We start from the raw sequence: 56,637 nt of genomic DNA, 5'->3' as shown, positions 1-56,637 counted from the left end.
CCCGGACGAGACGGTGTGGTCGGCCTTCGGGCAGGGCTACGGCTATGTCCCGGTGATCCTGCCGTTCCTCGGTCTGCTGTGGCTGTGGCGGACGGGCCGTCCGGCCACCCGGACGGGCCGTCCGGCCACCACCGCCTAGGGTTGAGTACGTGTACCGCCTGCTCTTCGACATCGTCTTCCGCCGCATGGACCCCGAACGTGCGCACGAGCTCTCGTTCGGGCTGATCCGTGGCGTCGCGCGCGTCCCTGCGCTGCGTGGCGTCGTGGCCCGGGTCTTCGCGGCGCCCGTCGAAGGCCAGGTCCAGGTCTTCGGCCGTCGGTTCCCGTCCCGGTTCGGCCTCGCCGCCGGTTTCGACAAGAACGCCCGGGGCGTCGCGGGTTTGACGATGCTCGGGTTCGGGTTCGTCGAGGTGGGCACCGTGACCGCGCACGCCCAGCCCGGCAACGAGGCGCCACGGCTGTGGCGAGTCCTCGACCAGCGGGCTCTGCGCAACCGCATGGGCTTCAACAACGAGGGCTCGGCGGAGGTCGCCGCTCGCCTGCGTCGTCTGCGCGCGACCCCGGCGGGCCGTCGGCTGGTGGTCGGGGTGAACATCGGCAAGACCAAGGCGACCCCGGCTGAGCACGCCCCGACCGACTACGCCACGAGCGCCGGGCGGCTCGCGCCGTACGCGGACTACCTGGTGGTCAACGTCTCGTCCCCGAACACCCCCGGCCTGCGTGACCTGCAGTCGGTCGAGGCGTTGCGGCCCATCCTCGAGGCCACTCGGGTGGCCGCGGACGAGGCGACGGCCAAGGCCGGCAAGGCCGCGGTCCCGCTCCTGGTGAAGATCGCCCCGGACCTGTCGGACGAGGACGTCGATGCGGTCGCGGAGCTTGCCGCGGAGCTCGGGCTGGAGGGCATCGTCGCCGTCAACACCACGATCGCTCACGATCTCGGACCCGGAGGGCTCTCCGGTCCGCCGGTCCTCGCCCGCGGGCTCGACGTCGTCGCGCGGCTTCGCAGCCGGCTCGGCACGGACGCGGTGATCATCGGCGTGGGAGGCATCACGAGCCCGGCCGACGCCCGCGAGTACGTCGCCGTCGGCGCGACCCTGGTCCAGGGGTACACGGGCCTCATCTACGAGGGGCCGTTCTGGCCCTCGCGGATCACCCGGGCGCTCGGTGCCGACCAGGCTCTGCACGCACCCGTCCAGCGCAAGGCGGTGGCGTGATGGTGCTGCGACCGCAGTGGGAGTGGCGGTTCGACGGCCCGGACACCGAGCCGCTGAGCAGCCCGGTCAGCCCGGTGTTCACCACGCAGTACGACGCCGAGCAGTGGCTGGGCGAGCACTGGCGGACCCTCGCGGCTCAGGGTGTGCACGCGGTGCGCCTGCTGCACGAGGGCATCCAGTCGACGCCGACGCTGAACCTGCCCTACACCTGATCACACCATCGCGTGCACGCGCGCCGGTCCGGCCGACGGCTCGGTGATCCCGAGGCCCGCCCATGCGTCCGCGAGTGCCGCGACTCCGCGGTGCAGCTCGTCGGGTGTGGTCGTGTACGGGATGCGCAGGTTCTGCTCGAAGCTGCCGTCCACCCCGAACGCCGTCCCGGGGACGATCCGCACGCCGTGCCGGACCGAGATCGCTGCCAGTGCGCTCGACACGGGGGCACCGAGGTCGGCCCACAGCGACAGACCACCGCGGGGGAGCTCGAAGCGCCACGACGGCAGTCGGTCGAGCAGGAGGCCGGCGAGGAGGTCGCGCTGCTCACGCAGGACGGCGCGCCGGCGGTCGAGCAGCTCGACCGGTCTGGCGAGCAGCTCGGTGACGACCAGCTGCTCGAGGAGCGGCGTCCCGATGTCGACGCTCGAGCGTGCGGACGCGAGCCTGGTCACCAGGTCGGGGTGCCCGCGCACCCAGCCGACGCGGAGACCGCCCCAGAACGACTTCGACGCCGACCCGATCGAGACCACGAACGCCGATCCGGTCCCGTCGCCGGTGAACGAGGACGGTGCGGGTCCGTCGACCGTCAGCTCGGTCATGACCTCGTCGCCGACCACGGTCGTGCGGTACCGACGCGCCATGGCCCGCACCGCTGCACGCTCGTCGTCGTCGAGCGACGTGCCCGTCGGGTTCCGGTGGTCGGGGATGAGGTAGACGAGCCGCGGGGCGACCTGGCGGATCGTCGACTCGAGAAGGTCGATGTCGAGCCCCCGCTCGCCGGACGGCACGGGCACCGGCCGTGCGCCCGAGCCGCGGACGGCCTCGATGGCGTGCGGGTACGTGGGGTGCTCGACGACAACGCGGTCGCCTGGGCCCGCGTGGGCGTGCGCGAGCAGGTGGATGGCCTGCTGAGCACCAGCCGTCACCAGGATCTGGTCCGGTGTCGTAGGAGTGCCCCGGCGGGAGTACCACCCGGCGATCGCCTCGCGCAGGACGGGCAGGCCGAGGGGCGCGTAGCCGGTTCCGGTCAGGTGCCGGGGGAGGGCGTCCAGTGCGGCCAGGTACGCGCCGTGCAGGACCGACGGGGCCGACGGCGCTGCCATGGACAGGTCCACGACTCCCGGCTCCCCGTCGTGGGACCGTTCGAAGGCGGAGCGGGCTCCCCGTCCTGCCGGCAGGGTGGTCACGGTGCCGGAGCCGCGTCGGCTGGCCAGGTACCCCTCGTCGCGGAGCAGTCCGTAGGTCGCCGTGGTGGTCGTCCGCGACACGCCCGCGGCGTCGGCGAGCTCGCGCTCGCTCGGCAGCCGGGTGCTCAAGGGCACGGTTCCCGACAGGATGGCCGCGCGCAGTGCATCGGCGAGTGCGACGTAGGCAGGCCCGGGGCGCTGCCAGGTGCCGAGCACGGACTGGAGCCGCCGACCACTGATCCGGCGGTCCGCGGGGAGGTCACCAGGTGTCATGGGGCCACTGTTCCACAGGTGGCTATGTGAAGAAAGGCCAATGGCCCACAACACTTGGGAACCATGACCATGTGGCTATGGATCCTTCTGATTCTCCTTCTGGCAGCGGCGTTAGTCTGGACGGTGGCGCGGCTCGCGCGGCGCCGCAGCCGACCCCCGCGCGAGCCGCGATACGGGTGGACCGAGTGGAACTTCCGATGACCCGCAGGTGTGCGCAGCTCCTCGTCGGGCTGGTCCTGTACGCGGCATCGATCGCGATCGTGGTGGACGCGGACCTGGGATCGATGCCGTGGGACGTGCTGACTCAGGGGATCGTCAAGCACACAGGCCTGTCGTTCGGGATGGTGACGCTGCTGACGGGCGTCGTGGTGCTCCTGTGCTGGATCCCCCTGCGGCAGCGCCCGGGTGTCGGCACCGTCGCCAACGTCGCCGTGATCAGTGTGCTCGTCGACCCGTTCCTCCGCCTGCTCGGCCAGCTGCCGGAACCCCTGCCGCTCGGTGTGCGCGGAGCGACAGCGCTCGGCGGGATCGTGCTCAACGGCCTGGCGACCGGCCTGTACGTCGGCGCGCGGCTCGGGCCGGGTCCGCGCGACGGTCTCATGACAGGGCTCGTCGCGCGGACCGGCTGGTCGATCCGGCTGGTCCGCACGGGGATCGAGGCCACGGTCGTGACCGCCGGCTGGATCCTCGGCGGTACGTTCGGGCCGGCCACCGTCGTCTATGCGCTGGCGATCGGCCCGCTCGTGCACGTCTTCCTACCGCGGCTCACCGTGCCGACGGCCGACCCCGCGGTCGCGGAGCCGGCCGTCATGCCGGTCTGAGTCAGCGCAGCGAACCGCCCGGTGTCAGCGAGGCCCCGGGGCGCCCAGGGCTGTCTCTGCGGGGTCGTCGACCACCGAGTCGCCGAGGACGGTGTCGATCCGCTTCAGGAGCTCAGGCGGGATGACCACGCCGGACGCCTTCACGTTCTCCGTCACCTGCTCGGGACGGGAGGCACCGATGATCGCGGAGGCGACGTTCTCGTTCTGCAGCACCCAGGCGACCGCCAGCTGGGCCATCGAGATGCCGAGCTCGTCGGCGACCGGCCGCAGCTTCTGGACACGAGGAAGGACCTCGCGACGGGCGAGGATCCGCCCGATGAATCCTGCGCCGCCCTTCTCGTCGGTGGCACGGGACCCGGCTGGAACGGGCTTGTCGGGCAGGTACTTGCCGGTGAGAACGCCCTGCGCGACGGGAGACCAGACGATCTGCGAGATGCCGAGCTCGGCCGACGTCGGGACGACCTCACCCTCGATGACGCGCCACAGCGCCGAGTACTGCGGCTGGTTTGAGATGAGGTGGACACCCAGGTCCTGCGCGAGTGCGTGACCGGCACGGATCTGGTCCGCGGTCCACTCGCTGACTCCGATGTAGAGCGCCTTGCCGGACCGAACCACGTCCGCGAACGCCTGCATCGTCTCCTCGAGCGGGGTCGACTCGTCGTACCGGTGCGCCTGGTACAGGTCGACGTAGTCGGTCTTCAGGCGCTTCAGCGACCCGTCGATCGACTCGAGGATGTGCTTGCGGGAAAGACCCGAGTCGTTGGCGCCGCCGGGGCCTGTCGGCCAGTAGACCTTGGTGAAGATCTCGAGCGATGCGCGCCGTTCGCCCTTGAGTGCCTCACCCAGGACGGACTCGGCCTTGGTGTTCGCGTAGACGTCCGCGGTGTCGAAGCTGGTGATGCCCGCATCCAGTGCAGCTCGGACACAGGCCTTCGCGGTGTCGTTCTCCACCTGCGACCCGTGCGTGAGCCAGTTGCCGTAGGTGATCTCGGTGATCTTGAGGCCGGAGCGGCCGAGGTAGCGGTAGGAAACCATTCCTCGACCCTAGCTGGGGTACTGGCCCCGCTTCACCTGGGGCTTCGGCAGCCGTGAACGGCGGATCTGGAGCGCTCGGACGACCGTGTAGAACGGCGCCCCCTTGAGGGGCACGTCGTCACCGAACTTGGCCTTGAGGCGCTTCTTCGTGGTGCGCCAGAGGAAGAACGCGTCGACCGAGAAGAGGACCATGTACGCATAGAGCGCAAGGATCGCGCCGCCGGCGATGGCCGTGTTCTTGGCGAACATCAGCTGCACCACGATCAGCAGGACCGCGACAGGAAGGACGAACTCGCCCAGGTTCCACCGGGCGTCGACGACGTCCCGCATGAACCGGCGCTGCGGCCCGCGGTCCTTGAGCGGCATGTGCTTCTCGTCGCCGGTCTGCATCGCCTGGTACTCGAGGTTGCGCTGCTTCTTGCGGCTGTCCGCCTGCGCGCTCTTCGCGCCCTTGCGGTCGGAGCTGACCAGAGGGCGCTTGTTCGCCGCCTCTGCCTCCTTGCGCTTCGGCGTCGGCCTGCCCTTGCCTACGGGCTCGCTGGGGCCCTCCGACAGGGCGGGCTGCTGGTCGTTGCTGCGTCCGGGCACGGAGCCAAGGGTAGTCGAGTAGCGTGCAGAGGCGTGACCGAACAGACAACCACGACCGATGACCGGACCGAGGTGCTGCGTCTGCGGACGGCGGGCCTCTTCAGCGTCCTGCGGGCAGATCTCGAGGCGCTGGTGCGGATCCCCAGCGTCTCCAACGCGGAGTTCGACCAGTCGCACGTCGCCGCGAGCGCGGACGCCGTCGTCGGTCTGCTCCGGGGGGTCGGCTTCGACGACGTCCAGGTGTTGCGCGTGGGCGGTGGGGCACCCGCGGTCGTCGCGCGGCGTCCCGGCCCGCCGGGGGCGCCGACCGTCCTGCTCTATGCGCACCACGACGTCCAACCGCCCGGAGACGACGCCGACTGGGACACGCCGCCGTTCGTCCCGACCGAGCGAGACGGACGCCTGTACGGGCGCGGCGCGGCAGACGACAAGGCGGGGATCATGGCCCACGTCGGGGCACTGCGCGTGCTTGCCGACGATCTCGCGGTGGGTGTGACCGTGTTCGTGGAAGGGGAGGAGGAGATCGGCTCGCCCACCTTCCTGCCGTTCCTCACCGCGCACCGGGACCTGCTCGCGGCTGACGTCATCGTCGTGGCGGACTCGTCCAACTGGGCTGTCGGTGTGCCGGGCCTGACGACCTCGCTGCGTGGGCTCGTCGACTGCGTGGTGGAGGTGGCTGTGCTCGACCACGCGGTCCACTCGGGCATGTTCGGCGGCGCCGTCCTGGACGCCCCGACCTTGCTCGCCCGACTGCTTGCCACGCTCCACGACGACGCCGGGGACGTGGCGGTCGCCGGGCTCGTGCGCGCGCCGGACCCCACGGTGGACTACGACGAGGCCGCCTTCCGCGCGGACGCAGGAGTTCTCGACGGGGTCCGTCTCGCCGGGACGGGTCCGATCACGGCCCGGCTCTGGACGAGGCCGGCCATCGGCGTCATCGGCCTGGACGCGCCGCGGGTGGCCAGCGCGTCGAACACGATCACGCCCCGGGCGTCGGCCAAGCTGTCCATGCGGATCCCCGCGGGGCAGGATCCGGTCGCGGCGATGGACGCGCTGCGGACGCACCTGCTCGGCCACGCACCCTTCGGCGCTCGCGTCACCGTCACCGAGGGTGAGGCCGGCAAGCCGTTCCAGGCGCCCACGGACTCGCCTGCCATGCGATCCGCTCGCTGGGCGTTCGCGCAGGCCTGGGGCACCGCGCCCGTCGACATCGGCGTCGGGGGCTCCATCCCGTTCATCGCCGACCTGCTCGACGTGTTCCCGGACGCGTCGATCCTCGTCACCGGCGTGGAGGACCCCGACAGCCGCGCGCACGGTGCCAATGAGTCCGTGCACCTCGCAGAGCTGGAGAAGGTCGTGCTGGCAGAGGCGCTTCTGCTCGAGAGGCTCGCTCAGAGCTGAGCGAGGCGGCCCCGCGTGACGGCCGCCGCGGCGTCGTCTCCGAGCCGTTGCTGCAGCTCGGCGACGAGGGCCAGCGCTGCGACGCGGTCCTTTCGGGGTGTCGACTCGTCCGCTCTGCGCTCGGCACCGGCAAGCACCTTGAGTGCCTGGGCCTCGTCGCCGCGGGAGTCGGCGAGCACCACCGCGTTCTCGACGGCGCGCGCAAGCGGTGTCGTGGCAGCAGGAGTGTCCGAGACCTCGCCGTACACGCGGATCCAGTTTCCGCTCGGGTCGACGAGGGAGAACCCGCTGCGGCCAGCTGCGTTGGCGCGGTGCCGCGGCCGGGTGATCCGGGGGAGCCCGGCGACCGGGATGCGGCCGTAGAGGCCTCGCAGGCCGTCGGCCCACTCGCGCCAGAGTGCCTCGGTGTCATCGACGAGAACGAGGCACGACGAGTGCGACTGTTCGGGGTCCCAGTCGGGCATCCCATACACGTGCAGGCCGAGGTCGCCCCTGCGAAACGCGGCGTGCGGGCTCGGTCGGTACTGCTGCGAGGTCACCTCGAATCCGAGGCTGCCGTAGAACCTGACTGCTTCGTCAAGGTCACCGCAGGGCAGGAGCGGAACGGTCCGAGCCATTCATCCATCCAAGCATCGGGTTACACCGGTGGCTGCGGGTCGTACTGGATGCCCCGGCGCACGTCGCGGGCCACGTCGACCGACTCGAGCCGGGCGACGAGATGGAGTGCCATGTCGATCCCCGCCGAGACGCCTGCCGACGTGACCAGGTCGCCGTCGTCGACGAAGCGCGACTCCGTGTCGGCGAGCACGTCCGGCTCGAGCTCGAGCAGCTCGTCGAATGCGGCCCAGTGCGTCGTCGCCGGCCGACCGCTGAGCAGCCCCGCGGCCGCGTACACCAGGGCACCCGTGCAGACGCTGGCGAGGAGGGGCGTCGACGCGCGCATCTCATGGACCCACGCCAGGTGCTCGGGCTGTCGCATCAGGAGCCGCGTGCCGTGACCGCCGGGGTAGACCAGGACGTGCAGTGGGCCCAGGCCGCCCGCGGAGGTGTCGGGTACCAGCCGTAGTCCCTTGGCGCACACGACCCCACCGCCGTCCGACGAGAACGTCAGCACCTCGGGGTGCAGCTCGGAGTGGTCGGCCCAGAACTTCAGCACCTCGTACGGACCGACGACGTCGAGCTCCTCGGCGCCGTCGAACACGAAGATCCCGATGCGCAGGCCGTTCCCCGTGGACATGTCAGTACCCGGGCAACGCGAGCATCTGGTCGAGAGCAACCCGCGCCCAGTGTGCGACGTCCGCGTCCACGACGATCTGGTTGACGGTTCGGCCGGCGAGCAAGGACTCCATCGCCCAGACCAGGTGTGGCAGGTCGATGCGGTTCATGGTCGAGCAGAAGCAGACCGTGGAGTCGAGGTAGTGGACGTTCTTGTCCGGGTGCGCCGCTGCGATCCGCCGCACCAGGTTGAGCTCGGTGCCGATGGCCCAGGAGCTGCCCGGCTCGGCGGCATCGAGGGCCTTGATGATGTACTCGGTCGACCCCACCATGTCTGCCGCCGTGACCACCTCGTGCTTGCACTCGGGGTGCACGAGCACGGTCACGTCCGGGACGGCGGCGCGGATGTCGGTGACGTTGCGCTCCGAGAAGCGGCCGTGCACCGAGCAGTGGCCGCGCCACAGGATCATGCGCGCGTCCCGCAGCTGCTCGGTGGTCAGACCGCCACCCGGCTTGCGTGGGTCGAACACCACGCAGTCGTCCAGGGACAGACCCAGCTGGAGCACCGCGGTGTTGCGGCCGAGGTGCTGGTCCGGCATGAACAGCACCTTGCCGGTGCCCTCGATGCCGCCGACCTGGTCGAACGCCCACCGGAGCGCGACGTGCGCGTTCGACGAGGTACAGATCGTGCCGCCGTGGCGTCCGGTGAACGCCTTGATCGCGGCCGTGGAGTTCATGTACGTCACCGGAATGGTGTCGTCGGCGATCCCGGCGTCGGCGAGCACGTCCCACGCGTCCTCGACCTGGTCGATGGCCGCCATGTCCGCCATGGAGCAACCGGCTGCCAGATCGGGGAGGATCACCTTCTGGTGTTCCGACGTCAGGATGTCCGCGGACTCGGCCATGAAGTGCACGCCGCAGAAGATGATGAACTCGGCGTCGGGTCGCGCCGCGGCCTCGCGGGCGAGCTTGAACGAGTCGCCCGTGACGTCGGCGAAGTCGATCACCTCGTCGCGCTGGTAGTGGTGGCCGAGCACGAACGCGCGGGTGCCGAGCGCCGCACGGGCCGCGCGTGCCCGTTCGACGAGGTCCGGGTCGCTGGCTGCCGGGAGGTCCCCGACGCACTCGACCCCACGCTCGGAGGCGAGGTCGATGCCGCGCCCCAGCAGCAGGAGGGCCGACGGAGCCGGCTCGGGGAAGGTGCGTCGATCCGTGGTCACGCTCACGCGCCGATCCTCCCACACGGTCCGCGACGCCCGTCAGGCGTGCCACGATGCACGGCGTGCGCGTCCTCATCGCCCCCGACAGCTTCGGCTCGAGCCTGACGGCCGACGAGGCGGCGGACGTCATCGCCGGCGCCTGGCGCACGGTCGCGCCGGATGACGACGTGCTCACGTGCCCGCTCTCCGACGGAGGACCCGGGTTCGTCGCGACGCTTCACCGCGCCTTGGGCGGTGACCTCGTCCCTGTCACGGTGCTCTCTCCCGTCGGAGAGCCCGTTCCGGTCGTGTTCCTGCGCGTCGGGGCAACGGCCTACGTCGAGTCGGCGCAGGCGATCGGCCTGCCTCTCGTCCCGCCCGAGCGGCGTGATCCCGGCCGGACGACGTCGCGCGGGGTGGGTGACGTGCTCGCGGCCGCGCTCGCCGAGGGAGCCACCCGGGTGGTGGTCGGACTCGGCGGCTCCGCGACGAACGACGCAGGCGCTGGTGCCCTGGTCGCGCTCGCCGACGCGCTCCGCGTGCCGGGGCTGTCCGACGACCTCGCGCGAGGTGGCGCAACCCTTGGAGCGGTCACGGCCGACGACGTCGCGGGTCTGCCGGCCCTGCGCGACCGGCTCCGAGGCGTCGACCTCGTCGTCGCGACCGACGTGGACGTTCCGCTGCTCGGTCTGCAGGGTGCGAGTGCGGGTTTCGCCCCGCAGAAGGGCGCGACGCCCGAGCAGGCGCAGGCGCTCGAGCGCGCCCTCGCCGACTTCGCCCATGTGGCAGCCGGAGCGCTGGGTGACGCGGTCCGTCCCGATCTCATGGCCGGTGCACGAGCCGCGTCCGGGACGACGCGCCTGACCACCGCAGCGGGGGCCGGTGCCGCGGGAGGGCTGGGTTTCGGGCTGTCGCTCGTCGGGGGTCGGCTCGTCCCAGGGTCAGGCTTCGTGGCCGACGCGGTCGGGCTCGGCGCGCGGATCGCCGAGGTCGACCTGGTCGTGACCGGGGAGGGCAGGTTCGACTGGCAGTCGTTGCACGGCAAGGCCGCGACCGAGGTCGCGTCGCGGGCGCTCGCGCACGGCGTCCCCACGGTCGTGCTTGCGGGCGAGGTCCTGGTCGGTCGCAGGGAGCTCTCAGCGGCGGGGATCACGGCCGCGTACGCGGTGGCGAGCACTGCTGAGGGGGTACGCGAAGCACTCGCAGCACCCGCGCAGACCTTGGCCGCGCGCGCCGCGAGGGTTGCCCGGACGTGGTCCCGATAGCACGCGACACGGTGCGACGCATCGCACACCGGTGATCGTGCGGGGGAGACGTACCCTGGAGGGAACAACCCGGCGCCTGGTGCTGTTACGCAGGAGGTTTCAGGCCGACTGTGCCGACGCACCATCCCGTGAGCCCACTGGAGAGACTATGAGCGAGACCACGCAGACCACGACGCACGGCGTCCTCCTCACCGACGTCGCCGCCGGAAAGGTCCGCAGCCTCCTGGAGCAGGAGGGCCGCGACGACCTGCGTCTTCGTGTCGCCGTCCAGCCCGGTGGCTGCTCTGGCCTGATCTACCAGCTGTACTTCGACGAGCGCGTCCTCGACGGCGACGCCGTGAAGGACTACGACGGCGTCGAGGTCGTCGTGGACCGCATGAGCGTCCCGTACCTCGAGGGCGCGACGATCGACTTCGCCGACACGATCGAGAAGCAGGGCTTCACGATCGACAACCCGAACGCTGGCAGCGCCTGCGCGTGCGGCGGTTCGTTCAGCTGACCCGATCGAGAGAGGGGTCCGGCCGTTGCCGGGCCCCTCTTCTCATGCCTGGGTGCGGACGGTGAGCGCGTGGACGCCGTCGCTCTCGGTCGACTCCAGCATCACGTGCCCGCGCATCCTGGCCCATGCCGGTACGTCGTGAACGGCCGCCGGATCCGTCGCCAGGACGGTCAGCGTGCTGCCGACCGGCGCATCCTTCGCAGCCCGCGCCAGCCGGATCACCGGCGCCGGGCAACGGAGCCCGCGGGCGTCGACGACGATCACAGTGCGCCGACCCCCCATGCCTCACGGACCGTAGCCACGACGCTGGGGAGCTCGTCCAGGAACCGGTCGACGTCCGCCGGGCGCGTACCTCGCGGCAGCGCGACCCGGATGTTTCCGTGCGTCAGCGCGCCCATCGCCGCGAGCACGTGGCTGGGCTCGAGAGCGCTCGACGTGCACGCCGACCCGGAGCCGACCGCGAACCCTCGCGCATCCAGTGCGCCCAGCAGTGCCTCGCCCTCGACGTAGAGGCACGAGAAGGTCAGGACGTGCGGCAGACGGTCGACGGGATCTCCGACGACGTCGACGTCGGGCACCTGCGCCGCGATGCGCGCGCGCATGTGGTCGACGAGCTCGCGGCGCGTCCGGTCGTCGCGTGCACCTACCGCCACCTGGAGCGCCACGGCGGCCGCGAGTGCGGCTGGGACGCTGACGCCACCAGGGAACCAGCGGTCCTCGTCGTCCGGCCAGTCCGGGGAGCGCCGGACGCCGGAGCGGGTGACGAGCAATCCGATCCCGCTCGGACCGCCCCAGTCGCCTGCGTCGCCGGCCAGCACGTCCCAGGCGTCGCCGACGGGGACGTGGCCCAGGCTCGCCCCCGCGTCCATCACGAGGGGCACGCCCGCCGCCCGCGCCGCGTCGTGCACGACGTCGACGGGCTGCAACGTGCCGACCTCGCCGTTCGCGTGCTGGAGCGCGGCGAGGGCCACGCCGGGGCGGCGGACAGCCTCCACGAACTCGGCCACCTCGACCCGGCCGGTGGGGTCGACCGGCACCGTGATCCTGTTCCCCGAGAAGTCTGCGGCGTTGAGGACGGCCGCCCGTTCGACGGCGCCCACGACGACGTCCGCCCCGGTGCGCCGGCGGCCGCGCAGGACGGACCGGACGGCACCGTGCAGCGCAGCGGTGTGCGACGGCGCGAGGTCGACGTCCTCGGTCCGAGCGCCGACGATCGTGGCGATCGCCTCACGTGCCCCGTCGAGCAGCATGCGGGCGCGCCGCCCCTCGGCATGGACCCGTCGAGGGTCCGCCCACCCCTGGTCGAGGGCCTCCACGAACGCCGCACGTGCCTCCGCGAGCATCGGCGCGCGTCCACCGGCATCGAGGACGACTCGCCCGGCAGTGGTGTCCGTCACAACGGCAGGGTCCGGAGGCCGGCCGTTCTCGTTCTCGCGATTCGTGCTCACGCAGGCACGGTAACCCTGAGCGCCCGCTGACCAGGCGGGAGACGAACGCTCCCGACGGGGTGCTGGAACAGGTCCGTGACCTTCGGACGCGGGCGGGAGGTGACCAACGTCGTGCTGACACGGCGTCGTCAACAGGCGTCCTCAGCACGAAACGAGCGGTTCGGGGCGCTACGCTGCACCAGTCGAGGACGAAGGTCCCGAACGACGCATCCTGCACCGCCGGAGCGCCGTCGGGACGCGAGTGAGAGGTCCCCCCGTTGCACCCGGACACCCCCCGTCGCAAGCGGCGGCCAGCGCTGGTCGCTGCTGGCCTGCTTGCTGTCGTCGCTGTCGCCTTGAGCGGATGTTCCGCCGAGGTCCAGCGCGGCTGGCTCCCCGGCTCCTCCGAGCACGAGATCACGAACCAGACGGGTCGGGTCACCAGCCTCTGGGTCGGTTCGTGGATCGCCGCGCTCATCGTCGGTGTCATCACCTGGGGCCTGATCCTGTGGTGCGTCACGGTCTACCGGAAGCGCAAGGCAGACGACACGCTGCCCGTGCAGCTCCGGTACCACGTGCCCCTCGAGCTCATGTACGTGATCCTGCCGATCGTCATGGTCGGTGTGCTCTTCTACTACACGAACCGCGACACGAGCGCGCTCGTCGACACCTCGGGCGAGACCGAGAACCACGTTCAGGTCATCGGCAAGCAGTGGAGCTGGGACTTCAACTACCTCGACGACGACGCGTACGAGACCGGCCAGCACGCGCAGGACGTCGGCAGCGCCGGCACCGGCGTGCTCCGTGACCAGGTCACGCTCTGGCTCCCGGTGGACGAGTCGGTGGAGTTCACGCTCGACTCGCGCGACGTGATCCACTCGTTCTGGGTGCCGGCGTTCCTCATGAAGATGGACGTGATCCCGGGAAAGACGAACGCGTTCCAGCTCACGCCGCAGGAGATCGGCTTCTACGAGGGCAAGTGCGCCGAGCTCTGCGGTGAGTACCACTCCTCGATGCTGTTCAACGTCAACGTGGTCTCGCGTGAGGACTACGAGGCGCACATCGCCGACCTCAAGGCGAAGGGTCAGGAGGGCTCGCTCGGACTCGAGTACAGCCGCCTGCAGGACACCGCGCCCGACGCGGCGAAGGAAGGCGAGAACTGATGGCCGCCGTCGCGGAGCACATCCCCGGTCTGGCGCCGTCGCGTCAGACGCTCGGCCGCACGGTGATCAAGTGGGTCACCTCTACCGACCACAAGACGATCGGGTACCTGTACCTGATCACGTCGTTCGTCTGGTTCGCCGTGGGTGGCACGCTCGCGCTGCTCATCCGCGCGGAGCTCTTCGACCCGGGCATGCAGGTGTTCCAGTCGAAGGAGCAGTACAACCAGGCGTTCACGATGCACGGCACGATCATGCTGCTGCTGTTCGCCACGCCCTTGTTCGCCGGTTTCGCCAACGTGATCATGCCGCTGCAGATCGGCGCGCCCGACGTGGCGTTCCCGCGGCTGAACATGCTCGCGTACTGGTTCTTCTTCTTCGGTGGCACGATCGCCGGCTTCGGCTTCTTCACGCCCCAGGGCGCTGCGTCGTTCGGGTGGTTCGCCTACGCGCCCCTGTCCAACACGGTCTACTCGCCGGGGCTCGGTGGAGACCTCTGGGTGTTCGGGCTCGCTCTGGCGGGATTCGGCACGATCCTCGGCGCGGTCAACTTCATCACCACCATCGTGACCATGCGCGCACCCGGCATGACCATGTTCCGCATGCCGATCTTCACCTGGAACACCCTGGTGACGTCGCTGCTCGTGCTCATGGCGTTCCCGCCCCTGGCCGCCGCGCTGTTCGCGCTCGGCGCCGACCGCCGCTTCGGCGCACAGGTCTTCAACCCCGAGAACGGTGGCGCCATCCTGTGGCAGCACCTCTTCTGGTTCTTCGGGCACCCCGAGGTCTACATCATCGCGCTGCCGTTCTTCGGCATCGTCACCGAGATCCTGCCGGTCTTCAGCCGCAAGCCGATCTTCGGCTACAAGGGACTTGTCTACGCGACGATCGCGATCGCTGCGCTGTCGGTGACCGTCTGGGCGCACCACATGTACGTCACCGGCTCGGTTCTCCTGCCGTTCTTCTCGTTCATGACGATGCTCATCGCAGTGCCGACCGGTGTGAAGTTCTTCAACTGGATCGGCACCATGTGGCGGGGCAAGCTCACGTTCGAGACACCCATGCTCTGGACGATCGGCTTCCTGGTCACGTTCCTCTTCGGTGGCCTCACGGGCATCATCCTGTCCAGCCCTGCGCTCGACTTCCCCCTGTCGGACTCCTACTTCGTCGTGGCGCACTTCCACTACGTGGTGTTCGGCACGGTCGTGTTCGCGATGTTCGCCGGGTTCTACTTCTGGTGGCCCAAGATGACCGGCCGGATGCTCGACGAGCGCCTCGGCAAGCTTCACTTCTGGCTGCTCTTCATCGGCTTCCACACCACGTTCCTGATCCAGCACTGGCTCGGCGTGAAGGGCATGCCGCGTCGGTACGCGGACTACTCGCCCGACGACAACTTCACGGTCATGAACCAGGTCTCGACCATCGGCGCGGTCATCCTTGCGGCGTCGACGCTGCCGTTCCTCTGGAACGTCTACACGACGTGGCGCAACGCCCCCCTCGTGACCGTCGACGACCCGTGGGGCTACGGTGCCTCGCTCGAGTGGGCCACCAGCTGCCCCCCGCCGCGGCACAACTTCACGTCGCTCCCGCGGATCCGTTCGGAGCGCCCCGCGTTCGACCTGCACCACCCCGAGGTCGCCGCGATGGACTTCGTGGAGCCCGATCCGGGTCTGCTGGACTGGGAGTCGGATCGTCGCGGGCAGCAGGACGTCGCTCGCGACCGGATCGTGAACGACAAGGGCGAGCCCGAGCAGTCCACCGCGACGATCGTCGAGGAGCGGCCCAGCACCGGTACTGACGCGGACGGCGAGGACGAGAAGTGAAGCTCGAGACGAAGCTCTTCCTCTACGGGGTCCTGTTCTTCGTTCCCGTCGGCCTGATCTACGCCTGGTGGAGTGACGGGGAGCCCGTGGGCACCGTCGGGATCCCGCTCGTCGGCGGTCTGGTCGGCATGATCGGCGCGTACTTCGCGCTGCTGGGTCGCCGCATCGACGAGCGCCCCGAGGACGACCCGAACGGTGAGATCGAGCAGGGCGCAGGCGACCAGGGAGTGTTCAGCCCCTGGAGCTGGTGGCCGCTGGTGCTCGGTGTGGCCGCGGCCATCGTCTTCGCCGGCTTCGCGATCGGGTTCTGGCTGTCCTTCATCGGGCTCGCGCTCGGGATCATCGGCCTCGTCGGGTGGGTCTTCGAGTTCTCGCGAGGACAGCACGCCCACTGACGTCTCACCGCAGGTCCTGCGCCTGCGACCCGGTGCGCCTGCTAGCGTCGTCCGCATGATGCAGCCCCACGCGGTCGTGGCCCGATCGATCCTGCTCGTCGCCTTCGTCGGGGCGGCGTTGACCGCGTGCTCGAGCGATGATTCCTCATCCGGCTCCACGCTCTCGTCCGGTGACGTCACGGGCCAGTGGGTCGAGTCGGACTCAGATCCGGTGGTCAAGCTCGAGCTGAAGGACGACGGCTCGGTGAGCGGCTCCGACGGATGCAACCAGCTCAACGGCACCTGGACGATCGACGGATCCGACATCAAGTTCGGAGCGTTCGCCGCGACGATGATGGCGTGCGCCGACGTCGACACCTGGCTGTCCGGGGCGTCCACGGCGACCGTAGACGGCGACGCGATGACCGTCCTCGGCGACTCCGGCAAGGAGATCGGAACTCTCGACAAGCAGTCCTGACGGGCTCGAGAGGCCCGCAGACGACAGAACGCCCGGAGGCCCGCACTCGACGACGAGTACGGGCCTCCGGGCGTTCTGCTGGCCTACGAAGGCCTCAGACGGCCACGATCAGGCCGGCGGTCTGGGTCCGTGCGCGGTCGAAGCGCGTTGCCGCGTCGGCCCAGTTGACGATGTTCCACCACGCCTTGACGTAGTCCGCCTTCACGTTGACGTAGTCGAGGTAGAAGGCGTGCTCCCACATGTCCAGAACCACGACGGGGACGAGGCCCAGCGCGATGTTGCTCTGCTGGTCGTACAGCTGGACGATCACGAGCTTCTGACCGATCGAGTCCCACGCGAGGATCGACCAACCAGACCCCTGGATGCCGAGCGCGTTGGCGGCGAAGTGCTTCTGGAACGCCTCGAACGAGCCGAAGAACTCGTCGATTGCTGCGCCCAGCTCACCAGCCGGCTTGTCGCCGCCCTCGGGGGAGAGGTTCTGCCAGAAGACCGAGTGGTTGACGTGGCCGCCCAGGTTGAACGCCAGGTTCTTCTCGTGGAGGTTCACCGCAGCAAAGTCGTCGGCGGCCCGGGCCGCGGCGAGCTTCTCGAGCGCCGTGTTCGCGCCGGTGACGTAGGCCGCGTGGTGCTTGTCATGGTGCAGCTCCATGATGCGCCCCGAGATGTGCGGCTCGAGCGCCGCGTAGTCGTAGGGCAGATCCGGAAGCGAGTAGTCAGCCATGCGTGAGTACCTCTCCTGCGTCGGTTCGAGGCCGTCTGCTACGACCTCTGGAAGACAGAGAAACGGGCGGCTCGCCGTCACGGCGAGCCGCCCGACTCCTCGGACAACTCTTGCTGAGGATCAGTGATTCCGCCCGTCAGGGGCGGTCTCATCCTGCGGATCGATGAGGTGCTGGCCGCCGCCGACGGCAGCCGTCGAGGAACCGGCACCTGCAAGCTCCGCCGGGCCGTGGTCGGCTCCGCTGATCGAGTCGTGCGCCCCGTGCGAGTGCGCGGCCACGAGCTCTGCCGGCGTGACGGGCTCGATGCGGTCTTCATAGAACGTCTGAGAGAGCCGCTGACGCATGCGGTCCAGCCGGTAGCCCTTGCGACGAACGCCGCGGGAGTCCTCTGCCGGCTCGATCTCCACCGGGCGGAGGTTGTCGTGCTGAACCCGCAGCCACCGCTCGTGCTGGTTGAGCGGCTTGTGCACCTCGATGTACTCACCGTTGGCGAACCGGACGATCCGCCCGGTCTCGTGACCGTGCAGGACGAGCTCTCGATCCTTGCGCTGCAGGCCGAGGCAGATGCGCTTGGTGATCCAGAACGCGAACCACGGACCGAGGAAGATCAGCGCGCGGAAGGTCCACGTGATGTCGTTGATCGACAGGTGGAAGTGGGTCGCGATCAGGTCGTTCGACCCGGCCAGCACGAGGATGAAGAACGCGGTCAGGAGCGAGACACCGAAGGCGGTGCGGAACGGCCGGTTGCGCGGCCGGTCGAGCACGTGGTGCTCCTTGTGGTCGTCCGTGGCGAACGCCTCGATGAACGGGTACAGCGCGAGGCCCGTGAACAAGATCCCCGGCACGACCATCGCAGGGATGATCACGTTGAGCGGGATCGTGTACTGGCCTATGACGACCTCGGCGAAGCCCGGCATCAGACGCAGCGATCCCTCGAGGAACAGCATGTACCAGTCGGGTTGTGCACCGGCAGACACGGGGGAGGGGTCGTACGGCCCGTAGTTCCAGACCGGGTTGATCGTCATGGTCGCCGCCATGAGTGCGATCACGCCGAACACGATGAAGAAGTAGCCGCCGGCCTTCGCCACGTAGATGGGGAAGAGCGGGTAGCCGACGACGTTCTTGTTCGTGCGCCCGGACCCCGGGTACTGGGTGTGCTTGTGCAGCACGACGAAGAACAGGTGCAGACCGATGAGCGCAAGGATCAGCGCAGGCACCAGGAGGATGTGGACGGTGAACAGCCGAGGGATCAGCACCTCGCCGGGGAACTCGCCGCCGAAGAGGAAGTACGACGTGTAGCTGCCGATGATCGGGATGGCCCGGACCACGCCGTCGGTGATGCGCAGACCGTTGCCGGACAGGACGTCGTCGGGGAGCGAGTAGCCCGAGAAGCCGGCAGCCAGGCCGAGGATGAGCAGCGTGAAGCCGACGACCCAGTTGACCTCGCGAGGCTTGCGGAAGGCGCCGGTGAAGAACACGCGCATCATGTGCGTGACGATCGCGGCCATGAAGATGAGCGCGGACCAGTGGTGGATCTGCCGCATGAGCAGACCGCCGCGGACCTCGAAGGAGAGCCTGAGCGTCGAGGCGAACGCCTCGGACATGTGGGCGCCCTGAAGTGACTCCCACGGCCCGTCGTACACGACCTCGTTCATGCTGGGCACGAAGAAGAGCGTGAGGAAGACGCCGGAGATCAGGATGCTGATGAAGCTGTAGAGCGCGATCTCTCCGAGCAGGAACGACCAGTGGTCGGGGAAGATCTTGCGCGCGAAGACCTTGACTGCGGTGCCGATACCGGTCCGCTGGTCGAGATAGTCCGCCGTACCCGCGGCGATCTTCTCGACGGGCGAGGGGCTGGATGTCGTGGTCACAGTGTCAGTCGCTCCCAGAAGGTCGGGCCGACGGGCTCGTCGAAGTCGCTCTGAGCGATCAGGTAGCCCTCGTCATCGACGGTGATCGGCAGCTGCGGCAGCGGCCGCTTCGCCGGTCCGAACACGACCTTTGCCCCGTCCGCCACGTCGAACGTGGACTGGTGGCACGGGCACAGGAGGTGGTGAGTCTGCTGCTCGTACAGCGCGACCGGACAACCCACGTGGGTACAGATCTTCGAGTATGCGACGATCCCGTTGTAGGACCAACTCTTCCGCTCCTCGGATTCTTTGAGATCCTCAGGGTCGAGCCGGACCATCAGGACGACCGCCTTGGCCTTCTCGTCGAGGGGGTGCTCTTCCTCGTCGAGCTTGTCCGGGATCACGTGGAAGACCGAGCCGATGGTCACGTCGGACGCCTTGATGGGACGCCCTGCCGGGTCCGTCGTGAGGCGGGTCCCCTTGCGCCACATGGTGTGGCCGAACTTGCTCACGTTCCAGTCGCCACCGACGTTGCCGACGATCGGGACGACGATCGCGAGCGGGAAGAGGGCGAGGGCGCCGATCATCGTGCCCTGCAATAGGCTGCGCCGACCGATGGCCGAGTCTGCTGCGCCGTCCTTGAGCACCTCGATGGCTTCGACGCGCGTCTGGTCGGAGCTGCGCTGCTCGTGGCGGTCCTCAGCCTTCTCGTGGTCGTTCATCAGGGCTTTGGCCCAGTGCACGCCAGCCAGGCCGATGCCGAGGAGCGAGAGGGCCAGCCCAAGGCCGAGCACAAGGTTGGACAGGCGCATCGACTCGGGCGTGTCGCCCGGCGGAACCGCGAAGTACGCCACGAGGAAACCGATCGTGGCGACGATCGAGATGACGAAGAGGAAGACGACCTGACGCTCGGCCTTCTTGTTCGCCTTCGGGTCGACATCGCCCATGCGCTGGTGGTGCTCCGGGTGGCCCGGGTCCTCGAACCGCTCGGGGTAGGTGCCGTCCTCGCGCAGGACGAGCGAGTTGTCGGTCGCGGCCTCGGGGGCCGGTTCGTGGATGCTCACGAGGACTTTGCTCCGATCCAGACCGCTGCGCCGATGAGCAGGCCGAGGCCGACCACCCACGCCCAGAGGCCTTCACTGACAGGGCCGAGAGCGCCGAGCGTCAGGCCTCCCGGGGACGCGCCACCCTGCTGGTCGATGAAGGCGATCACGTCGCGCTTCTCCTCCGGCGTGATGTTGGCGTCGTTGAACACGGGCATCGACTGCGGACCGGTGAGCATCGCCTCGTAGATGTGCGTCGGCGTCGTGTCCCACAGCTTCGGCGCGAACTTGCCCTGCGAGAGAGCACCGCCAGCGCCTACGGCGTTGTGGCACATCGCGCAGTTGGTGCGGAAGATCGACATCCCGTTGGCCGCGTCGCCGAGGGTTGGGTCGACCATCTCTGCGGTCGGGATGGCGGGGCCTTCACCGAGCGACGCCACGTACGCCGCGAGCTCGTTGATCTGCTCCTGCTCGAACTGGACGGGCTTTTCCTGGATCTGCGGCCCGTTCATCTGGGCGGGCATCCGACCGGTGCCGACCTGGAAGTCCACGGCTGCGGCGCCTACGCCGATCAGCGACGGACCACTCTCGGTGCCGGCCGCGGAGGGTCCGTGGCACGTGGCGCAGTTGGCCTGGAACAGCTTCTCGCCGTTGGCGATGTCGCTGGCGTCCGCCTTCACGGTCGCCGCGCCGGCTGACGTCGGTGCAAGCACCGCGTACAAGCCACCGGTGAGCAGCAGCGCCAGCAGGAGCAGCACGATCGGCGCGCGCCGATCCTGCCTGCGGGCTGCGAGTGCCTTCACGGATCGTTCCTCGTCTCGCACGTTGGGATGGGTTCAGGTGCGGGCAACGGGCCCGCGGCCTGCTACTTGAGCAGGTAGATCATCGCGAAGAGCGCGATCCACACGACGTCGACGAAGTGCCAGTAGTAGGACACGACGATCCCGGTGGTCGCCTCGTGGTGGCCGAACCGCTTCGCGCTGAATGAACGACCGAGCAGGAAGATGAAGGCGATGAGGCCGCCGAGGACGTGGAGGCCGTGGAACCCGGTCGTCAGGTAGAACACAGAGCCGTACGGGCTCGACGCCAGTGTCAGGCCCTCCCGCACGAGGCTCGCGTACTCGTAGATCTGACCAGCGACGAAGACCGAACCCATCAGGTAGGTCAGGGTCATCCACTCGTTCATCCCCCAGCGGCGCACGTTGAGCAGCGTGCCGCTCCGCACCGGCTGGAACCGCTCCGCCGCGAACACGCCCGCCTGGCACGTCACCGACGACAGAACGAGGACGATCGTGTTGGCGGTCGCGAAGGGCACATTCAGCTTCGCGGTCCAGAACGCCCATTCCTCGGGCGCCGCTGAGCGCAGCGTGAAGTACATCGCGAAGAGGCCTGCGAAGAACATGAGCTCGCTGGCCAGCCACACGATCGTGCCTACCGAAACGGGGTTCGGTCGGTTGACGCTCACGTGGGGGCTGGTGCGGGGGGCAGCCGTTGCGGTCGACACGTTCGCCATTATGGCCGAACAGGCCCCCTCGTGGGTCATTGGAACGGCGGGGCGTCGACGGTTAAATGTCACACCGTCAGGATCCGTGGCCCCACGGGCGCGAGGAGCTGCTGGGTCGCCCGCAGAATCATGCGGCAACCGGCGCCCCATCGGGACCTCCGAGCGGCCGTTGAGGACCCGTCGTCGCAACCGCGCAGACCGGCGCGTCGCGGCGCCGTGCTATGGGTCCCGACGCCGAGATCGTGTTGCTCCGCGCCGAGCCGCTGCGCGGCGTGCCAAGATTCCCTCGGACGCACGTCGACGATGAGTGAGGACCCCCATGAGCACGGGCCAGCCCGAGAACGCAGCAGCCGTCCCGGCGCCGCGGATCCTGCTGTACAGCGACGACGTGGACGCGCGCGAGCAGGTCCGGCTGGCCGTCGGTCGACGGCTGCGCCGGGGTGCCCCGGTCATCGAGTGGGTCGAGGTCGCCACCGGGCCGGCCGTCATCGCGCAGACGGAGGCCGGCGGCCTGGATCTTCTGATCCTCGACGGAGAGGCCGACAAGGTCGGTGGGATGGGTCTCGCGCGGCAGCTCAAGGACGAGATCTACCGCTGCCCGCCGATCCTCGTGCTCACCGGTCGACCGCAGGACGCCTGGCTCGCGTCATGGTCCAACGCCGAGGCGGTCGTCAGCCGTCCCCTCGACCCGGTCGAGCTCCACGCGGCCGTCGCTGCACTGGTCGAGGCCCGGGCAGTCGCCCGATGACCGACGTTCCGACGTGGTCGGACCTGTTCGCCGCGCTCGTCAACCGGCAGGACCTCACCGGCGAGCAGACCGGCTGGGCGATGAGCGAGATCATGAGCGGCGAGGCGTCGACGCCACGCGTCGCGGCCTTCCTGATCGCGCTGAAGACCAAGGGCGAGACGGTCACCGAGCTCACCAGCCTCGCGGACACGATGCTGCAGCACGCCGTCCGGATCACCGTCCCGGGACGCACCATCGACATCGTCGGGACGGGCGGTGACCGCTCCCACACCGTCAACATCTCGACCATGTCCGCGCTCGTCGTCGCCGGTGCGGGACTCACCGTCGTCAAGCACGGGAACCGGGCGGCGTCGTCGTCCTCCGGGTCCGCCGACGTGCTGGAGGCGCTCGGAATCCGCCTTGACCATCCGCCGGCACGCGTCGCCGAGCTGGCGACCGAGGTCGGGATCACCTTCTGCTTCGCTCAGGTGTTCCACCCGTCCTTCAGGCACACCGCGCCTGCCCGCAGCGAGCTGGGGATCGGAACTGCTTTCAACTTCCTCGGACCGCTGACCAACCCTGCGCAGCCCCGGTCGGCCGCGATCGGCGTCGCAGACGCCCGGATGGCACCGCTCATGGCGGGGGTCCTGGCGGGTCGAGGTGCGAGCGCGCTCGTCTTCCGGGGCGAGGACGGCCTCGACGAGATCGCCCCCACCGGACCCACCAAGATCTGGGAGGTCCGCGACGGGCTGGTCGACGAGGTCGTCGTCGACTGGGCCGATCTCGGGTTCGACCGCATCGAGCTCGAGTCCCTGCGCGGAGCCAAAGCCGACTACAACGCCGAGGTCGCGCGCCGGCTGCTCGACGGTGCGCTCGGTCCTGTGCGGGAGACAGTCGTGCTCAACACCGCTGCTGCGCTGGTCGCGGACGGCACGCTGCCGGGGACGGGCGACGGAACGCTCGTCCAGCGGCTTCTTGCCGCCACCGGCCACGCACGCGAGTCGCTCGACAGTGGCCGGGCGGCCCAGGTGCTCGAGCGGTGGCGCGCGGCCAGCGCGGGCTGAGCGAGCCGGCCCCCACGGCTCAGGCCTGAGTCACTCGAGCCCGAGGGAGAACGCCTGCTCCAGGTCGTGCTGGCTGTACGTCCGGAACGCGATGTACGTCTGGGTGCGCAGGACTCCATCGACCTTGCTGATCTTGTCGGCGATCACGTCGGCGAGATCGTCGTGCTCGCGAACGCGGACCATGGCGACGAGGTCCACCTCGCCGGTGACGGAGTACACCTCGCTGACGCCCGTGATGTCGGCGATCGCGGCGGCGACCTCCGGGATCCGTGCGGCGTCCGAGTCGATGAGCACGATGGCGGTGAGCATGCCCGCCATCATGCCGTGCGGGGCTGCCGGACGCTGGTGGTGGGCAGCACCCGCGCGTCGGCGTCGTCGAGCGCGCCGGTCAGGACGACCGGCGGCCGCTCGCCGCGAGCTTCGACCGGGTGGACCTCGAAGGGCTCGACCGGTCGAAGCGCCGTCGCGACCGCGGCCGCCGGGTCGCGCAGGCGCTGCGCCGAGCGCACAGGGTGGGCCCAGGTGCTGGAAACCTCCACGAGGCGCACGCCGGGCTGGTCGAGCCAGGTGATGACCAGGTCGGTCTCCTCGGGGTGGGCCGCCGGCGCCGGGGCGACAGCCGCGTCCACGTGCTCGCCAGACGCCTGCAGGGTGGCGATCGCTGGTCGGGGGTCGGTGCGCCTGTCGACGCGGGCCGTACCGGCGAGCCGGCCGAACCGCACGAGGACGAGCTCCCACCCACCGTCGTCCGTCCTGCGAGCCGCGACCAGCTCGGAGCAGGCCGCGAGCGGTGCGAAACGCTGTGCACGAGCCGCTCCCCGCAGGAAGGCGCCCAACCTGTCCCGCACCGTGGCAGCCTCCTCGAAGCGCTCCTGGTCGACCAGGGCGTCGATGCGGTGGGCGTGCGCGCCGACGACAGGGTCGGCGTTGTCGAGCATCGCGTGCCGTACCGCCTCGACCACCCCCGCGTACTCCGGGGCGTCACCGACGCAGGGCGCGCTGCACCGACCCATCTCCGCCAGCACGCACGCGGACGCGCCGGCGGGGGCCACGACCGGGAGGCGCCGGGTGCACTGTCGGATCGGGAAGGTCTCGTGCAGCGCCTCGAGGGCGAGCTGTGCGGTGGTGGCGGACGCGAACGGGCCGATGTACGTCGCGCCGTCGCCGGCCTTGACCTCACGCACCACCGACAGGCGCGGGTAGGGCTCAGCGGTCAGGCGCACCCAGGGCATGCGCTCGGGAAACCGAGATCGCCTGTTGTACCTCGGGGAGTGTGCGGCGATGAGGCGCAGCTCGCGCACGCGAGCCTCCAGCGGTGTGGCACACGAGATGGGGTCGACCCGGTGCGCGATGCGCACCATCTCGATCATCCGGCCGCGCTTCTCCGCCGAGGTGAAGTAGCTGCGCACCCGCTTGCGCAACGAGGTCGTCGACGTTCCGACGTACAGCACCTCGTCGCCCGGTCCGCGGAACAGGTAGACGCCCGGGCCGTCCGGCAAGCCGTCGGCGAGGGTGCGTTTGCGACGCACGTCCTCGGGCACAGGGTCCGTCGCTGTGGCGAGGTCCTCAAGGTGTGTGATCCCCAGCGGGGCGAGCCTGCCCAGGAGGGCATGCAGGACGTCGACCGTCGCCTGGGCGTCGGCGAGAGCCCGGTGGTTGGGCGTCACGGTCGCGTGGAACAGCGCGGCGAGCGACGACAGCTTGTGGTTCGGGACCTCGTCGCGCGTGACGACCCGGCGTGCGAGCCGAACGGTGTCGAGCACCTTGTTGCCGGGCCAGGCGTGTCCCGTGCGTGCGGCCGCGGCCTTGAGGAAACCGATGTCGAACGGTGCGTTGTGTGCGACCAGCACGGTGCCGCGGGAGAACTCCAGAAAGCTCGGGAGAACCTCCTCGATCGGCGGCGCACCGATGAGCATCGTCGTCGTGATGCCCGTGAGCACCTGGATGAACGGAGGAACCGGTCCGCCGGGGTCGACGAGGGTCTGGAACTCGCCGAGCACCTCGCCGCCGCGCACCTTGACGGCACCGATCTCGGTGATCGCGCAGTCCGCAGGCGTACCGCCGGTCGTCTCCAGGTCGACCACGACGAACGTGACGTCCGACAACGGTGTGCCGAGGTCGTCCAGGGTGGGCTGGTGGGGTGTCGCTCCGGGTTCCGGGGTCGCATCCGCCCACACGGGGCGCAGGCGGCGGGCGGACGACATGGTGCGGACGCTACAGACGGTCACCGACACGGCTCGTGCGCCGCACCGGTGAGTGGCAGGCCGCCTAGGGTGCTGGGATGACGGGCACCGACCGCGAGGACGCCGCGATCGTCCCCGACGACCGGGCCGACGTGCCGCCCGCCGTACGCTCGGTGCTCGTGCAGGCGGCCTCGGACGCGCTCGGCACGTTCGAGACCGTCGAGGTCCCGTCGTCGCTGCGGTCGGTGCACCGGTTCGCGCCGCGCCGCCGGGCATCCGCCGGCGCTGGCCCCCTGTGGAACGCTCTCGTGCAGGAGGACGGTTTCCGGAGCAGTGTCGCCCGGGTGTGGGCGCAGACGAACCCGGAGCTCGCCGCCGACGTCGTCGACGCCGAACCGGAGCCCTCGGTGCAGGCCGCAGCGGGTGCCTGGCTCCTGGGTGTGACCGCCTGGCGGACGCTCGTGCCGCTCGCGACGGCGTCACCGGATGACGGTGAGGTCGGACGGCTGCGCGCGAGCGTGGTCCGGTCGCAGGCCGACATGGAGCATCTGCGCGCCGAGCTGGCGGTAGCGACTCAGGAGGCCCGGGCTGCGCAGGAGCAGCTGACTGCTCTGCAGCGTGAGCTGCGCCGGCTGCGATCCGACGCTGACCGCGCCCGCAGCGAGGGACGCAAGGCGGCGGAGGAGGCTCGAGGGCTCCTCGACGCCGCCGAGCTCGCGCAGTCCCGTGCCGCCGAAGCCATGCAGTCGGCGCTCGACGAACGGCGTGCGTCAGCAGCGGAACGCACTGCCGCGCGCGCCGAGCTCCGTGCCGCCCGCAAGCTCGCCGACGCGCGAGTGCGGCTGCTCCTCGACACCATCGTCGACGCCGCGAGCGGCTTGCGCTCGGAGCTCGCGCTGCCACCCGCGGGGGAGCGGCCCGCCGATCTCGTCGGGCCCGCCGCCGGGAGCCCCGTGCCTGCGCGACCCGGCTCACGCGGACGCACGGTCGACGATCCCGCCCTGCTCGACGAGCTGCTCCGCCAGCCGTGGGCGCACCTGCTCGTCGACGGCTACAACGTCTCGAAGAGCGGTTTCGGGGACCTCACGCTCGCTGAGCAGCGACGCCGCCTCGTCGAAGGGCTGGGCGGCGTCGCGGCCCGCACGGGCGCCGAGGTGACCGTGTGCTTCGACGGGCAGGAAGGCCAGGGCGCGACCGGCGTGCAGGCCCGAGGGGTCCGGGTCCTGTTCGCGGTCGGAGAGATCGCTGACGACCTGATCCGCAGGCTCGTGCACGCCGAGCCGCCGGGCCGGGTCCTCGTCGTCGTCACGAGCGACCAGGAGGTCGTGCGGGACGTCGAGGCGGCCGGTGCCTGGGTCGTCCCGTCGAGCACGCTGGTCGCGCGCCTGCAGCGCCTCTGAGACCGGCTGTCGGTGGTGATCGCTAGCGTCCGAACCATGATCATCGACTGCGACACCTGTACCGAGCGCGGCGCCGGGTGCGCCGACTGCGTGGTGACGTTCCTGACCATCCCCGTGCGCTCGCGCTCGCCATCGCCGCTCGACGCCGGCGAGCAGAAGGCGATCGAGGTGCTCGCAGCCTGCGGTCTGGTGCCACCCCTGAGGATGGTGCAGGCGATCTGACGCTCAGTCGCCCGCGGGCGACGCGTACAGAGCGTCTACCTCTCCGGCGAAGTCCTTGAGCACCTGAGCGCGACGGATGCTCAGCTTGGGCGTCAGGTAGCCGTTCGCGATCGTGAGGTCCTGGCTGAGGATCCGGTACTTGCGCACCGACTCGGCGCGGGAGACGGCCTTGTTGGCCTTCTCGACGGCGTGGTCGAGCGACTCCAGCACGTCCGGGTCGGTGGCCGCGTCGGCGACGCTCATCTCGGGCTTGCCGTGTGCCGCCAGCCAACCGGGAACGCCCTCGGGGTCGAGGGTGATCAGCGCGCCGATGAACGGTCGCTGGTCGCCGACCACGACGACCTGGCTGATGAGGGGGTGCGCCCTGAGGCGGTCCTCGAGCACGGCGGGAGCGACGTTCTTGCCGCCCGCCGTCACGATGATCTCCTTCTTCCGGCCGGTGATCCGCAGGTATCCCTCGTCGTCGAGCGAGCCCAGGTCGCCCGTACGGAACCAGCCGTTCTCGAGCGACTCCTGCGTCGCGATGTCGTTGGCGTGGTACCCGCGGAACACGGGGATGCCCTTGACCTCGATCTCGCCGTCGGCAGCGATGCGCACAGTCGTGCCCGGCAACGGGATGCCGACCGTGCCGATCTTGGTGCCCTTGCCCGGACGGTTCACCGTGGCCGGTGCCGTCGTCTCTGTCAGGCCGTAGCCCTCCAGGACGTTCAGCCCGAGGCCGCGGTAGAAGTGGCCGAGGCGCTCGCCGAGCGGGGCTCCGCCCGAGATCGCGAAGCGCGCGTTGCCGCCCAGGGCCGCGCGCAAGCGCTTGAGCACCAAGACGTCGGCGACCTTGTGCTGGAGCTTCAGCCACAGGCTCGGCCCCTGCGGGGTGTCCAGCGCACGGGAGTAGACGATCGAGGTCTTCGCGGCGCGCTGGAAGATCGCGCTCTTCCCGCCCTGCGCGGCCTTCTGCTCGGCCGAGTTGTACACCTTCTCGAACACCCGGGGCACGGCAAGGATGAACGTCGGCTTGAAGGACGCGAGGTCCTCGATGAGCGTGGTCGTGTCCGGTGTGTGGCCGAGAACCGCACCGGCGGGGATGCAGAGGACCTCGATGAACCGGGCGAACACGTGGGCCAGCGGCATGAAGAGCAGCGTCCGGGCGCCGGGGTAGCCGACGACCTCGTTCAGCTCGGCGACGGCGTTGACCGTGAGCTCGTAGAAGTTGCCGTGCGTCAGCTCCACGCCCTTGGGCCGACCTGTCGTGCCCGAGGTGTAGATCACCGTGGCGATGTCGGACAGCACGGCGAGGCCGCGGCGTCTGGCGACCTCCTCGTCGGAGACGGACTCGCCGCCGGCAAGGATGGTCTCGATCGCCCCGTCGTCGAGCTGCAGGACCTCGCGCAGCGTCGGGGCGTCCGCCCGGACCTCCTCGACCGTGGCCGCGTGTGCAGCGGTCTCGACGATCAGGACGGAGACGTCGGCGTCGGTCAGGATCCACAGGACCTGCTCGGACGACGACGTCTCGTACAGCGGCACGGGCACGGCGCCGACGGCCCACACCGCCCAGTCGAGCAGCGACCACTCGTAGCGGGTGTGCGACATGATCCCGACGCGGTCGCCGGGCTCGATCCCACGGGCGACCAGGCCCTTGGCGACTGCGACGATCTCGGCGTCGAACTCCTGCGCCGTGAGCGGGATCCAGGGACCGCCCCGCTGCGCCTTGTGCTCGACGACCACACGGTCGGGCGTTGCCGCGACGCGCTCGGCGAGAAGGTCGTTCAGGTTGTTCGAGGGTTCGACCTCGATACGCAGGGGAGTGTGGAACTCGTCCATGCTGGCTCCAGTGACAGTGGCGAAGTGTGCGATGAGGATACGGGACGCTCGGGAGTCGTCCGGGCAGGTTGGGTACGCTCGCGTCGCCGTAGCGGACATCGGTCGGACGTGTGCGCGCCGACCGCGTGCGGGCGGCTAGCGTGGGGCACCGCACCGGACGGTAGCGAGCACAGTACGAGCGCGTAGGAGCATACGGAAACATGCACGCCATTGGTGTGGACATCGGTGGGACGAAGATCGCCGCCGGCGTGGTCGACGACGACGGCGTGATCCTCGCGCAGACCCGACGCGACACGTCACCTGACGACGCTGCGGGCATCGACAAGGCCATCGCGGACGTGTATGCCGAGCTCAGCCAGTCGTTCGAGGTCGACGCGATGGGTCTGGCGGCAGCCGGATTCGTCTCGGCCGACCGTTCCTCCGTGCTCTTCGCTCCCAACATCGCGTGGCGTGACTACCCGCTGCGAGACCGGGTCGCCGCCCTCGTGCGTGATGACGTCCGGATCGTCGTGGAGAACGACGCGAACGCCGCCGGGTGGGCGGAGTTCCGGTTCGGCGCCGGTCGCGACGTCGACGACATGCTGATGCTCACCGTCGGTACCGGCCTCGGGGGTGCCATCGTCACCGACGGCAAGCTCGTGCGCGGCGCCTGGGGCGTTGCTGCCGAGATCGGCCACATGCGCGTCGTGCCCGGCGGGCACTACTGCGGCTGCGGGCACGAGGGCTGCTGGGAGCAGTACGCCTCCGGGAGTGCGCTCGTGCGTGACGCCCAGGCGACCGTCATCATCGATCCCGACCGGGCGACCCGGTTGCTCGAGCTCGCGGGCGGCGACGTGGACCGACTCATCGGTCCGCACGTCACCCAGGCTGCCCAGGAAGGCGACCCGCTGGCGGTCGAGCTGCTCGCCGAGCTCGGCAGATGGGTCGGCGAGGGCGCGGCGTCGGCGACCGCGCTGCTCGACCCGGCGCTGATCGTCGTCGGTGGCGGCGTGGCCGCCGCGGGGGACCTCCTGCTGGTTCCGGCCCGTCGAGGGTTCGCCGAGCAGCTCTCCGCTCGCGGCCACCGGCCGGAGGCCGCGCTCGTCGTGGCTTCGATGGGCAACGACGCAGGCTTGGTCGGCGCTGCGGATCTTGCGCGCGTCTGAGGTACGGGCGACGTCAGACGATGGCGCCCGTGTCGTCGTCCTCAGGATCCCGTCGGTTCGGCATGCGCCAGAGCAGCACCCCGACTCCCAGGACGAAGACGACGCCGGCCGCCTGAACCAGCGCCGGTGGCGCCTGTGGCCAGGCGATGAGCACGATCAGCAGGAAGATCGGCATGCCGGCTGCGGCGAACCACGCCATCGTCAGCAGCGGGTCCCCGCCCAGGACGGGTCCCGGATCCGGGGGGACGAAGTGCTCCTCGGCGTCCACGGTCGCCTCGGCCTCGTCGAACTGGGCGGTCGCGTCCCAGTCGCGTCCGGAGTCGTCCCGTGCCGGACGCACCACGCGGCTCTCTGCGACCCACGGCGCCACAGGGAAGTCGAGCGGCGAGACGTCCTCCGGCTCGGCAGGTGCCGTCCCGTCCGAGCCGCCGACGTCGGAGAGCCGTGCCACGATGCCGTTCCAGACGTCCTCGTCGGACGGTGGATCGGTCCCGTCGGGGACGTCGGCGCCCTGCGGAGGGACTCCGTCGTCAGGGTCGTCGGGGCGAGGTGCCATGAGAGCACTCTAGAGTCGTCCCCAGCGGTCGGCGTGGCACGTGGAGGTCAGCACGTGCGAGCTCTGGCTCGAGTGAGCGCACAGTCCGTGGGTCGGGTCGAGAGGTGAACCGTTGTTCTACTGGTTGATGAAGCGGGTGTTCGTCGGTCCGCTGCTGCACCTGGTCTACCGCCCGTGGGTGCGCGGCGTCGAGAACGTGCCCGAGGAGGGCGCTGCGATCCTCGCGAGCAACCACCTGGCGGTCATCGACTCGTTCTTCCTCCCGCTGGTCCTCGACCGTGAGCTGGTCTTCATCGGCAAGCAGGAGTACTTCACGGGTGCGGGCATCAAGGGCCGCCTCACCGCGGGGTTCATGCGCGGTGTCGGCACGATCCCCGTCGACCGTGGTGGCGGCAAGGCAAGCGAGGCGGCACTGCGTACCGGCCTGCGCCGCCTCAGCGAAGGGGACCTGTTCGGTATCTATCCCGAGGGCACACGCAGTCCGGACGGCCGCCTCTACCGGGGAAAGACCGGTATCGCGCGCCTCGCCCTGGAGTCCGGCGCTCCGGTCGTCCCGATCGCGATGGTCGGTACCGACGTCGCGCAGCCGCCTGGCCGCCGTATCCCCAAGGTGATGCGCATCGGGATCGTCGTGGGGGAGCCGCTCGACTTCAGCCGCTACCAGGGCATGGAGAACGACCGGTTCATCCTGCGTTCGGTCACGGACGAGATCATGTACGCGATCATGGCGCTGTCCGGGCAGGAGTACGTCGACGTGTACGCGGCGACGCAGAAGGCCCGCATCGCGACGGGGCATCCGGCGGTTGCAGGCGACGCCGCCGACCACCTGCCCTCCGCACCGGGGGGCCGCCCCGTCCCCGACGTCCAGGTTCCGGTCCCGCCCGAGGGCGAGTCCGACACGTCAGTAGGATGACCCGGTCGGCGTCGAGCCGTCCGTGCGCCCGCGTGGGCGTCGTCCTGGCGATCCCTGCGGGGAGCTGCGCCACAGGTACCAACGAGAGGTGTGTCTCATGTCGGTTCGTCGCGTCGCTCTCCTCACCGCAGGCGGCTTCGCTCCGTGCCTGTCGTCCGCAGTGGGCGGGCTGATCGAGCGCTACACGGATGTCGCGCCCGACATCGAGATCATCGCGTACGAGCACGGCTACTACGGTCTGCTTCGCGGCGACAAGATCGTCATCGACGACGAGGTGCGCGCGAAGGCCGGCATCCTGCACAAGTTCGGCGGCTCGCCTATCGGCAACTCGCGGGTGAAGCTCACCAACGCCGCGGACTGCGTGAAGCGCGGTCTGGTGAAGGAGGGCGAGGACCCGCTGAAGGTTGCGGCAGAGCGGCTCAAGGCTGACGGCGTCGACGTGCTGCACACCATCGGCGGCGACGACACGAACACCACCGCGGCCGACCTGGCGGCCTACCTGCACGACAACGGCTACGAGCTGACGGTCGTCGGCCTGCCCAAGACGATCGACAACGACGTGGTGCCCATCAAGCAGTCGCTGGGCGCCTGGACCGCGGCCGAGGAGGCCGCCGGCTTCGCGGCGAACATCATCGGCGAGCACCGCTCGGGCCCGCGCATGCTCATCGTGCACGAGGTGATGGGCCGGCACTGCGGGTGGCTCACGGCCGCCGCAGCCGCTGACTACCGCAAGTGGCTGGACGCGCAGGAGTGGGTCCCGGGGATCGGTCTGACGCGTGAGCGCTGGGACATCCACGCCGTCTTCCTGCCCGAGCTGGCGCTCGACATCGATGCCGAGGCCAAGCGCCTCAAGCAGGTCATGGACACGCAGGGGAACGTCAACATCTTCCTGTCCGAGGGTGCCGGCATGCACGAGATCGTGGAGCAGCTGGAGTCCGCCGGGACCGAGGTGCTGCGTGATGCGTTCGGGCACGTGCGCCTGGACACGATCAACCCGGGGCAGTGGTTCGCCAAGCAGTTCGCCGAGAAGCTGGGCGCCGAGAAGGTCATGGTGCAGAAGTCCGGCTACTACTCGCGCGCTGCCGCCGCGAACGCCGAGGACCTGCGCCTCATCAAGTCCATGACGGACCTGGCCGTCGAGTGCGCACTGCGGGGCGAGTCTGGCGTGATCGGGCACGACGAGGAGCAGGGCGACGTGCTGCGCGCGATCGAGTTCCCGCGCATCGCGGGGGGGAAGGCGTTCGACGTGTCGCAGCCCTGGTTCGGCGAGCTGCTCTCGGACATCGGGCAGGACCTTGTCCCGGCGAGCCACGCATGACCGTCGACCCTGACCCGCAGGTCGTTGCGGGGCTCGACACGTGGCGCTCCATGTCACCGGTGCAGCAGCCCCAGTGGCCTGACGCCGCAGCTCTCGAGGCAGTCACGGCGAAGCTCGCCACCGTCCCGCCGCTGGTGTTCGCGGGCGAGGCGGACGCTCTTCGCTCCCAGCTGGCCGCTGCCGGCCGAGGCGAGGCGTTCCTGCTGCAGGGCGGCGACTGCGCCGAGACCTTCAACGAGGCTACGGCCGACAACATCCGCAACAAGATCAAGACGATTCTGCAGATGGCTGTCGTCCTGACCTACGGCGCGAGCCTCCCCGTCATCAAGATGGGTCGGATGGCCGGGCAGTACGCCAAGCCTCGCTCGTCGGACTCCGAGACCCGTGACGGCGTCACGCTCCCCGCCTTCCGGGGCGACATCATCAACGGCTTCGCGTTCACCCCTGAGGCGCGCACGCCGGACCCGCAGCGGTTGCTCGAGGCGTACCACACGTCCTCGTCGACGCTGAACCTCATCCGTGCGTTCACCACGGGTGGCTTCGCGTCGCTGCTGCGCGTCCACGAGTGGAACCGGGGTTTCATGGCGAACCCCGCGTACTCCCGCTACGAGGAGATCGCCGCGGAGATCGACCGCGCCATCCGCTTCATGGCGGCGTGCGGTGCGGACTTCGACGCGTTGCGCACGGTCGAGTTCTTCTCGAGCCACGAGGGCCTACTGCTCGACTACGAGCGACCCCTCACCCGGATCGACTCGCGCACCGGTCTGCCGTACGACTGTTCCGGGCACTTCGTCTGGATCGGGGAGCGGACGCGCCAGCTGGACGGAGCGCACGTCGACTACTTCTCGCGCGTGCAGAACCCGCTGGGCATCAAGCTCGGACCCACGACGACCGGTGACGACGCCCTGGCACTCATCGACAAGCTGAACCCGAGCGGTGAGGCTGGGCGCATCACCTTCATCACGCGCATGGGCGCCGGCAAGGTCCGCGACCTGCTCCCCGCGCTCGTCGAGAAGGTGACCGCCGACGGTCGCCCCGTCACCTGGGTGTGCGACCCGATGCACGGCAACGGGATCACGTCCGCGAGCGGGTACAAGACGCGCCGGTTCTCCGATGTCATGGACGAGGTCGCCGGCTTCTTCGAGGTGCACCGCGCCCTGGGGACCGTCCCTGGCGGGCTGCACATCGAGCTCACCGGAGATGACGTGACCGAGGTCCTCGGGGGCACCGAGGAGATCGACGACGAAGGCCTCGCCCGACGTTACGAGACGCTCGTCGACCCGCGCCTGAACCACCAGCAGTCCCTGGAGATGGCGTTCCAGGTGGTCGAGCTCCTGCGGGCAGCCGGCTGAGTTCGTCACCTGGCGCGTCTCGGGGCGCAGTCCCCGCCGCGCGCCAGGTGATGGACGGCGTCGCGCTACGTGATCGACAGCGTGACGACCGCGCCCTTGGGGGCCATCTCGCCACCGGCAGGGTTCTGACCGACGACGAACCCCAGACCGAAGTACGCGGTCGCCTTCTTCGTCTTGACCTCGAAGCCGGCATCGGTGAGGGCCTTCGTCGCCGCCTCCACACCCTGGTGGTTCACGTCCGGGACCGGGAACAGCTCCGGGCCCTTCGAGACGTTCACGGAGATCGTGTCGGTCCGGTGGCCCGGGGAACCGGACGCGGGGGACTGGTCGATGATCAGCCCGCTCGGCACGCTGTCGCTGAACACCTCGGTGGGTGCGAGCGTCAGGGCGTCCGCCGCGACCAGCTTGGTGGCGTCCTCGACCGTCAGGTTCACGACCGAGGTGATGGTCACCTCTGCAGGACCGTCCGAGATCGTGAGCGTGACGAGCGTGTTCCGGGCGATCTGCGCGTCAGGGACGAGGTCTGACCCGTCCGGCAGCTTGGCGCTGACCACCTTCCCCACGCTGACCGCGTCGTCGTTGGCTGGGTCCGTGTAGGCCACGGCGAGGCCTGCGTCCTTGAGGACCTTCTCCGAGTCGGCCTGCCACCCCCCGACGACCCCGCCCGGGGTGACGACCAGGTCAGGACCCTTGGAGACGACGAACGCGACTGCCGCACCCTTGCGGATCCGGCTGCCTTCTCCGGGCTCCGTCGAGAAGACCTCGTTCACCGGGGCCGTCGAGCTGAAGTCCTTGGTGGGCTTGGGGACCAGACCGGCGGTCTCGAGGATCTGGGTCGCGTGCGCCTCGTCCTGCCGGACGATCGTCGGGACTGTCGTGTACGCGCCCGGACCGTACTCGCCGTACCACCACAGGCCGCCGCCGACGAGGGCGGCGAGCACACCGATGACGACGATCCAGCGGAGCGGGTGTCGCTTCCGAGCCTGCGGCGGCACCCCGCCGGACGCGAGCTCCGCCGCGCTGACCCCCAGACCGATCGGGAGGGCGACGGTCGCACCACGCGCATCCGGCTCCAGCCGCGTGGTCTCTGCCTGGTCAGCGACGACGAGCTCGCCGGACGTGCTCTCGGCCCCGCCGTCGACGGCCGGTGTCTGCTCCGGGCCGAGGTCGGTCTCGTCGGGGTCGGTCGCTGCAGGTAGGACGATCGAGGGCGGGACGTCGGCGCGACGTGCGAGCGTGTCCTCGTCCAGTGCGAGGCGCGTGCGGCGCAAGAGGGTGAGGGCTGCGCCCGCGTCGAGAGGGCGGTCGGACGGGTCGCGTGCGGCGAGGGAACGAACCACGTCGTCGATCTCGATGGGCAGCCAGCTGACGAGCTCCGAGGGTGCAGGGATGTCGTTGTTGACGTGCTGGAATGCGACCTGGATCGGTGTCTCGCCCGTGAACGGCTGGCGCCCGGTCAGCATCTCGAACAGCAAGATGCCGCAGGCGTAGACGTCGGTCCGCGCGTCGCTGAGGCCCCGTGTGACGAGCTCGGGCGCCAGGTAGGCAACGGTGCCCAGGACGGTTCCGGTGGTGGTCGCGGTGACCTCGGTGACGGCACGCGCCAGGCCGAAGTCGGCGAGCTTGACCCGTCCGTCGGTGGCGAGCAGGACGTTCTCGGGCTTGATGTCTCGGTGCACGAGCTCGCCGCGGTGTGCGGTCGCGAGCGCGTCCAGGACGCTCTCGCCGATCCGAAGCGCGTCGCCCACCGTGAGGGCGCCGCGCTCTCCGAGGTAGCGGCGCAGGTTCGAGCCGTCGATGTACTCCATCGTCAGGTAGCTGGTCTCGCCGTCGACGCCCTGGTCGTACACGGCGACGAGGCCAGGGTGCGTCAGTCGCGCAGCGGTGCGCGCCTCACGACGGAAACGAGCCACGAAGTCGGAGCCGGACGCGCCTTCGGCCAGGTGCGCGTGCATGACCTTGAGCGCGACGTCCCGGTCGAGGCGTCGGTCGACCGCGAGGTACACGGTGGCCATGCCGCCACGGGCGATGCGGGACACGACTTCGTACCGACTGTCGACCAGGCGGCCGACGAGCGGATCGATGACGGTTGCTCCCACGCGCAGGAGTCTACGGGCGAAGGTCCCGCTCTCAGCGGAAGCGCGTCATGTGGGTCTGCACGTTCGCGACGTACCGACGCGTGTCGGCGAACATGCCATTGCGCTTCACGGACGTCGCGCCCTGGTAGTAACCGGCGATCGCCGTCGGCAGGTCGGGCGCGCTGTTGACGAGCGAGCGCAGGATGGCGACGCCGGCGACGACGTTGTCGTCAGGGTCGACGAGGTTCAGCTGGCGGCCGACGAGCTCGGACGCCCAGACGCCGGAGCTCGGGATGACCTGCATGGCCCCGATGGCGTTCGCCGGCGAGACGACCGCGTGGTTGAAGCCCGACTCCTGGAACGCAACAGCCTGGGCGAGCGCGGGATCGACACCCATGGCGGTGGCTGCGGCGGCGATCTTGGCCTGCATCTGCGCCTTGGACGGCGTTGCCGTGCCGCTCAACGTCGCCAGGTTCGCGTTGGCCGCGGCGACGACCGGGTCCGAGTACGTGCGGCCCGCGAAGGTGTTGCCGACGCCGGCCGACGTCGGCGCTGTCGCGGCCACAGGGACGGTGAGCGTCTGCCCGATGCGTATCCGGGCGCGCGCGTCGAGACCGTTGGCCGCGACGATCGCGTCGATCGAGGAACCGATCTTCTTCGCGACCGACGACACGGTGTCCCCGGACCGAACCACGTAGGCGGTCGAGCTGGCGGCGGCTGGTGCCGCGACGGCGACCGGAGCCTGTGCCGCAGCCGCGCCGGGAATGGTCAGCGACTGTCCGATGCGGATCGTCGCACGCGCGTTCAGACCGTTCGCCTCGACGATCGACCGAACGGTCGTGCCGTACTTCGCCGCGATACGGCCGACGGTGTCGCCCGACACCACGCTGTAGCCCACGGGCTGCGCAACGACAACCGGCGCAGCGGCCGCGGCGACCGGCTGCGAGCTGGCGGCCGCACCCGTCGGGATGGTGAGGACCTGGCCGATGCGGATGCGGGAGACGTCCGCCAGCGCGTTCGCACGGGCGATGGCACTCACCGTGCTGCCGTTACGGGTCGCGATGTGGCTGACGGTGTCGCCAGACCGGACCGTGTACTGCTGGTCGGCACTGGCGGCTCCAGCCGTGGCCGTCGCTGCAGCCGCGACCAGCGCGAGCGCGCCCGTACTGGTGGCGGCGCGGCGGAGCCCGACGGAGCGGGCTGCAGCGGACTGGGACATGGAGGGCACCTCGTGTGACAGAAGTTAACGAAAGTTTCCTGAGTGACAGGAGTGACAGAAAATGACGGTAGCCCACCGAATCCCGCCTGGAAAGCGCGCGCGTGAATTGCCAGGGTGTAATTCCCGGATGCGTACTCTGGTCGGGTGAACGCATCAACAGACGCCCTCGACCTCCTCGTCGGTGAGTGGCTCACCGTCCCCGACGTCGCCGCGCGCCTCGGCACCGATCCCTCCAAGGTCCGCCGGATCGTCCAGGAACGTCGAGTCGTCGGCGCCCGCCGTGGCGATCCCCGCGTGTTCTCGATCCCCGCGCTGTTCCTCGTGCCCGGGCACCTGGCGAATCCCGCGCAGCCCACGCAGCCTGACGCGCACGAGCCGTGGACCGTCCTCGCGTCGCTCCAGGGCACGCTGACCGTCCTGTCCGACGCCGGGTTCTCCGACGAGCAAGCGATCGAGTGGCTGTTCACGGAACAGGACTCGTTGCCCGGGACGCCGATCGACGCACTCAGGTCGGGGCGCAAGACCGAGATCCGACGACTGGCCGCGGCCGAGCTCTGACAGCTCGAAGCCCGCGTTCTCCGGCTTGTTGGTGAACGGCGGGGCCGACGGGCCTGAGGCGCGTCGGTCTACCGCTGTGTTGGTGAGCGGCGGCCGACGGGCCTCAGGCGCGTCGGTCTACGGCCGCGTGGGCCAGCCCGACCAGCTGGCTTCGCGCCGGATCGGGCCAGCTGCGCGCGTCGATGAGCGTGAACGCGGTGCCCGCGAGCTGGTCGATCAGCGCCTCGATGTCCTCCGGCGCCCCGGTGGCCTTGATCGCGTCTGCCAGCTGGGTGACGTCGGTGTCGGTGAGGGTCCGGTCTCCAAGGCGGGTGCGCAGGAGCGTGACGGTCTCCTGGTCACCGACGGCTCGCGCCCGCGCCACAGCGCGCGCCGCGAGGACGGTCCGCTTCCCCTCGCGCAGGTCGTCACCCGAGGGCTTGCCGGTCGTGATCGGGTCGCCGAACACGCCGAGCAGGTCGTCCCGTAGCTGGTACGCCTCGCCGAGGGGTAGTCCGAGAGCCCGGCACGCCGCGAGGTCCCGCTCGTCCGCGTCGGCGAGGGCCGCGCCGAGCGTGATCGGGTGCTCGACGCTGTACCGAGCGGCCTTCGCACGGATGACCTCTCGGGCACGGACCTCGTCGGCCTCCGGGGCGTCGCCCCACGGGAGCGCCTGCGCGAGCACGTCGAGGTACTGGCCGACCGTCACCTCCGTGCGCATCAGGTCGAACACCGCCCGCGCTTTCGCGGCCCGGGGTCCGGGCTGGTCTACCAGCGCGCCCGCGAACTCCTGCTCGCTGCCCACGAGCGTCAGGTCACCCAGGAGGATTGCTGCGGACGCCCCGAACCGTTCGGCGTCGCCGGTCAGGCCCTGCTCGGCGTGCAGGCGCGCGAAGGCGCGGTGGGCCGCCGGGAAGCCGCGTCTGGTGTCGGAGTCGTCCATGACGTCGTCGTGGAACAGGGCGGCCGCCTGGAACAGCTCGAGCGCGGCCCCCACCTGGATGACGGCGTCGGCCTCAGGGCCGCCGGACTGGCCTCCGTGTGCACGCCACGACCAGTAGCAGAACGCGGCACGCAGTCGCTTTCCGCCGGACAGCATCTGTGCGACGGCGTCCGCCAGGCGGTCGGAGTCGCTGCTCGCCTCGGCCAGGACGACGCGCAGCTGGGCGACGTGACGCGACAGGACCGCATCGACACGGGCGCGGACGTCCTCGACGTCGACGAGAGCGGAGGCCTGGGTCGGGGGAGTCACGCCGGGCAGCCTACGGCGATGCCGTCCTCACGCGCCCACCGAGGGTCATCGTGCGGGCGCCGTCCCGATCGAGGATGCCGACCACGAGCAGCTCGGAGCCGTCGCCGCGCGAGAAGGTGGCCTGTGCTGCGAGGGCTGGCTCGACCACCGGGGGTGTACCGGCGACGAAACCCGCCGCGACGAGGGGCGCACTGACGGCGGCGAGCAGGCCTGCGGAGTCCTGGTCGGAACTCAGGTTCAGGCTCACCGCGGTGAGGTCGGTGCCCACCACCGGTTCCGCCGACGACACGAGCACCTCGGCACCGGCGGGCACCGGGATCAGGTCGGCGGGAAACCCCTCGACCACCTCTCCGACGGCGGAGTGGGTGCTCTCCGTCCCCGGGAGAAGCGACTCCGTCGGGCTGGGCGACGCGACGACTGTTGTCGGTCCCGTGGAAGCCGGGGCACTCGGGGTGCTCGTGGTGCAGCCCGTCGCACACAGCAAGGTCGCGGCCGTTGCAGCGAGTGCAGCTGCGTGCGCAAGAGGCGTCGACCGGCGGGGCATGTGGCCAGGTTATCGGGCGATGCGGCCTGCCCGAGCACCGCAGAGGCCGGTTCGAACCGGCCGACGCGACCACACCCCCGGACCCTTGCCGTTCTCCCCACAGATCCCTCCCGGGTCGTCCGCCGACGCCAGCGAGACGGTGGGCTAGGGCCATGGAGATCACCACAGTCCGCATGAGTGAACCTCGCGAGCTGCTCGCGCTGGTGCCGCACCGCCTCGGGTTCCGACCGCGTGACAGTGCTGTCGCCGTCAGCCTCCGGGCGCCGCGAGGTCGAGTAGGGCTGGTCGTGCGGGTAGACCTTCCCCACCTCGCCGACCCCAAGGAGGGTCCCGCGCTCGCTCGCCGGCTGCTGGCGTACCTCGGCCGTGACGAGGCCACGCATGCCGTCGTCGTGCTCTACACGGACGCCGATCCGCGTCCTGGCACCGGTGACGCGCAGCGGGCCGCGGAGCACTTCCGCGATGCGGCCGAGCCCTCGCTCGGGGCCATCCCGGTGTGGGTCGTCACTGCCACCGGATACCTCTCGCTCGACTGCGTGGACGACTGCTGCCCACCCGGTGGCCGGACCCTTGTCGATCTCGACTCGACGCAGATCGGTGCGCAGCTGGTGCTCGCCGGCTCTGCGGTGGCCGACTCCCGGGAGGACATAGCCCGCATCCGGTCTGCCGGTGCCGAGCGTCGGCGATCGGTCGCACGAGCCCGACGTCGATGGGAGAGCCGTCGTGAGGAGGCTTTGGTGGGTGGTCCTGAGGCCGTGTCGTCGTGGCGGCTCGACTCGGTCGTCGCCTGGCGCGAGGTCGTGCGGCGGATGTCGGCTCCCGAGCATCCTGGCACGCGAGTGCCGTGGGGGAGGCTCGAGGCGGGTCTCGACGACCGCCAGGTCCGTGACGCGGTCCTCGTCGCTCTCGTGCCCGGCACCGGCGATCTCGCAGAACGCTCGGTGGGCACAGGAGTCGACGACGTCGATGCAGCGCTCGGCGCCGCGATGGCGAAGATCATCGACCCGAAGCATGCCGTGGCGCCGGCTGAACCGGAGACCACGGCGCACGTCCGCGCGCTCGAAGGTGTGGTTGCCCACGGCCGAGCCGGCGCCCAGGCGCCGGCTCTGACGCTCCTCGCTCTTCTGGCGTGGTGGCGCGGCGACGGCGCGCGCGCTCGTCTGCTGCTCGATGGAGCGCTCGACGCCGACGCCGGCTATCGGCTCGGCGCGCTCCTCGACGACGCGCTCGGCGCGGCCATCCCACCGGGCTGGGTGCGGCGATCGGGCTGAGCTCGGGTCCGCGACGGGAACGGAACGTCCGACGATGCGGTCGTGGTGCAGGCCCGCCTCCGGTACGGTCACGGAGAGCCGTGTCGCCGTGGACGGGAGAGACCAGTGGGAATAGTGGTGGGGTATCTGGCCACCCCCGAAGGTCGGGCTGCGCTCGATGCGGCGGTCGACGAGGCGCAACGGCGTCAGACGCCCGTCGTCGTGGTGGTGAGCGCGCGTCCGGGGGAGCCGGAGAGTGAACGTGCGGCCGTGGAGGCCGAGCTCGACGAGGTCCGATCACGCCTTGCCGAGGTCGGGATCGAGCACGACGTCCGGCTCCTGGAGAGCGGTGACGTCGCGGACGACCTGATCGCGACGGCAGAGCAGGTGGACGCGCAGCTCATCGTCCTGGGCCTTCGTCGGCGCAGCCCGGTGGGCAAGCTCATCCTCGGTGCGAACGCGCAGCGTGTCTTGTTCGACGCAGCGTGCCCCGTCCTCACGGTGAAGCCCAGCTGACCGCTACGGACGCGACGCGCCCGATGTCTCCTGCGGGAATCTCTGGGCCGTCTCGTTCGTTGTGAGCGTGCATCCCCGCAAAAACCGCCCTCGGCGGGTGTGCCGTCGCGCCTCAGGGAACGGCGAGAGGTCCGTGAGGTCGGTACAATATCTATCTAGACTCCCGGCCCCCTCCCGGTGTCGCGTTGCCGAAAGGTCGTTCGTGTCGTCCCAGACCCCGCACCCCGCACTTCCGCGTGAGTTCGAGCACCCTGCGTTGCAGGAGCTCGTTCTTCGCGGCCGCACGCACGGCACGGTTGCTGCCGAGGATCTGCGCACCGCGTGCGAGCAGGCAGACGTCCAGGACGCCAAGCGCTTGCGCGCTGTCGTCCGCGGCCTCGCTACGGCGGGCATCGGCGTAGCTGAGCCGGTCGTCGTGGCAGCTCCAAAGCCTGCTCGCGTCGCCGCTGCCACCAGCGCCAAGGCGCGACCGACCGCGAAGGCAGTCGTCGCCGCAGAGGAAGGCGCGACGGCGACGACTCGTCGTCGCACGACCGCGGCAGCAGATCCCGCCGCCGGCGCACCTGCCGCGAAGCCCAAGACCACGCGCGCCAAGGCCGCACCCGCAGCCAAGGCAGCCCCCGTGGCCAAGGGCGAGCCGTCCGAGGACGTGCCCGTCGATGGTGAGGAGATCGACCTCGAGGACATCGAGGTCGTCGACGTCGTCGCCGAGGTGACCGAGGTCGTCGAAGCCGTGGCGGGCGCCGACGAGGACGACGAGTCCGAGGACGGCGACAAGAAGCCGGCGGCCAAGGAGGAGGAGTCCGAGGACAGCGGCTTCGTCTACTCCGACGCCGACGACGACGACGCACCGGCCCAGCAGGTCGTGACCGCCGGCGCCACCGCCGACCCGGTCAAGGACTACCTGAAGCAGATCGGCAAGGTCGCGCTGCTGAACGCCGAGCAGGAGGTGGACCTGGCCAAGCGGATCGAGGCGGGCCTGTTCGCCGACGAGCGGCTCAACGCAGGCGTCGCGATGGAGCCGAAGATCAAGCGCGAGCTCGAGTGGATCGCGAACGACGGCCGGCGCGCCAAGAACCACCTGCTCGAGGCGAACCTGCGGCTCGTCGTGTCGCTGGCCAAGCGCTACACGGGCCGCGGCATGCTGTTCCTGGACCTGATCCAGGAGGGCAACCTCGGTCTGATCCGCGCGGTCGAGAAGTTCGACTACACCAAGGGCTACAAGTTCTCGACCTACGCCACGTGGTGGATCCGGCAGGCGATCACTCGCGCCATGGCCGACCAGGCGCGCACGATCCGCATCCCCGTGCACATGGTCGAGGTCATCAACAAGCTCGCGCGCGTGCAGCGCCAGATGCTCCAGGACCTGGGCCGCGAGCCCACCCCGGAGGAGCTGGCCAAGGAGCTCGACATGACTCCCGAGAAGGTTGTCGAGGTCCAGAAGTACGGCCGCGAACCCATCTCGCTGCACACTCCGCTCGGCGAGGACGGTGACAGCGAGTTCGGTGACCTCATCGAGGACTCCGAGGCTGTCGTCCCCGCTGACGCTGTCAGCTTCACGCTCCTGCAGGAGCAGCTGCACCAGGTGCTCGACACGCTCTCCGAGCGCGAGGCCGGTGTCGTGTCCATGCGGTTCGGCCTGACCGATGGCCAGCCCAAGACGCTCGACGAGATCGGCAAGGTCTACGGAGTCACGCGCGAGCGGATCCGCCAGATCGAGTCGAAGACCATGTCGAAGCTCCGCCACCCGTCGCGGTCGCAGGTGCTCAGGGACTACCTGGACTGACGAACGCGGTCGCGGCAGCGCGACAGCGGACCGAACGCAAGAACGAGGCCCGGACCACACGGTCCGGGCCTCGTCCTCTGTGCGGTGCAGCCGCGGCAATGAGGCGGCGTTGGCGTTGGCACGAACAGCGCCGTGAACGCGTCGGAGTCGTTGATCCCCGATCTCCACGATACGGACCAGACGCCGTGGGCGAGGTCCCCGGTCCGGTGGTCTGGACGGTGCGCGACCGGCCTCTGGCTACCGTCCGCCGCTCGTGCGAGGGCACGACGAAACGAGGCCCGGACCAGTACGGTCCGGGCCTCGTCGCCGGTATCTTTGCGGTGCCTGGGCGATCAGCTCGCGGCGCCGGCTCCCGCACCGTGCTCGGCCAGCAGACGATCGGTCTCGTCCTGCACATGGGTAGCCAGCTCGGCGAACTTCGGGGCGTGCTCGCGCGCGTGGTGCGCACAGAACAACAGCTCCCCGACCGGGAGAATCACCCGGACATAGGCCTGCGCGCCGCAGCGGTCGCAGCGGTCGGCCGCGGTCAGTGGTTGCGTCATGGTCCCCGTCACAGATCAATAGAACCATCCCGTTCCCCGTTTGATGGCACCAGAAGGGGGTGGTTCGCTTACCGCGTAGTCGACTGTGACCGTCCTGAAACAAATCGAGACATTTCGCCGGGCCGCGGGAAACACGAGGGCAATTGAGGGGCGGATCCGCGTGTCGACGGCGCTCCGCGCAGCCCACGCTCGGCATGGCATCCGGGGGTTGTCGGGGTCGGCGGATACGATCGCCCCGTGACCACGACCTCCCCCCAGTCCGGCTACACGGCTCGGCACCTGTCCGTGCTGGAGGGCCTCGAGGCGGTGCGCAAGCGCCCGGGCATGTACATCGGGACGACGGACAGTCGCGGTCTGATGCACTGCCTGTGGGAGATCATCGACAACTCGGTGGACGAGGCGTTGGCGGGCTACGGCGACCGCATCGACATCGTCCTGCACGGTGACGGGTCGGTCGAGGTGCGCGACAACGGTCGTGGCGTCCCCGTCGACGTCGAACCGAAGACGGGCCTGACGGGCGTCGAGGTCGTCTACACGAAGCTCCATGCCGGGGGAAAGTTCGGCGGAGGCTCGTACGGCGCATCAGGTGGTCTGCACGGCGTCGGCGCATCTGTCGTGAACGCACTGTCCTCGCGGCTCGACGTCGAGGTCGACCGGAACGGTCGCACGCACCGGATGGCGTTCCGCCGGGGTGAGCCCGGAACGTTCGACGACCGCACCGGCATCGGACCGGACTCGGCATTCGAGCCTTTCGTGTCCGGTTCGGAGCTCGAGCTGGGCGCCAAGGTCGCCCGCGCCAAGACCGGGACCCGTGTGCGGTACTGGGCGGACCCGCAGATCTTCCCCAAGACGGCCGTGTTCGCCTACGACGAGCTGGTCACGCGCGCACGCCAGACGAGCTTCCTGGTGCCGGGGCTGACGCTCATGGTGCGCGACGAGCGCGGTATCGCAGGGACCCCTGGCGCCGACGGGCCGCACGAGGAGACATTCCTGCACAGTGGTGGTGTCGTCGACTTCGCGGAGCACCTGGCGCCCGACCCCGCCGTCACGGACACGTGGCGGCTCACCGGCTCGGGCACGTTCCACGAGACGGTGCCCGTGCTGGACGACCGCGGTCACATGACGGCGCAGGAGGTGTCGCGACTGTGCGAGGTCGACGTGGCGCTGCGCTGGGGTACGGGCTACGACACCGAGGTGCGCAGCTTCGTCAACATCATCTCGACGCCCAAGGGCGGGACGCACCTGTCGGGGTTCGAGGCCGGTCTGCTGCGGACGCTGCGCAAGCAGGTGGACGCCAACGCGCGTCGACTGAAGATCTCGGCGCGGGACACCTCGGAGCGGATCGACAAGGAAGACGTCATGGCCGGCCTGACGGCGGTGGTGACGGTCCGCCTGGCCGAGCCGCAGTTCGAGGGGCAGACCAAGGAGGTCCTGGGGACAGGACCGGTGCGCGCGATCGTCGCGCGTGTCATCGACACCGAGCTGGGCGCGATCTTCTCCTCGCCCAAGCGGGACCACAAGGCGCAGTCCTCGCTGCTGCTGGAGAAGGTCGTCGGCGAGATGCGAGCGCGCCTGTCGGCGCGCAAGCAGAAGGAGATCTCGCGTCGCAAGAACGCGCTCGAGACGAGCTCGCTGCCGGCCAAGCTCGCCGACTGCCGCTCGGACGACGTGGGCCGCAGCGAGCTGTTCATCGTCGAGGGTGACAGCGCGCTCGGTACGGCCAAGCTGGCGCGCAGCTCGGACTTCCAGGCGTTGCTCCCGATCCGCGGCAAGATCCTCAACGTCCAGAAGGCGTCCGTGAGCGACATGCTCAAGAACGCCGAGTGCGCCGCGATCATCCAGGTGGTCGGCGCCGGATCGGGTCGTACGTTCGACCTGGAGGCGGCGCGCTACGGCAAGATCGTGCTGATGACTGACGCCGACGTCGACGGCGCTCACATCCGCACCCTGCTGCTCACGCTCCTGTTCCGGTACATGCGACCGCTCGTCGAGGACGGCCGGGTGTACGCCGCCGTGCCGCCGCTGCACCGGATCGAGGTGATCGGCGGCGGCGGGCGCAAGAACGAGTACGTCTACACGTACTCGGAGGCCGAGCTCGCGGCGACGCTGAAGAGGCTCGACAAGGCCGGCAAGCGCTACAAGGACGACATCCAGCGCTACAAGGGCCTGGGTGAGATGGACGCCGACCAGCTGGCCGAGACCACGATGGACCCGCAGCACCGCACGCTGCGCCGGGTGACGGTCGAGGGTGCGCAGCGGGCCGAGGAGATCTTCGAGCTGCTCATGGGCTCGGACGTCGCACCGCGCAAGGACTTCATCGTCGCCGGTGCCGACGGACTGGATCGCAGCCGTATCGACGCCTGAGGGCGAGGGTCCGGCATTTCCGTTGCCTGGTCCCCTCAGACAGGGGAGGGTGGAGGTCGTGCCCCCCACCGAGACCGATGCCGACGCACGCTCCGTGCCCATCGTCGACCGTGCCGCCGCCCCGGCGGAGCTGCCGTCGCTCGACGGGCTCGGCGGTCTGACGTGGCGACCGCTGACGCGTAGCGACGTGCCAGAGCTCACCCGCGCGGTCGCTGCTGTCGAGGTGGCCGACGACCTGCCGTACCGGACCTCGCTCGAAGAGGTCGACGAGTGGTTCGACGGCGACTGGAAGAACCACGAGCTCGACACGCTCGCAGGCATCGACGTCGACGGCCGGATCCGCGCCTACGCCCAGGTGAACCAGCCCCCCGGCGACACGCGTGTGGTGCGGGCGTTCCTGGAAGGCGGCGTCGACCCGCAGTGGCGCGGTCGGGGGATCGGGCGGGAGCTGCTCGGGTGGTCCGCGGGCCGCGGGCGACAGAAGATCGCCGAGTCCGGCAAGGACCTGCCCGCGCGACTCGCGGTCTTCTGCGACGACGGTGCGCTCACGACGATCCGCATGCTTGGCGCGGGCGGCTTCACCCCGACGCGGTACTACGCCGAGATGAAGCGTCCTCTCGACGTGGCCCTGCCCGACGTCCCGGCGCCGGACGGTCTCAGCCTCGTCCCGTGGTCCGCGGAGCTCGACGACCAGATCAGGCTCGCGCACAACGAGGCCTTCGCCGACCACTGGGGGAGTGAACCGAGGACCGCTGCGGAGTGGACGCAGGGTCGGAGCATGTTCGCGCCGAGCTGGAGCTTCGCGGCACTCGACGGTGCGACGGGTGAGGTCGCCGGGTACCTGATGTCCGGGCGGTACGAGCAGGACTGGGAGGTCACGGGCCACAGCACCGGCTACACCGACCTGCTCGGGGTGCGGCGCGCCTGGCGGGGCCGGCACCTCGCAGGAGCGTTGCTGAGTGCGGCGATGACCGCCTACAAGGCTGACGGCATCGAGTACGCCGAGCTGGGGGTCGACACTGCCAACCAGTCGGGTGCGCACCGGCTGTACACGAACCTCGGATACGCCGTCTTCCACAGCCGCACGCTGTACGCGATCGAGCTCTGACCGCTCACCCGGACGGCCGTGACTGCGACCGGGCCCCGCCGGGTTAACATCGAGCGCGGCGGGACGACGATGTCCCGTCGTGCTGCTGCCGGCCGACGTCGTCCGGCGTCGAGGAGGTCGTCGTGGGGCGCACGTTGTCCTGGGCCGCACGCGCGTGGGCTGCGGCCTTCGCGGCCGTCGCGCTCGTCCAGCTGTCGGCCGAGTGGGTCGGTGCGGAGGGTCTGGCCCGGGTGGGGCAGTGGGCACTGATGCCCCTGCTCGCCGGAGCACTCGTGGCGTCGACGCGATGGCCGCGCGGGCGCCTGGTCACCTGGGTGCTGGTCGCGCTCGGATTCTCGTGGCTCGGGGACCTGGTGCCGTCGTTCGTCGGGGACGACGCCGCGTTCCTCGTCATGGTGGGGTTCTTCCTGCTGGCGCAGGTCGCCTTCGTGGTTGCGTTCGCGCCGGACGCACGGCGGTCGGTTCTGCACCGGCGTCCGGTTCTCCTGCTGCCCTACGTGGCGGTGCTCGTCGGCATGGTCTCTGCGTGCGCCGAGGGGGCGGGTGACCTGCTGATCCCCGTCGCCGTGTACGGCGGCTGCCTGACCGCGATGGCGGTCCTGTCGACCGGCGTCGGGCGCCTCGCGGGCATCGGGGGTGTCGTCTTCGTCGTCTCCGACGGACTCATCGCGCTCGAGGAGTTCGTGCCGTCGTTCCACCTGCCCCACCACGACTTCTGGGTGATGTGCACCTACGTGCTCGCCCAGGCGTTGATCGCCGTCGCGGTCGTCGAGCGCAACGCCCTGCAGCGACGCCCGCCGGAGCTCGCACCGCGGCCGGCCGGCTCGAGGCCGAGCGTGCCTGACAACGTCGTCTCGATGGTCCGCGCAGCGCGGACGCTCAGCCGACCGCGTGTACCGGCGCGGTGAGGGGAGTCCCCGACATGTCACGCCGCGGGTCGAGCGCGGGCAGCTCGATCGGCTGACCGGCCGATCCGGTCGCCCATGCGGGCGCGACACCGACCCACGCGAGGATCAGGGCATCCTCGTTGCGCAGGAACCGGTGCGCGCGCACGCCGCCGGTGGCTCGGCCCTTCGCCGGGTAGACCTCGAACGGGCTGACCTTGACGGAGCCGGCCTGCGTGCCTGGCAGTGCTTCGCTCGCCCCGGCGATCGTCACCACGACCGCCTGCGCAACCTCCGAGGCGGCCACCGTGCCGAACCCGACGACCCGCTGCCCGCCGGCGAGCTTGATCCCGGCCATCCCGCCCGCTGCCCGGCCCTGGGGGCGCACCGCGGACGCGGCGAAGTGCAGGAGCGACGCGTCCGACGCCACGAGCACGACCTCGTCGGTGTCACGGACCGCGGCCGCACCGACGACCTCGTCACCGTCCTTGAGAGCGATCGCTTCCCACGCGTCGCGGTTGGCAGGGACGTCACCGGCCGCGACACGCTTGACGGTGCCCTGGACGGTGGCGAGCGCGAGCGTCGGCGCGTCCACCGCGAGCGATGTCAGCCCGACGACGCGCTCACGCGGCAGGAGCGTCACCACCTCGCCCAGCGGCACGCCGCCGGACAGGCTCGGGTTCCCGTCCGTCGGCGGCAGGGCCGGGAGGTCGAGCACGGACACGCGCACGATCCGGCCCTGCGACGTCACGACGCCGATCTCGGCGCGCGCGGTGCTCAGCACCGTCGCCGAGACGACGTCGTGCTTGGCGCGACGTGCCCCCTCGACGCGAGCAGGCAGGTCCTCGGACGCGGTCCGCGCAAGGAGGCCCGTGCCGGAGAGCAGCACCCAGCACGGTGTGTCGGCGATCTCGAGCGGTGTCGCGCTGCCGCGGGGTGCTGCGGCACCGGTGACCGACGTGCCGCCTGCGGACTCCAGGAGGATGGTGCGCCGGGGCGTCCCGTAGGTCGCGGCGACCTCGGCCATCTCGTCCGACACGAGGGTGCGCAACCGGGCCTCGTCGGCGAGGATCTCGCGGAGCTCGGCGATCTCGGTGGCCAGCTGCTCCTGCTCCTTCTCCAGCTCGATGCGTGAGAAGCGCGTCAGGCGTCGCAGCCGCAGCTCGAGGATGTACTCGGCCTGGGGCTCGGACAGGTCGAACACGCTGCGCAGCCTCGCGCGTGCCGTGTCGGCATCGTCCGACGCCCGGATGACCTGGATGACCTCGTCGATGTCGAGGATGGCGATGAGCAGACCCTCGACCAGGTGCAGGCGTTCGAGCCGTTTGGCGAGCCGGTGCTGCGACCGGCGCCGGACGACGACGAGCCGGTGCTCGACCCACACGACGAGCAGCTCGCGCAGCCCGAGCGTCTTGGGCTGGCCGGCGACGAGTGCGACGTTGTTGATGGAGAACGAGTCCTCGAGCGGCGTGAACCGGTAGAGCTGCTCCAGCACGGCCTCTGGGACGAACCCGGTCTTGACCTCGATGACCAGCCGCAGCCCGTGCGTCCGGTCGGTGAGGTCCATGGCATCGGAGATGCCGGTGAGCTTCTTGGTCTGAACGCCTTCCTTCACCTTCTCGATGACCTTCTCCGGGCCGACGCCGTACGGCAGCTCGGTGATCACGATGCCCTTGCGCTTGGGTGTGACGTTCTCGATCCGAGCCGTCGCCCGGGTGCGGAACGCACCGCGGCCCGTGCGGTACGCGTCGCGCACGCCGTCGAGGCCGACGATCTTGCCGCCCGAGGGCAGGTCCGGGCCGGGGACGAACCGGAGGAGGTCCTCGAGCGTCGCGTCCGGGTGCAGCACGAGGTGCCGGGCGGCCGCGATGACCTCGACGAGGTTGTGCGGCGCCATGTTGGTGGCCATGCCGACCGCGATGCCAGCAGCACCGTTGACCAACAGGTTCGGGATGGCCGCCGGGAGGACCTCGGGCTGCTGGAGCTTGTTGTCGTAGTTCGGCACGAAGTCGACGACGTCCTCGTCCAGACCCGTCGTCATGGCCAGGGCTGCGGGCGCCATACGGGCCTCGGTGTACCGAGGTGCTGCCGGTCCGTCGTCGAGCGATCCGAAGTTTCCGTGGCCGTCGATCAGTGGCAGCCGCAGCGAGAACGGTTGTGCGAGCCGGACCATCGCGTCGTAGATCGCCGTGTCGCCGTGCGGGTGCAGCCGTCCCATGACGTCGCCGACGACGCGGGCGGACTTCACGTACGGACGGTCGGGGCGCAGGCCCATCTCCGACATCTGGAACAGGATGCGGCGCTGCACCGGCTTGAGCCCGTCGCGTGCGTCGGGCAGGGCGCGGGAGTAGATGACGGAGTACGCGTACTCGAGGAACGAGCCCTCCATCTCCGTCGCGACGTCGATGTCGACGATGCGTTCGACGACGTCGGCGGGTGGGACGTCGGGGGTCGCGGGGCGACGCGGCATCGTTGGTGCTCCTCGGGGACGGACTGCTGTGCGGCGACCATTGTGGACCGTCCGCGCCGATCCGGGCCCCCGACAGGCCGCGGCGCGCGGAGCACCGCACTAGCCTGACGACCATGGCTGACGTCGCTGACGACGCCCCCGCGTACCCGGCAGGGTGGGAGGCGGACGTCGTGCTGCACGACGGGTCGACGACGCGTATCCGTCCGATGCTGCCCACGGACGCCGACGCGCTCCAGGCGTTCCACGTCGCGCAGTCGGAACGGTCGACCTACCTCAGGTTCTTCGCTGCCCTCGAGCGGCTCTCGGACCGCGAGCTGCAGCGCCTCGTCGTCGTGGACCACGTGGACCGGGTCGCACTCGTCGCCGTCGCGGACGTGGGCGGGACGGAGCAGATCATCGGCGTGGCGCGCTACGACCGGATCGACGACGACGACGCGGAGGTGGCGTTCAACGTCGCGGACGCGCACCAGGGCCGCGGACTGGGATCGGTCCTGCTCGAGCACCTCTCGGCGGCGGCACGGGAACGCGGGGTCCGGCGGTTCGTCGCCGAGGTGCTGCCCCAGAACGGTCGGATGATCGCGGTGTTCCGTGAAGCCGGATACGTCGTCCGGCAGCGCACCGAGGACGGCATCGTCGCTCTGAGCTTCGACATCGACCCGACGGACCGGTCGCTGGCGGTCATGGCCGATCGGGAGCACCGGGCCGAGGCCCGGTCGGTGCGGCAGCTCCTCGAGGCGAGATCGGTGGTCGTGGTCGGTCCCGGTGCTGACGACGCGACCCTCGTGGGCCGGCTCGCCGCCGCGGTCCTTGGAGACCTCCGCGCGGGGGACCCGGACCTCGTGATTCAGGCGGTCAGCGTCCCGGGAGCCGCGGCACTGAGCCTCGTCGACGTGCTCGGACCCGTCGAGCTCGCGATCGTCGCAGTGCCGCCCGACGCAGCGGCCGGAGTCGTCCGGGACCTTGCGCCGCTCGGCGTCCGTGGCGTGGTGCTCCTGAGCACCGGGTTCGCCGAGGACGGCCCTGAGGGCCTGGAACGACAGCGTGAGCTGCTCCGGGTGGCCCACGGCTCGGGGATGCGCATCGTCGGGCCCGGTTCGTACGGTCTGCTCGCGTACCGCGGGGGTTCGTTGCTGAACGCCTCCCTCGCCCAGGTGCCACCGATCGAAGGGCGCATCGGGCTGTTCTGCCAGTCGGCCCCGATGGCAGTGGCACTGCTGGCGGCGGCTCGACGTCGCGGCATCGGCCTGTCCGAGTTCGTCTCCGCAGGGCACCGCGCCGACGTCTCGGGCAACGACCTCATGCAGTTCTGGGCCGACGACGACGGCACCGACGTCGTGGGCCTGTACCTCGAGTCGATCGGGAACCCGCGCAAGTTCACCCGCGTGGCCCGTCGGCTCTCTCAGCTCAAGCCCGTGGTTGTCGTGACCGCAGGTCGGTCCGGTCAGGTGGTGCCCCCGGGGCACGCGGTCCGCGCCACGCACGCGCCGCCCCGCACGCTGGCCGAGATGCTCCGTCAGGCCGGTGTCGTCCGTGTCGACAACACGCACCAGCTCCTCGACGTGGCGCAGGTCCTGGCCCACCAGCCGCTCCCGTCGGGCCGCCGTACCTCGATCCTGGCGAGCTCGGCCGCGACCGCGGCTCTCGTGGCGGAGGCAGCGACCTCGGCAGGCCTCGTGGCGACCGGGCGTGTGGTCCTCCTGCCCGAGGATGCCCCTGCCGACCAGGTGCGGCTCGCCATCGCGGAGCTGTACGACGACCCCGAGGGCGACGTCGTCGTCGCGGTGCGCATCCCGACCGTCGGGGGACCGGATCCCGTGCTGCAGGCGGAGATCTCCACCGCGGCGGCTCGCACGGGGCGGACGACCGTCGTCTGCATGGACGAGCTGCACGGCGTGACGGCGGAGCTGACGGCGGTCGACGACGCCGGCCGCACCTGGACGGTGCCCGCCTACAGCACACCGGAGGACGGGGTCCTCGCGCTCGGCAGAGCAGCGCGGTACGCGCAGTGGAGGTCGGTGGACCGCGGCCTGCCCCTGCACCCGAGCGACGCGGACACGCGCACGGCGCGCAGCCTGGTCGCGGGCTGGTTGACGCAGGACGGCAACGTCGTGGCACTGGACCCGGCACGGGTTGCGGCGCTGCTCGCGACGGTCGGCATCGAGGTGGTGCCCTCCCACGGCGTCCATGATGCCGACGAGGCGGTGGCGGCAGCCGAACGGATCGGCTGGCCGGTCGCACTGAAGACGACCGTCTCCGCGCTGCGGCACAGGGCTGACCTCGGCGGGGTCCGGCTCGACATCGCGGACGAGGTCGAGCTGCGCGCGGACGTCCGTGAGGTCCTGCAGCTCGCAGAGGCGTTCGACAGCCCGACGGACCGACCGCCGCTCGAGGTCCAGGCGATGGCGCCGCACGGGTCAGCGTGCGTGGTGCGCTCCGTGGAGGACCCGCTGTTCGGTCCGATCATCAGCTTCGGTCTCGCCGGAGACGCATCCGAGCTGCTCGGCGACGTCGCGTACGGGGTCCCGCCGCTCACGGACGTCGACGTCGCCGAGCTGGTCCGGTCCGCGCGAGCCGCGCCCCGGCTCTTCGGGTACCGAGGCCTGCCGGTGCTCGACGTCGGGGCCCTCGAAGACCTCATCGCCCGGGTGGCCGTGCTTGCCGACGACCTGCCCGAGCTGCGCTCGCTCGAGCTCAACCCGGTCGTCGTGTCGGAACGTGGAGCGGTCGTGCTCGGCGCACGAGCCTCCGTCGCCCGCGCCGACCGAGCCGACGGCACGCGGAGGCTGTCGTCGACGTGAGCGGCGCGTCCCGATGGCTGCGCGGCACGTCCGGCCGCGACGAGTGGGAGGATGTCCCGGTGTCTGCTCCTGCCACCGATCTGCGTGTCGATCTCCACCGTGCCGGCTACTACCCGGAGCTCGTCGGTGACGTGCTCGACGTGGCCCTCGCGGACGAGGACGTCGTCGCCCACCTGGTCCATCCTGAGACGACGTTCGACGCCGCCGAGGTGCGCCGTCACGTGACGGTGCTCGTCCTGACGCCGACGCGGCTCGTGGTCGCCCACGTGGACGACCACCCGGCCGATTCCGAGCACCCGTCGGCGAGCGCGTCGGCGACCACCGAGGCGGTCCCGCTGGCGGAGCTGAAGTCGGTGGCGCTGACCCACGTGGTCGGTCAGCCCGACCAGCACAAGGCGGGCACGGGAGCTTCCGAGCTCACGCTCGTGATCGGCTGGGGCGCTGTCTCCCGCGTCGATCTGGAGCCGGCCACCTGTGGTGACCCGAGCTGCGATGCCGACCACGGGCTCACGGGCACGCTCGCACCGGACGACGTGGTCGTCCGCGTCAGCGCACTGGCCGAAGGCGCCGAGTCCGTCCGCGCAGCGACGGCGTTCGCGCGTCAGCTCTCGGCGGCCAGCGCCCGCGCACGATGACGGACCTCGAGGGTCTGGAAGAGGTCCAGGCGTCGGGTGACGCCGTCGCGGCCTTCGAGGCCGCCGACCTTGTGACGCCCAACTCGTCGTACGCCTGTCTCGGTCGGGTCCTCCCGGCGGTCGGGGGTGCGCTCGGCGCCGATGTTCCCGGCGCGGCCGAGTCGCAGGCGATCCTCGGACTGCCCACGGCGTCCCGCGTGTGCGTCGTGCTGGTCGACGGGCTCGGCTACGCCAACCTGTCCGAGCGCGCCGGGCACGCACCCTTCCTGCGGCGCGAGCTGGGTGGGTCGACGCCACTCACGAGCACGTTCCCGTCGACCACGGCCACGGCCATGGGCACGTTCGGCGTCGGCGCGCCGCCCGGCCGCACCGGGATGCTCGGTTACACGGTGCGCGACCCGGCGACGGGTCGCCTCGGCAACCTCGTCAGCTGGACCGACCTTCCGCCGGCGCGTGAGTGGCAGCGTGAGAAGACGGTGTTCGAGCACCTCAGTGGCGCCGGGATCGGCGTCACGAGCATCGGGCCGGCGCGCTTCGCCGGGTCGGGACTGACGGAGGCCGCCTTGCGGGGACCGGTCTACGTGCGGGCCGAGTCGCTCGCGGATCGGGTCGACGCCACGGTCGCGGCGTTGCGGACGCCCGGTGTCGCGTACCTCTACTGGGGCGACGTCGACAAGGCGGGCCACCATCACGGCTGGGGCTCGCTGCAGTGGGGTGACGCGCTTGCCGAGCTGGACGCCGAGCTCGGTCGTCTGGCCAGGAGCCTGCCCAGGGATGCGCTGCTGCTCGTGACGGCGGACCACGGCATGGTCGACGTCGACCTCGGTCAGCGCTGGGACGTCGCGACCCACCCGACCCTCCGCGCGGGCGTCGAGCTGGTGGCGGGGGAGCCGCGTGCGCTGCACCTGCATCTGGTGCAGGGGACGGACGCCGGCGACGTCGCCCGCCGGTGGCGTGACGTGCTCGGACCGGCCGCGGTCGTCGCCACGCGTGAGGAAGCCGTCGACCACGGGTGGTTCGGTGACGTGGCAGAGCACGTGGCTCCGATCATCGGAGACGTCGTGGTGGCCATGACGGGTCGCGCGACCGTCGTGGACTCCGCGACGCAGTCGCCAGCCTCGCTCGACCTGATCGGCGTGCACGGATCCCTGACCCGCCACGAGATGCTCGTCCCGTGCATCGTCGTCGCATGACAGCACGGTGGCGCACGGCGTCGAGAGGCGGTGCCTGACCGGTGGCCGAGCTGGTCTTCTTCTCCGGGACGATGGACTGCGGAAAGTCCACCCTGGCTCTGCAGATGCATCACAACCACGCCGCACGCGGCCGGGACGGCCTCCTCTTCACCCGGCAGGACCGTGCCGGTAAGGCCGTCATCTCGTCACGCCTGGGCCTGACGCAGGGTGCGCGCGAGGTCGAGGACTCGACGGACTTCTGGACCGATGTGATCACGCGTCGCATGCAGGGGCACCCGGTCGACTACCTGATCGGGGACGAGGCGCAGTTCTACGCCCCGGCACAGGTCGAGCAGCTGGCGCGGGTCGTCGACGAGCTCAGCGTGGACGTGTTCGCGTTCGGCATCTCGACGGACTTCCGGGCCCGCCTGTTCCCGGGAGCGGCCCGGCTGGTCGAGCTCGCGGACCGCGTCGAGGTGCTCCAGGTCATGGCGTTGTGCTGGTGTGGTGCACGCGCGACGCACAACGCCCGGACGGTCGGCGGGACGATGGTCGTCGAGGGCGAGCAGGTGGTCGTCGGCGACGTCGACTCGGTGGCCGACCAGCTCGGGTACGAGGTGCTGTGCCGCCGCCACCACATGCGCCGGATGACTGCGACGGCCGCTCGGGCCGCGTCACCCTCGGTGCAGACCCTCGACTTCGAGACGGGTTGAGTCGCTACTCGGGCTTGGCGCCGAACACGATCTCGTCCCAGCTCGGGACCTTTGCGCGGCCGCGCCGTGCGGTCCGTGGACGGTCTGCGTGCTCGTCGTGGTCGGCCGGGTCCGAGGCGTCGGGGGCGGCCGCGACGGGCGTCGGTTGCGGCACGATCGTGGGCACGGGGTAGACCACAGCCTCCTGGGCCGGATCCGCGTCGTGCGGGTGAGCGCCGGGTGACTCGGTCTGCGGACGTCCGAAGTCGAAGGCGTGCTGGGGACCGAAGCCCTCGAACTCCTCGGTGTCGTCGTCCAGCTCCATGTCCAGCGCCTGGCGCACGCCACGCCGGCCGCGCAGGTCGTCCAGGAGCGCCGCGGTCTCGGCGTGAGGGTCGGGCTCGGGCTCAGGGTCGGCGACGACTGCCGGTCCGGCCTCGGTGCGGAGGGTGGTGCCGTCCGACTGGAAGTCGAACACGACGTCACGGACGGCTGCGAGATGCCGGCGCGATATCGGCTCGTCCGCCAGCTCCGTCTCGGACAGCCAGCGCGCCTCGTCCTCGTCAGCGACGACGGTGCGCTTCGAGGGGTCGAACGTCCACCGCGCCTCCCGGTCGGTGTCGCCGACCGTGAACCGGGCGAGGACCACCCACGGACCGTTCGCGTCACGGGCGGAGTCCCACGCGAGCGAGGCGAGGTCGACACCGCGGGCAGCCAGACGGTCGGTGACCAGGTCTCCGAGGACGGGTGCGCCCATCTCCCGACCCACACGGGTGCCGCGGGCCTGCTCGGCGATGTGCT

At 70.4% G+C, this 56,637-nt stretch carries 54 protein-coding genes (2 of these 54 only partly in view); 30 read left to right on the top strand and 24 right to left on the bottom strand.

Features of this window, described 5'->3' with window-relative positions; all coding sequences use genetic code 11:
* The 3 genes in view from N553_RS22275 to N553_RS0110850 are tightly spaced (at most 10 nt apart) and all read left to right on the top strand, a layout consistent with a single transcriptional unit that may run on beyond the window.
* Positions 1-139, top strand: the 3' portion of a protein-coding gene (locus N553_RS22275) for a hypothetical protein (RefSeq protein ID WP_034621786.1). The gene continues 290 nt to the left of window position 1, outside the view; the window shows 139 of its 429 coding nt (coding positions 291-429); the start codon falls outside the window, past its left edge; its stop codon occupies positions 137-139.
* A gap of 10 nt (positions 140-149) precedes the next feature.
* Positions 150-1,214, top strand: a complete 1,065-nt coding sequence (locus N553_RS22270; protein WP_051640074.1) for a quinone-dependent dihydroorotate dehydrogenase — start codon at positions 150-152, stop codon at positions 1,212-1,214.
* Positions 1,214-1,426 (top strand): hypothetical protein, encoded by a 213-nt coding sequence (locus N553_RS0110850; protein WP_028046536.1) that lies wholly within the window; start codon positions 1,214-1,216, stop codon positions 1,424-1,426. Before N553_RS22270 ends, N553_RS0110850 begins: the two co-directional genes overlap by 1 nt.
* On the opposite strand, the gene N553_RS22265 is transcribed toward N553_RS0110850, so the two are convergent.
* On the bottom strand, positions 1,427-2,887 hold the full coding sequence (locus N553_RS22265) for a PLP-dependent aminotransferase family protein (protein ID WP_034621784.1): 1,461 nt from the start codon (positions 2,885-2,887) through the stop codon (positions 1,427-1,429).
* 197 nt (positions 2,888-3,084) lie between these two features.
* On the opposite strand from N553_RS22265, the gene N553_RS22260 reads away from it, so the two are divergent.
* Entirely contained in the window at positions 3,085-3,708 is a 624-nt protein-coding gene (locus N553_RS22260; protein ID WP_051640073.1) for a YitT family protein, read from the top strand.
* Positions 3,709-3,732: 24 nt separating this feature from the next.
* Here the strand turns inward: N553_RS22260 and N553_RS0110835 are convergent, their stop codons facing one another.
* Together N553_RS0110835 and N553_RS0110830 are read right to left on the bottom strand one after the other, a co-directional pair.
* Complete coding sequence (locus tag N553_RS0110835) at positions 3,733-4,743, bottom strand: aldo/keto reductase family protein (protein ID WP_028046535.1); 1,011 nt, start codon at positions 4,741-4,743, stop codon at positions 3,733-3,735.
* Positions 4,744-4,752: 9 nt separating this feature from the next.
* Positions 4,753-5,331: a DUF3043 domain-containing protein gene (locus N553_RS0110830; RefSeq protein WP_028046534.1), complete on the bottom strand. Its 579-nt coding sequence runs from the start codon at positions 5,329-5,331 to the stop codon at positions 4,753-4,755.
* Positions 5,332-5,364: 33 nt separating this feature from the next.
* Here N553_RS0110830 and N553_RS0110825 point away from each other — a divergent pair, with 33 nt between their 5' ends.
* Complete coding sequence (locus N553_RS0110825; protein ID WP_028046533.1) at positions 5,365-6,732, top strand: dipeptidase; 1,368 nt, start codon at positions 5,365-5,367, stop codon at positions 6,730-6,732.
* On the opposite strand, the gene N553_RS22255 is transcribed toward N553_RS0110825, so the two are convergent.
* The 3 genes from N553_RS22255 to nadA are packed head-to-tail and all read right to left on the bottom strand — an operon-like array spanning position 6,723 to position 9,167.
* Positions 6,723-7,349, bottom strand: coding sequence for a VOC family protein (locus tag N553_RS22255; RefSeq protein ID WP_034621781.1), 627 nt, complete (start codon positions 7,347-7,349; stop codon positions 6,723-6,725). The two genes, N553_RS0110825 and N553_RS22255, sit on opposite strands and share 10 nt — an antisense overlap.
* Positions 7,350-7,369: 20 nt before the next feature.
* A complete protein-coding gene (locus N553_RS0110815; protein WP_028046532.1) occupies positions 7,370-7,969 on the bottom strand; it encodes a DJ-1/PfpI family protein in 600 nt (199 codons plus the stop codon).
* A 1-nt stretch (position 7,970) separates the two neighbouring features.
* The gene (nadA, locus tag N553_RS0110810; RefSeq protein WP_197030064.1) at positions 7,971-9,167 is read right to left on the bottom strand and encodes a quinolinate synthase NadA; all 1,197 of its coding nucleotides are present in this window, start codon (positions 9,165-9,167) and stop codon (positions 7,971-7,973) included.
* A gap of 53 nt (positions 9,168-9,220) precedes the next feature.
* Between nadA and N553_RS0110805 the strand changes: the two genes are divergently transcribed.
* Together N553_RS0110805 and erpA are read left to right on the top strand one after the other, a co-directional pair.
* Positions 9,221-10,411, top strand: coding sequence for a glycerate kinase (locus tag N553_RS0110805; RefSeq protein WP_034621779.1), 1,191 nt, complete (start codon positions 9,221-9,223; stop codon positions 10,409-10,411).
* Positions 10,412-10,559: 148 nt separating this feature from the next.
* On the top strand, positions 10,560-10,910 hold the full coding sequence (erpA, locus tag N553_RS0110800) for an iron-sulfur cluster insertion protein ErpA (protein ID WP_028046529.1): 351 nt from the start codon (positions 10,560-10,562) through the stop codon (positions 10,908-10,910).
* A gap of 42 nt (positions 10,911-10,952) precedes the next feature.
* On the opposite strand, the gene N553_RS0110795 is transcribed toward erpA, so the two are convergent.
* A complete protein-coding gene (locus tag N553_RS0110795; RefSeq protein ID WP_231505268.1) occupies positions 10,953-11,171 on the bottom strand; it encodes a sulfurtransferase TusA family protein in 219 nt (72 codons plus the stop codon).
* On the bottom strand, positions 11,171-12,358 hold the full coding sequence (locus tag N553_RS0110790) for a cysteine desulfurase family protein (RefSeq protein WP_255347021.1): 1,188 nt from the start codon (positions 12,356-12,358) through the stop codon (positions 11,171-11,173). Before N553_RS0110790 ends, N553_RS0110795 begins: the two co-directional genes overlap by 1 nt.
* Positions 12,359-12,615: 257 nt before the next feature.
* Here N553_RS0110790 and coxB point away from each other — a divergent pair, with 257 nt between their 5' ends.
* The 4 genes from coxB to N553_RS0110770 are packed head-to-tail and all read left to right on the top strand — an operon-like array spanning position 12,616 to position 16,172.
* On the top strand, positions 12,616-13,500 hold the full coding sequence (gene coxB, locus N553_RS0110785) for a cytochrome c oxidase subunit II (RefSeq protein ID WP_028046526.1): 885 nt from the start codon (positions 12,616-12,618) through the stop codon (positions 13,498-13,500).
* Positions 13,500-15,320 carry a cytochrome c oxidase subunit I gene (ctaD, locus tag N553_RS0110780; protein ID WP_028046525.1) on the top strand — a complete coding sequence of 607 codons (1,821 nt, stop codon included), beginning with the start codon at positions 13,500-13,502 and terminating at the stop codon, positions 15,318-15,320. The genes coxB and ctaD overlap by 1 nt, the downstream gene beginning before the upstream one ends.
* A complete protein-coding gene (locus N553_RS0110775) occupies positions 15,317-15,715 on the top strand; it encodes a cytochrome c oxidase subunit 4 (protein ID WP_028046524.1) in 399 nt (132 codons plus the stop codon). Before ctaD ends, N553_RS0110775 begins: the two co-directional genes overlap by 4 nt.
* Positions 15,716-15,770: 55 nt before the next feature.
* Positions 15,771-16,172 carry an META domain-containing protein gene (locus N553_RS0110770; RefSeq protein ID WP_051640072.1) on the top strand — a complete coding sequence of 134 codons (402 nt, stop codon included), beginning with the start codon at positions 15,771-15,773 and terminating at the stop codon, positions 16,170-16,172.
* 94 nt (positions 16,173-16,266) lie between these two features.
* Here N553_RS0110770 and N553_RS0110765 read toward each other — a convergent pair whose 3' ends face one another.
* The 5 genes from N553_RS0110765 to N553_RS0110745 form a co-directional block, all read right to left on the bottom strand.
* Complete coding sequence (locus N553_RS0110765) at positions 16,267-16,893, bottom strand: superoxide dismutase (protein ID WP_028046522.1); 627 nt, start codon at positions 16,891-16,893, stop codon at positions 16,267-16,269.
* A gap of 120 nt (positions 16,894-17,013) precedes the next feature.
* A complete protein-coding gene (locus N553_RS0110760; RefSeq protein WP_028046521.1) occupies positions 17,014-18,765 on the bottom strand; it encodes a cytochrome bc complex cytochrome b subunit in 1,752 nt (583 codons plus the stop codon).
* Positions 18,762-19,808, bottom strand: coding sequence for a Rieske 2Fe-2S domain-containing protein (locus tag N553_RS0110755; RefSeq protein WP_028046520.1), 1,047 nt, complete (start codon positions 19,806-19,808; stop codon positions 18,762-18,764). Before N553_RS0110755 ends, N553_RS0110760 begins: the two co-directional genes overlap by 4 nt.
* Positions 19,805-20,590: a c-type cytochrome gene (locus tag N553_RS0110750; protein ID WP_028046519.1), complete on the bottom strand. Its 786-nt coding sequence runs from the start codon at positions 20,588-20,590 to the stop codon at positions 19,805-19,807. Before N553_RS0110750 ends, N553_RS0110755 begins: the two co-directional genes overlap by 4 nt.
* A 62-nt stretch (positions 20,591-20,652) precedes the next feature.
* Positions 20,653-21,300, bottom strand: a complete 648-nt coding sequence (locus N553_RS0110745) for a heme-copper oxidase subunit III (RefSeq protein WP_081844511.1) — start codon at positions 21,298-21,300, stop codon at positions 20,653-20,655.
* Positions 21,301-21,610: 310 nt separating this feature from the next.
* Here N553_RS0110745 and N553_RS0110740 point away from each other — a divergent pair, with 310 nt between their 5' ends.
* Both N553_RS0110740 and trpD read left to right on the top strand, forming a co-directional pair.
* Complete coding sequence (locus N553_RS0110740) at positions 21,611-22,039, top strand: response regulator transcription factor (RefSeq protein ID WP_028046517.1); 429 nt, start codon at positions 21,611-21,613, stop codon at positions 22,037-22,039.
* Positions 22,036-23,082 (top strand): anthranilate phosphoribosyltransferase, encoded by a 1,047-nt coding sequence (gene trpD / locus N553_RS0110735; protein WP_028046516.1) that lies wholly within the window; start codon positions 22,036-22,038, stop codon positions 23,080-23,082. Before N553_RS0110740 ends, trpD begins: the two co-directional genes overlap by 4 nt.
* Positions 23,083-23,112: 30 nt before the next feature.
* Here trpD and N553_RS0110730 read toward each other — a convergent pair whose 3' ends face one another.
* Both N553_RS0110730 and N553_RS22250 read right to left on the bottom strand, forming a co-directional pair.
* Positions 23,113-23,391, bottom strand: coding sequence for an Lrp/AsnC family transcriptional regulator (locus tag N553_RS0110730; RefSeq protein WP_028046515.1), 279 nt, complete (start codon positions 23,389-23,391; stop codon positions 23,113-23,115).
* 8 nt (positions 23,392-23,399) lie between these two features.
* Positions 23,400-25,286: a DEDD exonuclease domain-containing protein gene (locus N553_RS22250; protein WP_081844510.1), complete on the bottom strand. Its 1,887-nt coding sequence runs from the start codon at positions 25,284-25,286 to the stop codon at positions 23,400-23,402.
* A 77-nt stretch (positions 25,287-25,363) separates the two neighbouring features.
* On the opposite strand from N553_RS22250, the gene N553_RS0110720 reads away from it, so the two are divergent.
* The gene (locus tag N553_RS0110720; RefSeq protein ID WP_034621776.1) at positions 25,364-26,665 is read left to right on the top strand and encodes an NYN domain-containing protein; all 1,302 of its coding nucleotides are present in this window, start codon (positions 25,364-25,366) and stop codon (positions 26,663-26,665) included.
* 36 nt (positions 26,666-26,701) lie between these two features.
* Positions 26,702-26,887: a hypothetical protein gene (locus N553_RS0110715; RefSeq protein WP_028046513.1), complete on the top strand. Its 186-nt coding sequence runs from the start codon at positions 26,702-26,704 to the stop codon at positions 26,885-26,887.
* 3 nt (positions 26,888-26,890) lie between these two features.
* Here the strand turns inward: N553_RS0110715 and N553_RS0110710 are convergent, their stop codons facing one another.
* On the bottom strand, positions 26,891-28,705 hold the full coding sequence (locus tag N553_RS0110710; RefSeq protein WP_028046512.1) for a long-chain fatty acid--CoA ligase: 1,815 nt from the start codon (positions 28,703-28,705) through the stop codon (positions 26,891-26,893).
* A 200-nt stretch (positions 28,706-28,905) separates the two neighbouring features.
* Here N553_RS0110710 and N553_RS0110705 point away from each other — a divergent pair, with 200 nt between their 5' ends.
* Positions 28,906-29,850, top strand: a complete 945-nt coding sequence (locus tag N553_RS0110705) for an ROK family glucokinase (protein WP_028046511.1) — start codon at positions 28,906-28,908, stop codon at positions 29,848-29,850.
* 13 nt (positions 29,851-29,863) lie between these two features.
* On the opposite strand, the gene N553_RS24280 is transcribed toward N553_RS0110705, so the two are convergent.
* Positions 29,864-30,406 (bottom strand): hypothetical protein, encoded by a 543-nt coding sequence (locus N553_RS24280; RefSeq protein ID WP_051640071.1) that lies wholly within the window; start codon positions 30,404-30,406, stop codon positions 29,864-29,866.
* Positions 30,407-30,518: 112 nt separating this feature from the next.
* On the opposite strand from N553_RS24280, the gene N553_RS0110695 reads away from it, so the two are divergent.
* The 3 genes from N553_RS0110695 to N553_RS0110685 all read left to right on the top strand — a co-directional run bounded on the left by N553_RS0110695 (position 30,519) and on the right by N553_RS0110685 (position 33,989).
* Positions 30,519-31,319: a 1-acyl-sn-glycerol-3-phosphate acyltransferase gene (locus N553_RS0110695; RefSeq protein WP_028046510.1), complete on the top strand. Its 801-nt coding sequence runs from the start codon at positions 30,519-30,521 to the stop codon at positions 31,317-31,319.
* Positions 31,320-31,416: 97 nt separating this feature from the next.
* Positions 31,417-32,637, top strand: coding sequence for a pyrophosphate--fructose-6-phosphate 1-phosphotransferase (locus N553_RS0110690; RefSeq protein WP_028046509.1), 1,221 nt, complete (start codon positions 31,417-31,419; stop codon positions 32,635-32,637).
* Complete coding sequence (locus tag N553_RS0110685; RefSeq protein WP_028046508.1) at positions 32,634-33,989, top strand: class II 3-deoxy-7-phosphoheptulonate synthase; 1,356 nt, start codon at positions 32,634-32,636, stop codon at positions 33,987-33,989. The genes N553_RS0110690 and N553_RS0110685 overlap by 4 nt, the downstream gene beginning before the upstream one ends.
* Before the next feature lie 65 nt (positions 33,990-34,054).
* On the opposite strand, the gene pknB is transcribed toward N553_RS0110685, so the two are convergent.
* Both pknB and N553_RS0110675 read right to left on the bottom strand, forming a co-directional pair.
* Positions 34,055-36,088 (bottom strand): Stk1 family PASTA domain-containing Ser/Thr kinase, encoded by a 2,034-nt coding sequence (gene pknB, locus N553_RS0110680; RefSeq protein WP_028046507.1) that lies wholly within the window; start codon positions 36,086-36,088, stop codon positions 34,055-34,057.
* A 31-nt stretch (positions 36,089-36,119) separates the two neighbouring features.
* Positions 36,120-37,286 (bottom strand): LysM peptidoglycan-binding domain-containing protein, encoded by a 1,167-nt coding sequence (locus N553_RS0110675; protein ID WP_028046506.1) that lies wholly within the window; start codon positions 37,284-37,286, stop codon positions 36,120-36,122.
* 144 nt (positions 37,287-37,430) lie between these two features.
* Here N553_RS0110675 and N553_RS0110670 point away from each other — a divergent pair, with 144 nt between their 5' ends.
* Complete coding sequence (locus tag N553_RS0110670) at positions 37,431-37,844, top strand: Rv2175c family DNA-binding protein (protein ID WP_028046505.1); 414 nt, start codon at positions 37,431-37,433, stop codon at positions 37,842-37,844.
* Positions 37,845-37,947: 103 nt separating this feature from the next.
* Here N553_RS0110670 and N553_RS0110665 read toward each other — a convergent pair whose 3' ends face one another.
* Positions 37,948-39,075, bottom strand: a complete 1,128-nt coding sequence (locus tag N553_RS0110665; RefSeq protein ID WP_028046504.1) for a polyprenyl synthetase family protein — start codon at positions 39,073-39,075, stop codon at positions 37,948-37,950.
* Positions 39,076-39,085: 10 nt separating this feature from the next.
* Entirely contained in the window at positions 39,086-39,619 is a 534-nt protein-coding gene (locus N553_RS25395; RefSeq protein ID WP_051640070.1) for a hypothetical protein, read from the bottom strand.
* Positions 39,620-39,771: 152 nt separating this feature from the next.
* Here N553_RS25395 and N553_RS0110655 point away from each other — a divergent pair, with 152 nt between their 5' ends.
* From N553_RS0110655 to N553_RS0110645, 3 genes are all read left to right on the top strand, one after another.
* Positions 39,772-40,890, top strand: a complete 1,119-nt coding sequence (locus tag N553_RS0110655) for a DUF4192 domain-containing protein (RefSeq protein WP_028046503.1) — start codon at positions 39,772-39,774, stop codon at positions 40,888-40,890.
* Positions 40,891-40,995: 105 nt separating this feature from the next.
* Complete coding sequence (locus N553_RS0110650) at positions 40,996-41,385, top strand: universal stress protein (RefSeq protein ID WP_028046502.1); 390 nt, start codon at positions 40,996-40,998, stop codon at positions 41,383-41,385.
* Positions 41,386-41,587: 202 nt separating this feature from the next.
* Positions 41,588-43,171, top strand: coding sequence for an RNA polymerase sigma factor (locus N553_RS0110645; RefSeq protein ID WP_028046501.1), 1,584 nt, complete (start codon positions 41,588-41,590; stop codon positions 43,169-43,171).
* Positions 43,172-43,503: 332 nt separating this feature from the next.
* On the opposite strand, the gene N553_RS0110640 is transcribed toward N553_RS0110645, so the two are convergent.
* Positions 43,504-43,713, bottom strand: a complete 210-nt coding sequence (locus N553_RS0110640) for a hypothetical protein (RefSeq protein WP_197030013.1) — start codon at positions 43,711-43,713, stop codon at positions 43,504-43,506.
* Between the two features lie 237 nt (positions 43,714-43,950).
* On the opposite strand from N553_RS0110640, the gene N553_RS0110635 reads away from it, so the two are divergent.
* The 3 genes from N553_RS0110635 to N553_RS22235 all read left to right on the top strand — a co-directional run bounded on the left by N553_RS0110635 (position 43,951) and on the right by N553_RS22235 (position 48,093).
* A complete protein-coding gene (locus N553_RS0110635) occupies positions 43,951-46,077 on the top strand; it encodes a type IIA DNA topoisomerase subunit B (protein ID WP_028046499.1) in 2,127 nt (708 codons plus the stop codon).
* 58 nt (positions 46,078-46,135) lie between these two features.
* Positions 46,136-47,185, top strand: coding sequence for a GNAT family N-acetyltransferase (locus tag N553_RS0110630; protein WP_081844556.1), 1,050 nt, complete (start codon positions 46,136-46,138; stop codon positions 47,183-47,185).
* Positions 47,186-47,307: 122 nt separating this feature from the next.
* Positions 47,308-48,093 carry a lysoplasmalogenase gene (locus N553_RS22235; RefSeq protein WP_051640069.1) on the top strand — a complete coding sequence of 262 codons (786 nt, stop codon included), beginning with the start codon at positions 47,308-47,310 and terminating at the stop codon, positions 48,091-48,093.
* Here N553_RS22235 and N553_RS0110620 read toward each other — a convergent pair.
* Entirely contained in the window at positions 48,065-50,539 is a 2,475-nt protein-coding gene (locus N553_RS0110620; RefSeq protein ID WP_028046497.1) for a DNA topoisomerase (ATP-hydrolyzing) subunit A, read from the bottom strand. The genes N553_RS22235 and N553_RS0110620 overlap by 29 nt on opposite strands.
* 113 nt (positions 50,540-50,652) lie before the next feature.
* On the opposite strand from N553_RS0110620, the gene N553_RS0110615 reads away from it, so the two are divergent.
* Genes N553_RS0110615 through N553_RS0110600 form a run of 4 tightly spaced genes read left to right on the top strand, consistent with a single transcriptional unit; the run spans position 50,653 to position 55,857 of the window.
* Entirely contained in the window at positions 50,653-53,337 is a 2,685-nt protein-coding gene (locus tag N553_RS0110615; protein ID WP_028046496.1) for a GNAT family N-acetyltransferase, read from the top strand.
* 59 nt (positions 53,338-53,396) lie between these two features.
* On the top strand, positions 53,397-53,972 hold the full coding sequence (locus tag N553_RS0110610) for a DUF5998 family protein (RefSeq protein ID WP_028046495.1): 576 nt from the start codon (positions 53,397-53,399) through the stop codon (positions 53,970-53,972).
* Complete coding sequence (locus tag N553_RS0110605) at positions 53,969-55,165, top strand: alkaline phosphatase family protein (protein WP_028046494.1); 1,197 nt, start codon at positions 53,969-53,971, stop codon at positions 55,163-55,165. The genes N553_RS0110610 and N553_RS0110605 overlap by 4 nt, the downstream gene beginning before the upstream one ends.
* A 41-nt stretch (positions 55,166-55,206) precedes the next feature.
* Positions 55,207-55,857, top strand: coding sequence for a thymidine kinase (locus tag N553_RS0110600; protein WP_028046493.1), 651 nt, complete (start codon positions 55,207-55,209; stop codon positions 55,855-55,857).
* Between the two features lie 4 nt (positions 55,858-55,861).
* Here the strand turns inward: N553_RS0110600 and sepH are convergent, their stop codons facing one another.
* Positions 55,862-56,637: the 3' portion of a septation protein SepH gene (sepH, locus tag N553_RS0110595; protein WP_028046492.1), read on the bottom strand. The gene runs 289 nt beyond the window's last position; the window shows 776 of its 1,065 coding nt (coding positions 290-1,065); its start codon lies off the right edge, out of view; its stop codon occupies positions 55,862-55,864.

This window comes from Cellulomonas sp. URHE0023 (genome assembly GCF_000688475.1).
Taxonomy (GTDB): domain Bacteria; phylum Actinomycetota; class Actinomycetes; order Actinomycetales; family Cellulomonadaceae; genus Cellulomonas.
Note: the sequence above shows the minus strand (reverse complement) of the source record. Positions and strands in the feature narration are given on the sequence as shown.

Excerpts from the sequence above, each read along its gene's own strand:
- N553_RS0110850 (WP_028046536.1), top strand. The coding sequence starts at position 1,214 with ATGGTGCTGCGACCGCAGTGGGAGTGGCGGTTCGACGGCCCGGACACC.
- N553_RS22265 (WP_034621784.1), bottom strand. The coding sequence starts at position 2,887 with ATGACACCTGGTGACCTCCCCGCGGACCGCCGGATCAGTGGTCGGCGG.
- N553_RS22260 (WP_051640073.1), top strand. The coding sequence starts at position 3,085 with ATGACCCGCAGGTGTGCGCAGCTCCTCGTCGGGCTGGTCCTGTACGCG.
- N553_RS0110835 (WP_028046535.1), bottom strand. The coding sequence starts at position 4,743 with ATGGTTTCCTACCGCTACCTCGGCCGCTCCGGCCTCAAGATCACCGAG.
- N553_RS22255 (WP_034621781.1), bottom strand. The coding sequence starts at position 7,349 with ATGGCTCGGACCGTTCCGCTCCTGCCCTGCGGTGACCTTGACGAAGCA.
- N553_RS0110815 (WP_028046532.1), bottom strand. The coding sequence starts at position 7,969 with ATGTCCACGGGGAACGGCCTGCGCATCGGGATCTTCGTGTTCGACGGC.
- N553_RS0110805 (WP_034621779.1), top strand. The coding sequence starts at position 9,221 with ATGCACGGCGTGCGCGTCCTCATCGCCCCCGACAGCTTCGGCTCGAGC.
- erpA (WP_028046529.1), top strand. The coding sequence starts at position 10,560 with ATGAGCGAGACCACGCAGACCACGACGCACGGCGTCCTCCTCACCGAC.
- ctaD (WP_028046525.1), top strand. The coding sequence starts at position 13,500 with ATGGCCGCCGTCGCGGAGCACATCCCCGGTCTGGCGCCGTCGCGTCAG.
- N553_RS0110770 (WP_051640072.1), top strand. The coding sequence starts at position 15,771 with ATGATGCAGCCCCACGCGGTCGTGGCCCGATCGATCCTGCTCGTCGCC.
- N553_RS0110765 (WP_028046522.1), bottom strand. The coding sequence starts at position 16,893 with ATGGCTGACTACTCGCTTCCGGATCTGCCCTACGACTACGCGGCGCTC.
- N553_RS0110745 (WP_081844511.1), bottom strand. The coding sequence starts at position 21,300 with ATGGCGAACGTGTCGACCGCAACGGCTGCCCCCCGCACCAGCCCCCAC.
- N553_RS0110740 (WP_028046517.1), top strand. The coding sequence starts at position 21,611 with ATGAGCACGGGCCAGCCCGAGAACGCAGCAGCCGTCCCGGCGCCGCGG.
- trpD (WP_028046516.1), top strand. The coding sequence starts at position 22,036 with ATGACCGACGTTCCGACGTGGTCGGACCTGTTCGCCGCGCTCGTCAAC.
- N553_RS0110730 (WP_028046515.1), bottom strand. The coding sequence starts at position 23,391 with ATGCTCACCGCCATCGTGCTCATCGACTCGGACGCCGCACGGATCCCG.
- N553_RS22250 (WP_081844510.1), bottom strand. The coding sequence starts at position 25,286 with ATGTCGTCCGCCCGCCGCCTGCGCCCCGTGTGGGCGGATGCGACCCCG.
- N553_RS0110720 (WP_034621776.1), top strand. The coding sequence starts at position 25,364 with ATGACGGGCACCGACCGCGAGGACGCCGCGATCGTCCCCGACGACCGG.
- N553_RS0110715 (WP_028046513.1), top strand. The coding sequence starts at position 26,702 with ATGATCATCGACTGCGACACCTGTACCGAGCGCGGCGCCGGGTGCGCC.
- N553_RS0110710 (WP_028046512.1), bottom strand. The coding sequence starts at position 28,705 with ATGGACGAGTTCCACACTCCCCTGCGTATCGAGGTCGAACCCTCGAAC.
- N553_RS0110705 (WP_028046511.1), top strand. The coding sequence starts at position 28,906 with ATGCACGCCATTGGTGTGGACATCGGTGGGACGAAGATCGCCGCCGGC.
- N553_RS24280 (WP_051640071.1), bottom strand. The coding sequence starts at position 30,406 with ATGGCACCTCGCCCCGACGACCCTGACGACGGAGTCCCTCCGCAGGGC.
- N553_RS0110690 (WP_028046509.1), top strand. The coding sequence starts at position 31,417 with ATGTCGGTTCGTCGCGTCGCTCTCCTCACCGCAGGCGGCTTCGCTCCG.
- N553_RS0110685 (WP_028046508.1), top strand. The coding sequence starts at position 32,634 with ATGACCGTCGACCCTGACCCGCAGGTCGTTGCGGGGCTCGACACGTGG.
- N553_RS0110675 (WP_028046506.1), bottom strand. The coding sequence starts at position 37,286 with ATGTCCCAGTCCGCTGCAGCCCGCTCCGTCGGGCTCCGCCGCGCCGCC.
- N553_RS25395 (WP_051640070.1), bottom strand. The coding sequence starts at position 39,619 with ATGCCCCGCCGGTCGACGCCTCTTGCGCACGCAGCTGCACTCGCTGCA.
- N553_RS0110655 (WP_028046503.1), top strand. The coding sequence starts at position 39,772 with ATGGAGATCACCACAGTCCGCATGAGTGAACCTCGCGAGCTGCTCGCG.
- N553_RS0110640 (WP_197030013.1), bottom strand. The coding sequence starts at position 43,713 with ATGACGCAACCACTGACCGCGGCCGACCGCTGCGACCGCTGCGGCGCG.
- N553_RS0110620 (WP_028046497.1), bottom strand. The coding sequence starts at position 50,539 with ATGCCGCGTCGCCCCGCGACCCCCGACGTCCCACCCGCCGACGTCGTC.
- N553_RS0110615 (WP_028046496.1), top strand. The coding sequence starts at position 50,653 with ATGGCTGACGTCGCTGACGACGCCCCCGCGTACCCGGCAGGGTGGGAG.
- N553_RS0110605 (WP_028046494.1), top strand. The coding sequence starts at position 53,969 with ATGACGGACCTCGAGGGTCTGGAAGAGGTCCAGGCGTCGGGTGACGCC.